At 36.7% G+C, this 57671-nt stretch carries 62 protein-coding genes (1 of these 62 running past the window's edge); 16 read left to right on the forward strand and 46 right to left on the reverse strand.

Features of this window, described 5'->3' with window-relative positions:
• From GOQ16_RS09210 to GOQ16_RS09225, 4 genes are all read left to right on the forward strand, one after another.
• Nucleotides 1-674 (forward strand): hypothetical protein (locus GOQ16_RS09210; protein ID WP_204987458.1); only part of this gene is annotated, 674 nt, incomplete at its 5' end.
• Nucleotides 675-843: 169 nt separating this feature from the next.
• Complete coding sequence (ilvA, locus tag GOQ16_RS09215; protein WP_160069018.1) at nucleotides 844-2097, forward strand: threonine ammonia-lyase IlvA; 1254 nt, start codon at nucleotides 844-846, stop codon at nucleotides 2095-2097.
• 140 nt (nucleotides 2098-2237) lie between these two features.
• Nucleotides 2238-2414, forward strand: a complete 177-nt coding sequence (locus GOQ16_RS09220; RefSeq protein WP_160069019.1) for a hypothetical protein — start codon at nucleotides 2238-2240, stop codon at nucleotides 2412-2414.
• Nucleotides 2415-2424: 10 nt separating this feature from the next.
• On the forward strand, nucleotides 2425-2952 hold the full coding sequence (locus GOQ16_RS09225) for a DUF2911 domain-containing protein (RefSeq protein WP_160069020.1): 528 nt from the start codon (nucleotides 2425-2427) through the stop codon (nucleotides 2950-2952).
• Nucleotides 2953-3011: 59 nt separating this feature from the next.
• Here the strand turns inward: GOQ16_RS09225 and GOQ16_RS09230 are convergent, their stop codons facing one another.
• The gene (locus GOQ16_RS09230; RefSeq protein WP_160069021.1) at nucleotides 3012-5414 is read right to left on the reverse strand and encodes an alpha/beta hydrolase family protein; all 2403 of its coding nucleotides are present in this window, start codon (nucleotides 5412-5414) and stop codon (nucleotides 3012-3014) included.
• Between the two features lie 448 nt (nucleotides 5415-5862).
• Here GOQ16_RS09230 and GOQ16_RS09235 point away from each other — a divergent pair, with 448 nt between their 5' ends.
• The 5 genes from GOQ16_RS09235 (at nucleotide 5863) to GOQ16_RS09255 (ending at nucleotide 11336) form a co-directional block, all read left to right on the forward strand.
• On the forward strand, nucleotides 5863-6099 hold the full coding sequence (locus GOQ16_RS09235) for a glutaredoxin family protein (RefSeq protein ID WP_149913789.1): 237 nt from the start codon (nucleotides 5863-5865) through the stop codon (nucleotides 6097-6099).
• Nucleotides 6100-6126: 27 nt separating this feature from the next.
• A complete protein-coding gene (gene nrdI / locus GOQ16_RS09240; protein ID WP_160069022.1) occupies nucleotides 6127-6531 on the forward strand; it encodes a class Ib ribonucleoside-diphosphate reductase assembly flavoprotein NrdI in 405 nt (134 codons plus the stop codon).
• Nucleotides 6491-8596: a class 1b ribonucleoside-diphosphate reductase subunit alpha gene (nrdE, locus tag GOQ16_RS09245; RefSeq protein ID WP_160069023.1), complete on the forward strand. Its 2106-nt coding sequence runs from the start codon at nucleotides 6491-6493 to the stop codon at nucleotides 8594-8596. Before nrdI ends, nrdE begins: the two co-directional genes overlap by 41 nt.
• 87 nt (nucleotides 8597-8683) lie before the next feature.
• Nucleotides 8684-9670 carry a class 1b ribonucleoside-diphosphate reductase subunit beta gene (gene nrdF / locus GOQ16_RS09250; RefSeq protein ID WP_160069024.1) on the forward strand — a complete coding sequence of 329 codons (987 nt, stop codon included), beginning with the start codon at nucleotides 8684-8686 and terminating at the stop codon, nucleotides 9668-9670.
• Nucleotides 9671-9815: 145 nt separating this feature from the next.
• Nucleotides 9816-11336 (forward strand): S41 family peptidase, encoded by a 1521-nt coding sequence (locus GOQ16_RS09255; protein ID WP_160069025.1) that lies wholly within the window; start codon nucleotides 9816-9818, stop codon nucleotides 11334-11336.
• 55 nt (nucleotides 11337-11391) lie between these two features.
• Here GOQ16_RS09255 and GOQ16_RS09260 read toward each other — a convergent pair whose 3' ends face one another.
• The 11 genes from GOQ16_RS09260 to GOQ16_RS09310 form a co-directional block, all read right to left on the reverse strand.
• Entirely contained in the window at nucleotides 11392-11826 is a 435-nt protein-coding gene (locus tag GOQ16_RS09260; protein ID WP_160069026.1) for a Dabb family protein, read from the reverse strand.
• A 50-nt stretch (nucleotides 11827-11876) separates the two neighbouring features.
• On the reverse strand, nucleotides 11877-12533 hold the full coding sequence (locus tag GOQ16_RS09265) for an HAD family hydrolase (RefSeq protein WP_160069027.1): 657 nt from the start codon (nucleotides 12531-12533) through the stop codon (nucleotides 11877-11879).
• 95 nt (nucleotides 12534-12628) lie between these two features.
• Complete coding sequence (locus tag GOQ16_RS09270) at nucleotides 12629-14350, reverse strand: RagB/SusD family nutrient uptake outer membrane protein (protein WP_240140992.1); 1722 nt, start codon at nucleotides 14348-14350, stop codon at nucleotides 12629-12631.
• A 25-nt stretch (nucleotides 14351-14375) separates the two neighbouring features.
• Nucleotides 14376-17642, reverse strand: a complete 3267-nt coding sequence (locus GOQ16_RS09275) for a SusC/RagA family TonB-linked outer membrane protein (protein WP_160069029.1) — start codon at nucleotides 17640-17642, stop codon at nucleotides 14376-14378.
• Between the two features lie 240 nt (nucleotides 17643-17882).
• Entirely contained in the window at nucleotides 17883-19598 is a 1716-nt protein-coding gene (locus GOQ16_RS09280; protein WP_160069030.1) for a GMC oxidoreductase, read from the reverse strand.
• Between the two features lies 1 nt (nucleotide 19599).
• Nucleotides 19600-20079 carry a gluconate 2-dehydrogenase subunit 3 family protein gene (locus GOQ16_RS09285; RefSeq protein WP_160069031.1) on the reverse strand — a complete coding sequence of 160 codons (480 nt, stop codon included), beginning with the start codon at nucleotides 20077-20079 and terminating at the stop codon, nucleotides 19600-19602.
• Between the two features lie 173 nt (nucleotides 20080-20252).
• On the reverse strand, nucleotides 20253-21824 hold the full coding sequence (locus GOQ16_RS09290; protein ID WP_160069032.1) for a RagB/SusD family nutrient uptake outer membrane protein: 1572 nt from the start codon (nucleotides 21822-21824) through the stop codon (nucleotides 20253-20255).
• Between the two features lie 9 nt (nucleotides 21825-21833).
• Complete coding sequence (locus GOQ16_RS09295) at nucleotides 21834-24986, reverse strand: SusC/RagA family TonB-linked outer membrane protein (protein ID WP_160069033.1); 3153 nt, start codon at nucleotides 24984-24986, stop codon at nucleotides 21834-21836.
• Between the two features lie 466 nt (nucleotides 24987-25452).
• Entirely contained in the window at nucleotides 25453-26625 is a 1173-nt protein-coding gene (locus GOQ16_RS09300; protein ID WP_160069034.1) for a glycoside hydrolase family 76 protein, read from the reverse strand.
• 67 nt (nucleotides 26626-26692) lie between these two features.
• Entirely contained in the window at nucleotides 26693-29512 is a 2820-nt protein-coding gene (locus tag GOQ16_RS09305; protein ID WP_160069035.1) for a peptidase associated/transthyretin-like domain-containing protein, read from the reverse strand.
• 6 nt (nucleotides 29513-29518) lie between these two features.
• Complete coding sequence (locus tag GOQ16_RS09310; protein ID WP_160069036.1) at nucleotides 29519-30709, reverse strand: 6-bladed beta-propeller; 1191 nt, start codon at nucleotides 30707-30709, stop codon at nucleotides 29519-29521.
• Nucleotides 30710-30891: 182 nt separating this feature from the next.
• Here GOQ16_RS09310 and GOQ16_RS09315 point away from each other — a divergent pair, with 182 nt between their 5' ends.
• From GOQ16_RS09315 to GOQ16_RS09340, 6 genes are all read left to right on the forward strand, one after another.
• Nucleotides 30892-31503, forward strand: a complete 612-nt coding sequence (locus GOQ16_RS09315; RefSeq protein WP_160069037.1) for a fumarylacetoacetate hydrolase family protein — start codon at nucleotides 30892-30894, stop codon at nucleotides 31501-31503.
• Nucleotide 31504: 1 nt separating this feature from the next.
• Nucleotides 31505-33223, forward strand: coding sequence for a M23 family metallopeptidase (locus GOQ16_RS09320; protein ID WP_160069038.1), 1719 nt, complete (start codon nucleotides 31505-31507; stop codon nucleotides 33221-33223).
• Between the two features lie 144 nt (nucleotides 33224-33367).
• A complete protein-coding gene (gene bcp / locus GOQ16_RS09325; RefSeq protein WP_160069039.1) occupies nucleotides 33368-33835 on the forward strand; it encodes a thioredoxin-dependent thiol peroxidase in 468 nt (155 codons plus the stop codon).
• Between the two features lie 8 nt (nucleotides 33836-33843).
• A complete protein-coding gene (locus GOQ16_RS09330; RefSeq protein ID WP_160069040.1) occupies nucleotides 33844-34347 on the forward strand; it encodes a MepB family protein in 504 nt (167 codons plus the stop codon).
• A 47-nt stretch (nucleotides 34348-34394) separates the two neighbouring features.
• Nucleotides 34395-35864 (forward strand): glycine--tRNA ligase, encoded by a 1470-nt coding sequence (locus tag GOQ16_RS09335; protein ID WP_160069041.1) that lies wholly within the window; start codon nucleotides 34395-34397, stop codon nucleotides 35862-35864.
• 124 nt (nucleotides 35865-35988) lie between these two features.
• Nucleotides 35989-36540, forward strand: a complete 552-nt coding sequence (locus tag GOQ16_RS09340; RefSeq protein WP_160069042.1) for a hypothetical protein — start codon at nucleotides 35989-35991, stop codon at nucleotides 36538-36540.
• Between the two features lie 35 nt (nucleotides 36541-36575).
• On the opposite strand, the gene GOQ16_RS09345 is transcribed toward GOQ16_RS09340, so the two are convergent.
• The 5 genes from GOQ16_RS09345 to GOQ16_RS09365 are packed head-to-tail and all read right to left on the reverse strand — an operon-like array spanning nucleotide 36576 to nucleotide 41392.
• On the reverse strand, nucleotides 36576-37643 hold the full coding sequence (locus tag GOQ16_RS09345) for a M20 family metallo-hydrolase (protein ID WP_160069043.1): 1068 nt from the start codon (nucleotides 37641-37643) through the stop codon (nucleotides 36576-36578).
• Nucleotides 37636-38436, reverse strand: coding sequence for a pyrroline-5-carboxylate reductase (gene proC / locus GOQ16_RS09350; RefSeq protein WP_160069044.1), 801 nt, complete (start codon nucleotides 38434-38436; stop codon nucleotides 37636-37638). Before proC ends, GOQ16_RS09345 begins: the two co-directional genes overlap by 8 nt.
• A gap of 21 nt (nucleotides 38437-38457) precedes the next feature.
• Complete coding sequence (gene argB / locus GOQ16_RS09355) at nucleotides 38458-39255, reverse strand: acetylglutamate kinase (protein ID WP_160069045.1); 798 nt, start codon at nucleotides 39253-39255, stop codon at nucleotides 38458-38460.
• Nucleotides 39256-39264: 9 nt separating this feature from the next.
• Entirely contained in the window at nucleotides 39265-40230 is a 966-nt protein-coding gene (locus GOQ16_RS09360) for a Rossmann-fold NAD(P)-binding domain-containing protein (protein WP_160069046.1), read from the reverse strand.
• Nucleotides 40231-40255: 25 nt separating this feature from the next.
• A complete protein-coding gene (locus GOQ16_RS09365) occupies nucleotides 40256-41392 on the reverse strand; it encodes an aspartate aminotransferase family protein (protein ID WP_160069047.1) in 1137 nt (378 codons plus the stop codon).
• A gap of 254 nt (nucleotides 41393-41646) precedes the next feature.
• On the opposite strand from GOQ16_RS09365, the gene GOQ16_RS09370 reads away from it, so the two are divergent.
• Entirely contained in the window at nucleotides 41647-42957 is a 1311-nt protein-coding gene (locus GOQ16_RS09370) for an acetylxylan esterase (RefSeq protein ID WP_192922520.1), read from the forward strand.
• A gap of 70 nt (nucleotides 42958-43027) precedes the next feature.
• Here GOQ16_RS09370 and rplQ read toward each other — a convergent pair whose 3' ends face one another.
• From rplQ to rplC, 29 genes are all read right to left on the reverse strand, one after another.
• Nucleotides 43028-43546, reverse strand: coding sequence for a 50S ribosomal protein L17 (gene rplQ, locus GOQ16_RS09375; RefSeq protein ID WP_160069048.1), 519 nt, complete (start codon nucleotides 43544-43546; stop codon nucleotides 43028-43030).
• A 148-nt stretch (nucleotides 43547-43694) separates the two neighbouring features.
• Complete coding sequence (locus tag GOQ16_RS09380) at nucleotides 43695-44687, reverse strand: DNA-directed RNA polymerase subunit alpha (RefSeq protein WP_149912433.1); 993 nt, start codon at nucleotides 44685-44687, stop codon at nucleotides 43695-43697.
• Nucleotides 44688-44773: 86 nt separating this feature from the next.
• Nucleotides 44774-45382 carry a 30S ribosomal protein S4 gene (gene rpsD, locus GOQ16_RS09385; RefSeq protein ID WP_149912432.1) on the reverse strand — a complete coding sequence of 203 codons (609 nt, stop codon included), beginning with the start codon at nucleotides 45380-45382 and terminating at the stop codon, nucleotides 44774-44776.
• A gap of 66 nt (nucleotides 45383-45448) precedes the next feature.
• Nucleotides 45449-45838: a 30S ribosomal protein S11 gene (rpsK, locus tag GOQ16_RS09390; protein WP_149912431.1), complete on the reverse strand. Its 390-nt coding sequence runs from the start codon at nucleotides 45836-45838 to the stop codon at nucleotides 45449-45451.
• A 10-nt stretch (nucleotides 45839-45848) separates the two neighbouring features.
• Nucleotides 45849-46226, reverse strand: coding sequence for a 30S ribosomal protein S13 (gene rpsM / locus GOQ16_RS09395; RefSeq protein WP_149912430.1), 378 nt, complete (start codon nucleotides 46224-46226; stop codon nucleotides 45849-45851).
• 30 nt (nucleotides 46227-46256) lie between these two features.
• Nucleotides 46257-46373 carry a type B 50S ribosomal protein L36 gene (ykgO, locus tag GOQ16_RS09400; protein ID WP_021071232.1) on the reverse strand — a complete coding sequence of 39 codons (117 nt, stop codon included), beginning with the start codon at nucleotides 46371-46373 and terminating at the stop codon, nucleotides 46257-46259.
• Nucleotides 46374-46411: 38 nt separating this feature from the next.
• Nucleotides 46412-46630: a translation initiation factor IF-1 gene (gene infA / locus GOQ16_RS09405; RefSeq protein ID WP_010599888.1), complete on the reverse strand. Its 219-nt coding sequence runs from the start codon at nucleotides 46628-46630 to the stop codon at nucleotides 46412-46414.
• Between the two features lie 77 nt (nucleotides 46631-46707).
• Nucleotides 46708-47490, reverse strand: coding sequence for a type I methionyl aminopeptidase (gene map, locus GOQ16_RS09410; RefSeq protein WP_149912429.1), 783 nt, complete (start codon nucleotides 47488-47490; stop codon nucleotides 46708-46710).
• 8 nt (nucleotides 47491-47498) lie between these two features.
• Nucleotides 47499-48839 carry a preprotein translocase subunit SecY gene (secY, locus tag GOQ16_RS09415; protein ID WP_160069049.1) on the reverse strand — a complete coding sequence of 447 codons (1341 nt, stop codon included), beginning with the start codon at nucleotides 48837-48839 and terminating at the stop codon, nucleotides 47499-47501.
• A 3-nt stretch (nucleotides 48840-48842) separates the two neighbouring features.
• Nucleotides 48843-49289 (reverse strand): 50S ribosomal protein L15, encoded by a 447-nt coding sequence (gene rplO / locus GOQ16_RS09420; protein WP_149912427.1) that lies wholly within the window; start codon nucleotides 49287-49289, stop codon nucleotides 48843-48845.
• A gap of 124 nt (nucleotides 49290-49413) precedes the next feature.
• On the reverse strand, nucleotides 49414-49593 hold the full coding sequence (gene rpmD / locus GOQ16_RS09425) for a 50S ribosomal protein L30 (RefSeq protein WP_149912426.1): 180 nt from the start codon (nucleotides 49591-49593) through the stop codon (nucleotides 49414-49416).
• Between the two features lie 5 nt (nucleotides 49594-49598).
• Nucleotides 49599-50117 carry a 30S ribosomal protein S5 gene (gene rpsE / locus GOQ16_RS09430; RefSeq protein ID WP_149912425.1) on the reverse strand — a complete coding sequence of 173 codons (519 nt, stop codon included), beginning with the start codon at nucleotides 50115-50117 and terminating at the stop codon, nucleotides 49599-49601.
• A gap of 12 nt (nucleotides 50118-50129) precedes the next feature.
• Nucleotides 50130-50483 (reverse strand): 50S ribosomal protein L18, encoded by a 354-nt coding sequence (gene rplR / locus GOQ16_RS09435; RefSeq protein ID WP_160069050.1) that lies wholly within the window; start codon nucleotides 50481-50483, stop codon nucleotides 50130-50132.
• Between the two features lie 5 nt (nucleotides 50484-50488).
• Complete coding sequence (gene rplF, locus GOQ16_RS09440) at nucleotides 50489-51043, reverse strand: 50S ribosomal protein L6 (protein ID WP_160069051.1); 555 nt, start codon at nucleotides 51041-51043, stop codon at nucleotides 50489-50491.
• A 22-nt stretch (nucleotides 51044-51065) separates the two neighbouring features.
• Entirely contained in the window at nucleotides 51066-51464 is a 399-nt protein-coding gene (gene rpsH, locus GOQ16_RS09445) for a 30S ribosomal protein S8 (protein WP_160069052.1), read from the reverse strand.
• Nucleotides 51465-51606: 142 nt separating this feature from the next.
• Nucleotides 51607-51876, reverse strand: coding sequence for a 30S ribosomal protein S14 (gene rpsN, locus GOQ16_RS09450; RefSeq protein WP_149912421.1), 270 nt, complete (start codon nucleotides 51874-51876; stop codon nucleotides 51607-51609).
• Nucleotides 51869-52438, reverse strand: a complete 570-nt coding sequence (gene rplE / locus GOQ16_RS09455; protein ID WP_149912420.1) for a 50S ribosomal protein L5 — start codon at nucleotides 52436-52438, stop codon at nucleotides 51869-51871. The genes rpsN and rplE overlap by 8 nt, the downstream gene beginning before the upstream one ends.
• Nucleotides 52438-52782, reverse strand: coding sequence for a 50S ribosomal protein L24 (rplX, locus tag GOQ16_RS09460; protein ID WP_149912419.1), 345 nt, complete (start codon nucleotides 52780-52782; stop codon nucleotides 52438-52440). Before rplX ends, rplE begins: the two co-directional genes overlap by 1 nt.
• A gap of 2 nt (nucleotides 52783-52784) precedes the next feature.
• Nucleotides 52785-53153: a 50S ribosomal protein L14 gene (gene rplN / locus GOQ16_RS09465; protein ID WP_160069053.1), complete on the reverse strand. Its 369-nt coding sequence runs from the start codon at nucleotides 53151-53153 to the stop codon at nucleotides 52785-52787.
• Between the two features lies 1 nt (nucleotide 53154).
• The gene (gene rpsQ / locus GOQ16_RS09470; RefSeq protein WP_046674872.1) at nucleotides 53155-53409 is read right to left on the reverse strand and encodes a 30S ribosomal protein S17; all 255 of its coding nucleotides are present in this window, start codon (nucleotides 53407-53409) and stop codon (nucleotides 53155-53157) included.
• Nucleotides 53410-53422: 13 nt separating this feature from the next.
• A complete protein-coding gene (gene rpmC / locus GOQ16_RS09475; RefSeq protein WP_149912418.1) occupies nucleotides 53423-53641 on the reverse strand; it encodes a 50S ribosomal protein L29 in 219 nt (72 codons plus the stop codon).
• 95 nt (nucleotides 53642-53736) lie between these two features.
• Nucleotides 53737-54159 (reverse strand): 50S ribosomal protein L16, encoded by a 423-nt coding sequence (rplP, locus tag GOQ16_RS09480; protein WP_149912417.1) that lies wholly within the window; start codon nucleotides 54157-54159, stop codon nucleotides 53737-53739.
• Nucleotides 54160-54216: 57 nt separating this feature from the next.
• The gene (rpsC, locus tag GOQ16_RS09485; RefSeq protein WP_160069054.1) at nucleotides 54217-55017 is read right to left on the reverse strand and encodes a 30S ribosomal protein S3; all 801 of its coding nucleotides are present in this window, start codon (nucleotides 55015-55017) and stop codon (nucleotides 54217-54219) included.
• Between the two features lie 11 nt (nucleotides 55018-55028).
• Nucleotides 55029-55460: a 50S ribosomal protein L22 gene (rplV, locus tag GOQ16_RS09490; protein WP_160069055.1), complete on the reverse strand. Its 432-nt coding sequence runs from the start codon at nucleotides 55458-55460 to the stop codon at nucleotides 55029-55031.
• Nucleotides 55461-55466: 6 nt separating this feature from the next.
• On the reverse strand, nucleotides 55467-55733 hold the full coding sequence (rpsS, locus tag GOQ16_RS09495) for a 30S ribosomal protein S19 (protein WP_132777943.1): 267 nt from the start codon (nucleotides 55731-55733) through the stop codon (nucleotides 55467-55469).
• On the reverse strand, nucleotides 55733-56560 hold the full coding sequence (rplB, locus tag GOQ16_RS09500; RefSeq protein WP_149912414.1) for a 50S ribosomal protein L2: 828 nt from the start codon (nucleotides 56558-56560) through the stop codon (nucleotides 55733-55735). The genes rpsS and rplB overlap by 1 nt, the downstream gene beginning before the upstream one ends.
• A gap of 7 nt (nucleotides 56561-56567) precedes the next feature.
• Nucleotides 56568-56858, reverse strand: a complete 291-nt coding sequence (rplW, locus tag GOQ16_RS09505) for a 50S ribosomal protein L23 (protein WP_149912413.1) — start codon at nucleotides 56856-56858, stop codon at nucleotides 56568-56570.
• A gap of 1 nt (nucleotide 56859) precedes the next feature.
• Entirely contained in the window at nucleotides 56860-57489 is a 630-nt protein-coding gene (gene rplD, locus GOQ16_RS09510; RefSeq protein ID WP_160069056.1) for a 50S ribosomal protein L4, read from the reverse strand.
• A gap of 5 nt (nucleotides 57490-57494) precedes the next feature.
• On the reverse strand, nucleotides 57495-57671 hold the end of the coding sequence (gene rplC, locus GOQ16_RS09515; protein WP_160069057.1) for a 50S ribosomal protein L3. Its footprint extends 441 nt past the window's final position; 177 of the gene's 618 nt are visible here — the last part of the coding sequence; its start codon lies beyond the right edge, outside the window; it ends in the stop codon at nucleotides 57495-57497.

Here is a 57671-nt window from a genome sequence, read left to right on the forward strand (position 1 = left end):
TATTAATCATTGCATTTATGCTAATTATGTGTATTTCATTGGCGGGATTTTATTCTTCGTATCTGAAATATTTTCCTGATTTTAGTAAATTTCCATTACTTATTCATATACATTTTTTGGCTTTTGTCGTTTGGTTTGGCGTACTAATCGCACAACCAATTCTTATCAAAAAGAGGAATTACAATTTACACCGCATCATTGGTAAAGCAGGATATATCTTGATACCTATTCTAGTGATTACTATAGTCTTTATGGTGTTACATCAGGTGAAAATTATATACCTAAAAAAGCCAGAATTGGCATCATTAACAGCTTTTGTAGGTTTCATCGATGTAATATCCATACTAGTTTATTATAGTATTGCAATGATTAACAGAAAAAATATAAGATGGCACGTAGCCTTTATTATTGCTTGTTCCTTAGTTATTTTAAATCCTGGATTATCGCGCTTACTTAATCCTTTAAAACCAGGATTAGGTATAATGGTAGCAGTTATTTTACCGATTATGGTAAGCGTCTCTATCTTAATTTATGAAAAGCTTAAATATAAATATAGTATCATAAAAAGTCCATATCTACTGTTTCTTTGCTGCTGGATAATTGAAGTTCTACTACTTTTTACAATTCCCAAAACAGAAGTTTGGAAAGTGTTTGTCCAGACAATTGCAAGTTAGAAAAAATTTTACCCGATAAAACGGCATATATTACAACAAAAGAAATTCAAATTTTCCCAACTAAATATAATCATCTACTCACAGCAATTAATTGCTAAAATGCTAATAGTATTTAGGTTTATATTGTTAAATTTGAAATATTCAATCTTAAAAGTAACAAATTAGCATAATGAGTGTAGATTTAAACACTTTGCCAATCGATTCTATACAAGCAAAGGCAAGAATCAAGGATGTGGTGACAAGGACTCCTTTGCAATACAATATACATTTGTCCGAAAGATATGGTGCGGATATTTATCTAAAAAGAGAAGATCTACAAGTTGTACGATCGTACAAATTGCGTGGCGCTTTCAACAAAATATCTTCCTTATCCGCAGAACAACGTGCAGCGGGTGTAGTCTGTGCAAGTGCTGGAAACCATGCGCAAGGTGTAGCGTTATCGTGCAAAAGATTAGACATCAAAGGTGTCATCTTTATGCCTGGTCCGACACCTCGTCAGAAAATAACCCAAACAGAAATGTGGGGCAATGGCAACATTGAAATCATCTTGACAGGAGATACTTTTGACGATTGTCAAAAAGCAGCTTTAGATTATTGTGCGCAATATAATATGACGTTCATCCCTCCTTTCGATGATTTAGAAATCATTGAAGGACAAGGAACAGTCGCTGTTGAAATTTTGGAAGATCTTGCAGATGTGGATGCTATCATCTTACCTATCGGTGGTGGTGGTTTATCTTCAGGCGTGAGTTATCACATGCGCAAATACTCACCTACCACTAAATTGTATGGCGTAGAGCCCGAAGGTGCGCCTTCGATGCAAGCTGCTTTAGCAAATGGCGGCCCAATTGAACTAGAACAAATCAACAAATTTGTGGATGGTGCTGCAGTAAAGAAAATAGGTCAATTGACGTATGATATCAGTTCTCAATTATTGGATTCTGTCAAATCTATTCCCGAAGGAAAAATCTGTACGACAATATTAGAATTGTACAACAAAGATGCTATCGTAGCAGAGCCGGCTGGCGCTTTGGCAATTGCTGCATTGGAATTCCACAAAGAAGAAATTAAAGGAAAGAAAGTAGTTTGTGTAGTGTCTGGAGGTAATAACGACATCGATCGTATGAGCGAGATAAAAGAAATGTCGTTGCTTTACGAAGGTTTCAAACACTACTTTATTGTACGCTTTCCGCAAAGACCAGGTGCTTTACGTTTGTTAGTGACTGAGGTTTTAGGTCCAAAAGATGATATTACGCGTTTTGAATATATCAAGAAAACTGAACGTGAACGCGGTCCTGCGTTAATCGGAATTGAGTTGAATAGTCCAAAAGATTATATTCCATTCATTGAACGCTTAAAAGCTTACAAATTCGATTTCATCGAAATTAATAAAGACCAAACATTATTTGAATATTTGGTGTAAAAAACTATGCTACAAATGTTTAAGCTCAGGAAATCCTGAGCTTTTTTTGTTATATTCATACACCATTAGTCTATGAATGAACAATTTAGTTTTTCAGACGTTATAAATAGGTAGAAGCTTATAAACTAAACTATTTAGCTATGAAAAATAAAATTACGACAGCCCAAGACAAGAGTAGAAATAAAGAAATGGGGAATCCGACTTCCGACAAACAATTTATGGATACTAAAACGATGAAGAGACATCAAGGATTACCGAATCTGGGTGCAAGAAGAAATAGTTCGCAAAGAGATAACAATTCCACAAATAACGAATAAATCAACTATTATGAAATCAAAATTAAGCATATTGGCAATTATCATTGCCTTTATTTCGACGAGTTTCGTCTTTGCACAACAAGACAAAACCAAGCGACCTAGCCCTGCAGATTCAGTGCATGTCACTACGGCAGATGGTGTCCACATTACCATTCATTACAGCAAACCTTCATTGAAAGGACGTCAATTGGGCGTTGACCTTGCCAAATTCGGGGAAGTATGGCGCACAGGCGCCAATGAAATTACTTCAATTGCATTTGATAAGGATGTATTGGTTGAAGGTCAAGCATTGCCAAAAGGCAAGTACGGTCTTTGGACTATTCCAGGGCAAACCGAAACAACGGTTATTTTTAGTAAAAAGTCAGAAGGTTGGGGAGTAAGATATACAGATCAAGACGATCAGTTGCGTGTGAAAGTTAAAAATTCGAAAGGTAAATCTTCGGTAGAACAGTTTACCATTTCGGTTGATCCTGCTGGAAAAATAAATTTAGCGTGGGGAGAAATGATAATCCCTATAACAGTAAAAATTGCAAAATAGCCTTTGCAGTAATTAAAGAGAGAATGGCTGGAAAATTTCCAGCCATTCTTAATTTTATGTTACTTCCCTTTCAAATATTTCTCTAAGAACTGGTCTTGCTCCCACAACAAATGGAATATATTTTCTTTTGCGGCGTAACCGTGCGATTCGCGTGGTAAAATTACCATACGAACAGGCGCACCAAGATTTTTCAAAGCTTGGAAATATCGTTCTGTCTGCATGGTAAAAGTTCCTGGATTATTATCTGCCGCACCATGTGTCAACAACATTGGTGTTTTCATTTTATTTGCACTCATAAAAGGAGACATTGTCATATACAATTGCGGATCATCCCAAAAGTTGCGTTGCTCCGATTGGAAACCAAAAGGCGTCAATGTACGATTGTACGCACCTGAACGCGCAATACCCGCTGCAAATAAATTAGAATTTGATAACAAATGAGCTGTCATAAAAGCACCATAAGAATGGCCTCCAACAGCAACTTTTTTACTATCAATATAACCTAACTCATCCACTGCATTAATCGCAGCCTCTGCATTCGCTACCAACTGTGGAATAAATGTATCGTTTGGTTCAGCTTTTCCCTCTCCTACTATCGGGAACGCAGCATTATCCAAAACAGCATAACCTTTGGTCACCCAATAAATAAATGAACCATAACTCGGAAAAGTAAATTCCTTTGGATTAGCTGTACTCTGTCCCGCGGTTGTCTTATCTTTATATTCACGCGGATAAGCCCAAATCAAGAGTGGCAATTTTTCCTTTTTCGTAAATTCATATCCAGCTGGCAAATACAACGTACCTGACAATTCCACACCGTCATTGCGCTTGTAGTTCAACACTTCCTTGTGAACCGCCTCTAAACTTTTAAAAGGATTTTCGATCGCTGTAACAGCTTTTTGTTTACCTGATTTAATGTTCTTTGTATAATAATTCGGGTATTGCTTTGCTGACTGCAAAGAAATTAAAATATCTCCTTTTGTAATATCAATTACTTCGGCTATGCGTTCTTGCAAATCTGAAGAGGGCGCTGTATAAATTCGCTTTTTCTTTAAGGTCTTTAAATCCAATTCATCAATAAAAGGAAACTCCCCCTCTTTGGTATGACCCGCTCCTACCCAATACGTTTTATCCTTATTAAGGAACATACTAAAAGTTCCGAATTGGTTTCTTTCACGGTGTACAGCTCCTGGATGTGAATACACATCTTGACTGTTTCGGTCAATTAATAATCTTGCATCTCCTGTTGTTGGATTTAACACGAAAGATTTAGAATTACGTGTATCATACCAACTTGAAGACACCAACGCATACGTATCGTTACCCCAAATAATTCCAGCAAAACGATCTTTAACTTTTGTCAATGATTTTGGTTCAGCAGAGAATGGATACTCCCAAGTAAATAATTCATCTCTAAAATCAGCAGGCTTGCTGGCATCTCCTCCATCCAATGCTTGCACGAAAAATAAAGTATTCGGCTTATCCGCACGCCAAGTTAACATACGCTTGCCTGGTCGCGTTGAAGAAAATCCTTTAGGCATGATTTCCATGAGTGGTGTCTCATTTACTTTTTGTTCCAACGAACCATCTATAGCATACACATTCGCTTCCTGCGGAAATGAATTGTAGGCAACAACGTATGAAAAAGGCTTTTTGAGTTTCGAAACTAAAACATACTTTCCATCTGGAGAGACATTAGCCTGGGTGTACAAGTCAGCAGACAAAAATTTGGTTTGCTGTCCCTGCAAATCAATCCAATACAATTCCGCTGTCGCTAAAGAAACAAAATCTTGCTCATCTTGCGGATTTTTCAACAAATCTTGATATGTTCTCAATTGTGAAACTTTACCTTCACTCGTAGATACAACAGGGCCAGTAGGCAGATCTTTGCTGTGATCGATTAGAGCTGGTCTATTAGCGGGAGATTTACTAATTAGAAATCCTTGTGAATTGCGTAACCATTGATAAGGATCATTCAATACAGCATTCAGATCATAATCTGTCAGTTGCTTTGCACTTTTAGCAGCGATGTCCAATAACCAAAGTGAAACCCCAGAATCATTGGTATGCGTGAAAGCAATGTATTTGCTATCCAATGAAAATGAAATATTTGAAATCAAGGCATTCGCTGGTAAGCCTGCAATATCATATTCTTTCCCATCTTGCGCTGAGCGAATTCGAATATTATGGAAATAATTTTCTGTACTCGAAATTCTGGTTTTTGCATTGATACGCAATCCTGCCAGTCGGATTTCCTCTTGTCCCAATTCCTCCAAAGTCTTGTAAGTAGGTCTATAACTTAATAACACCCAAGATTTATCTGGACTTAAACTCACGGATGGAGGACGTTGAAAATCCGCCAAAGCAAGAATTTCAGAAGAAGGTTTTTGAAAAGTAATGCTTTCTTGTGCGAATACATTTGTACCGAGGAATAGCAAAAAATAAATAGATAGTTTTTTCATAATTTTATAAAAATGGAATCGTTGAAATGATATTTAATGAATAAGTACATTTGAATTATCATTTTCAAAATCTTGGTAGATTATGGTGTAAAAATATAGTAAATAAAGGACAGACTAGCTAATAAAATTTATTTTTTTACAATGAAATTTTATTCGAAAAGCGTTGCTAAATTTTGTTAATAATTCCAATTTTTAAAGTTATCCACACCCAATTAATGCTGGTTAACAGGGTTTTGCAAATAAAACAACTCTACTAACGCAGTTTTAGATTCCGAGATGTGGATAATGTGGAAAAGTATAACTACCGCTTGGAACCAAAATATATGATATTTGTTAAAGGATCGCAGAAACTCATCTGCTATCGCAGCGTTTATTTACAAACTTCAGTAATATTTTATCCAAGTCAGTAAAATTTGGATACGAATTACTATCAAACTTAATATACAACATGGCAAGAATCATTAAATTCGAAAAAAACGATTGTGCACCATGCGCACAAGTGTCGGCGTACTTAGATAACAAAGGTATTTCGTATGAAACGATCAATCCATTTGATGAGCCAGAGTTGGCAGTTAAGTTTAAAGTACGTACGGTGCCTACAGTAATTGTATTGGATGGTGAAGAAGTGAAACACCGTATCATCGGATTCAAACCTGAAGAATTAGAGACGGCTGTATCAGAATAGAATATTTATCATTAGAACTACCTATCTATGGTATTATATTACGACACAAAAACAGGAAATGTACAACGCTTTATTGATAAAGTCGTACAGATTACTGGATGGACAGCGATTCGCATACAAAAAGATATGCATATCGAGGAGGAAGGTCACTTAGTCACCTTTACGACTAATTTTGGTCAGATTCCTGAGATAACAGAAGATTTTGCATCGAAAAATAGCACAAAACTATTTTCTGTAACTTCCAGCGGCAACCGCAATTGGGGCAGAAATTTTGGTGTGGCGGGCGATAAAGTAGCTGCATTATTCGAAATTCCGTTGGCTTTTAAATTTGAGCTTTCGGGAACAATGGAAGACATTAATCAATTTATAGACATAATTAAGAATCAATATTATGATAGCAAACGAGGTAGCAAAAAACTGGATATTGCTTAATAACGAAATCATGATCAAACATGAGGACGAGTACAGCTTGCACAAAGACAAGGAAGCTGTTCGTGCTTATTTCTTGGAGTACGTGAATAAGAATACAGTGTTCTTTTACACGCTTAAAGAAAAGGTTGATTATCTTATTGAGCACAATTATTACATCAATTTCTACGAATGGTTTACATTTGAAGAAATGGAACAAGTTTACAAATATGTAGGCGCAAAAAAATTCCGTTTTGCATCTTTTATGGCTGCTTTCAAATTCTTCCAAAGTTATGCACTTCGTGATGACTCAGGTGAGAAATTCTTAGAGCGCTATGAAGATCGCGTTGTTGCTGTTTCGCTATTTTTAGCTAGAGAAGAAGGTGTACAAAAAGCTATCGAGTACGCCGAAATTATGATCAATCAAGAATATCAGCCTGCTACCCCGACATTCTTGAATGCTGGTAAAAAACGTTCTGGTGAATTGGTTTCCTGTTTCTTAGATGAAATCGGTGACAACTTGAATGGTATTGGTTATGCGGTAGATTCAGCAATGAAATTATCATCTATCGGTGGTGGTGTTTCATTCAATATTTCTAAAATTCGTGCACGTGGCGAAGCTATCAAAGGCGTAGACGGTCGCGCAGGAGGTGTTCTTCCAATCATGAAAATCATGGAAGATACATTCTCGTATGCCAACCAATTGGGTCAACGTCCTGGTGCTGGAGCAGTGTACTTAAATATTTTCCACTCGGACATCGAAGAATTCTTAGACTGTAAGAAAATCAACGTGGACGAGAAAGTACGTATAAAATCGCTTTCTATCGGTATCATCGTTCCGGATAAATTCATGGAATTGGCTGAAAAAGATGAGCCTTGCTACTTGATCTATCCACATACAGTATACCAAGAATACGGTCAATATTTGGATGAAATGGACATGGATCAATGGTATGATGAATTGATTACCAACGCAAATGTGAAGAAAAAGAAAGTCAATGCACGTCACTTGTTAGTGAAAATAGCACAGACTCAAAAAGAATCTGGCTATCCATATATTTTCTTCAAAGAGAATACCAACCGTGCCCATGCGTTGAATGGAATTGGTAAAGTAAAATTCTCTAACCTTTGTACAGAGATCATGCAAGTGTCTGAAGTATCAGATATTGAAATCTACGGTAAAGAAGATCAAATCCGTTATGGTATCTCATGTAACTTAGGTTCATTGAACATTGCCACGGTAATGGACAATAAGCGTATCAAAGAATCTGTGAAAACAGCGATGCGCGCACTTACTGTTGTATCTGACGTGACTGATATCGCCATGGTTCCTTCTATCGCTAAAGCAAACAGAGAACTACACTCTGTAGGTTTAGGAGCCATGAATTTACACGGTTACTTAGCGAAAAGCTTTATCATGTATGAATCTCGTGAAGCCTTGGATTTTGCGAATACATTCTTTATGATGATGAACTATTACTCTTTAGAAGCTTCAATGGAGATTGCTAAAGAGCGCGGACGTACTTTCGTAGGATTCGAAAAATCTGACTACGCTTCAGGAGCATATTTTGACAAATACTTAGAAAGAGATTATTTGCCTCAAACGGATAAAGTAAAAGAATTGTTTGAGGGTGTACACGTACCTACAATCGAGGATTGGAACAACTTAAAAGCACAAGTACAAGAGCACGGCATCTACCACGCGTACCGCTTGGCTATTGCTCCTAATCAATCGACATCATACATTATGAATGCTACAGCATCTGTAATGCCTATCGTAGACATCATCGAAGTACGTGAATACGGAGATAGTACGACCTACTACCCTATGCCTTACTTGACAAATGATAATTATTTCTACTTCAAGTCAGCATACGATATGGATCAAATGAAAGTGTTGAAATTGATTTCTGTTATCCAACGCCACATCGACCAAGGTGTTTCGACTATTCTTCACACGAATTCAAAAGATTCAACACGTGACTTGGCGAAATATTATATCTATGCGCACAAATTGGGCTTGAAATCATTGTACTACACACGTACACGCAAGTCTTCGATCGATGAGTGTATCTCATGTTCGGCATAACCTAAAATTTTATACATCATATGAATAAGCTAAATCTTTAGCTTATTCATATTTTACTTTTTACTTTTAATTTTTTGACTTCAAATAATGAGTAAGCAATATACAGCAGTAAACTGGAATACACCTGATAATGATTACGCTTTAATGTTTTGGGAACAAAATATTAAGCAATTCTGGATTGATACCGAATACATTCCTTCCAAAGATATTGACAGTTGGAAAGGTTTAAGCTGGGACATGAAAGAATGTTACAAAAAAGCGCTTGGCGGATTGACTTTATTGGATACACTTCAAAGTCACACAGGTATGCCAAAGATCATTGATCATATCTCTTCTTTACAAAATAAAGCGGTATTGTCTTACATGTGTATGATGGAAGCTATCCACGCAAAGTCATATTCTACGATCTTCTCTACCGTATCGACTACCAATGAGATTAATGACGTATTTGGTTGGGTATCGCAAAATAAATTCTTACAATTCAAAGCTTCGACGATTGACACGTATTATCGCGCTATTGATAAAGAAAATCCTACGGATGAAGAATTATTCATGGCATTAGGTGCTTCCGTATTGTTAGAATCGTTCTTATTTTACTCAGGGTTTTTCTTGCCATTATGGTTATGTGGTCAAGGACAAATGGTAGCATCTGCGGATATTATCAAAAAAATCGTAGCTGACGAATCTATCCACGGTGTGTTCGTGGGTTTAATTGCCCAAGAAGTTTTTGCTAAATTGCCAAACAAAGAGGAAGTAAAAGCGAAGTTCTTGAAATTGTTGAATGACCTTTACGAAAACGAAGTAAAATATACAGAAGAATTGTATACGGTAGTTGGCTTGACAGCTGAAGTAAAAGAATACGTGCGTTACAATGGTAACAAAGCGTTGATGAACTTAGGTTTTGAACCAATATTCGAAGTGAAGCAAGTCAATCCAATCGTATTGAACGGGTTGAATACGGAGACAACACAACATGATTTCTTCTCTAAGAAATCTACCAACTACGAAAAAGCAACTGAAATTGTCCACTTAATGCACGATGATTTCGAAATGGATGCTTCTGTAGATATTTAAGAAATTATATTCAATAAAGCGATTTTTAACTCCCTTTCAGAAATACTGGCAGGGAGTTTTTTTTACTTGAAAATTAAAATTTTATAAAAAAATAGCTAACTTACATTTCAATACAGAAACTAAAGTCCACTAATTTACAATCCTAATGAAAGGTCTACTATTTACATTATCTCTTATTGCATTCATAACTTTAAATAGTTGCGAAAAAACAAGTACCTCAACTCCAGAACCCGAGCCCGAACCAGTTGGTCCATCAAATAATTGGGATAGATCTGCAGAGGCTTATTTAAAAGATTCGACTCTTTATTTCACAAAATTATTCTCATTGTGGCAAAATAACATTGTCCCTACTAATATTAATGATCTACTGGATTCTGTAAAAGTTAGAAACATCACAAAAAATTATGAGAAAGCTGAGAATGTTTTAGATTATCTGATCGGCATGACACCTAAAGATGCTTTAGGAAAACCTATCGACAGATTTAGTTTCCTGGATAGACAAGGCGTAGTAAGTGAAGAAATACAAAATGCACGATCGACGAGTTATGGTATATATGTCTTCTATTTGCAGACTCAAGAAACAGCCCAAAACAATGCGGATTTATATATCCGAATGGTTGATTTAAATTCATCAGCGTATTTGGCAGGTTTGCGCAGAGGTGATCGTATCCTAAGTATCGATGGAAATACAAAAATCGATTACAATACGCAAAGAGCACAAAACTTTAAAGGCATCAATGATGCATTAAATTCAGAGTCCATGAAAGTGAAGTGGAGAACTCCTGGCGGTCAAGAGTTTGAGAAAACGATAAATAGCGTACAATATTCCATCAATCCTATCTTATCATCGTGGGTAAAAGATATTGACAATAATAAGGTTGGTTATTTCGCTTTCAGTTCGTTTTTAAGTATTGTGAACGATAAAAACGCACCAACTCCTTTACAAACCGACTTTGAGAAGCTATTTGCTTCTTTTGAATCACAAGGGGTAAAGCATTTGATTGTAGATTTGAGATATAATGGTGGTGGTTCTACACTAACTGCTGAATATTTAGCTAATAAAATTGTCCCAAGCACTGCAACTGGTAAAAGAATGTATTACTACAAACTCAACTCATTTCTTGAGCAGGATAAAGAATTTATGAAAGGATTTGCTCCTGTGGATTTCAGTAAAAAAGGTAATCTAGCTCTTTCCAAAGTTTATTTCTTAGTGACAAGTTCGTCTGCATCAGCAAGTGAATTACTTATTAATTCTCTAAAACCTTATATGGATGTACAAGTAGTAGGTTCAGAAAACACATATGGTAAACCAGTAGGATTTTGGGGTTATTCAATTGGCAAAGAAGCTGCTGCTGCAGATCTTTATGCGACCTCATTCCAAATGTTCAATGCGGCTAATTTTGGAGACTATTACAATGGTTTGGCTCCAAACAAAATAACTAAAGAAAATTTCTTCAAAGACTTTGGAGATGTAGAAGAGGGATTTATTGCAGAAGCAATTTCCCATATTAAAACTGGAGCCTATTCAACGGGTACACGTTCTGCAATGACCGCAAAAGATTTACAACGTGTGAATAACACACATCTCATAAAATCTATCGAGAGCAATAGAGCAAGTGATCTGGGAATGTTTAAATTCAAAAGTGAATCCTTAAAACTAAAATAATCAATAGGAAATTATTCAAAGCGCGGACTTAAAAATTTAAGTCCGCGCTTTATTATTATAAATCTATTATTTCCGAATCTTTTACTTCAACCTTCGTCCAATATTTATTGTATTTTTCAATGGCATCCAAGTGAATAGGATGTACTTCATAAACATTGATTGCGTCCAAATCATCATACGTTACCGTAATGCTGTAAGAGAATGAATTGTCAACGACTGGTCGTGGATTAGTAGGTGCCGGCTTTCCAACGATGAAAGTTTTAATGCCAGGAATAGTTTTTAATGCGCGGAAAAAGTTTAAAAAATCTTTTTCTTCATCTGCTGTAATATCCTCTTTAAGCCAAAAATAGACTTGATGAATAATATTACCAGCTGCACTGCTGTTCGCTACATCCGCTTTTTCGTCTTTGGAATTGTTAGCTGTACAAGATGCCAACAAACTTGTTGACAAACCTGCGATACCAGCGCCAAGAAAGAATCTTCTTTTCATAAGGATTTTGTTAGGTAGTTCATTTCCAGCAAGATACTAAAAAAAATATTTTAACCCAGTAGATCTGAAAGTTTTGATAAATCTTTTATTAAAAATTTGGCATTCGACAAACGATTAATTTCTGTTTCATGCTTCGTTACCGCAACACAATTTAATCCTGCTGCCGTTGCCGCAGTATATCCCGTGATCGTATCTTCAATAGCAATTATTTCCGCTGTAGCCAAGCCTAATTTCTGTATTGCTAATAGATAAGGTTCGGGATTCGGTTTGGGATTCTCAACTGATTCCCTAGTAACAAAAAACTCAAAATAATCTAATAGTTGGTGATGACCTAATACAGTATCAACAGTCGTCTTGTAACTCGATGTCACTAAAGCAATACGTAGTCCTTTACTTTTTAATAAATCTAGTATTTCCTTAGCATGAGGCATCAATCGTATCGTCGTCATATCCGCCTTCGCATAATTAGCTCGGGTCGATGTCCACATGAATTCCTGCGTGGTATCAATACCGAATTTCTCTTTTAGAAAGGCAACATTCCGAACAAGTGTATGGCCAGCAAAATCACGAATCCAATCTTCGTAAGTAATATCTAAATTAAATTGTTCGAACAATATTGGAGACCAATTGCTAAAATAAAAGTATTCGGAATCAATTAATGTGCCATCCAAATCAAATAATACGGCTTTTACGGGAGATAATTTCATAGCACAAAGGTCGGAATTTATGTCGTGGAACACTAAAGCTTCATCGTTATATTGTTGTAAAAAAGCCTTTCCGATTCGGAAAGGCTGTAAAATGATTAATAATAACCTTCGTTTTGTTTAAGTGTTCCTCCACTACGATCGATTTCGGTCTGTGGTATCGGGAAATAATCATTGTGTGGATTGTATACTAATCCTCTAAAGAAAGGAATATATGTCCCCTCAAAGGTAGAATAGGTTTCAAGTACACTCTTTGCTATACCCCAACGCACTAAGTCAAAAAAGCGGTGACCTTCCATTGCCAGTTCCAGTCTACGTTCCATTCTAACTGCTTTACGTGCATAATCTTGACTTGAGAAATTAGGATAGGGCTTCACTTGGTAATTTGCCACAGGTTGACCATTAACCATTTTTGCTGGAAGTTTAGCTGCACGGTTACGTACGGCATTCACATAGGTTAGCGCTGTTTGTAGATCATTTAATTCTATCGCACATTCAGCTGCCATTAAATAAACATCAGCTAAACGCATTATGTTGACATCCAAACCCGTAATATAACTTTCTCCTGCTACAGCATTGTTCCCAAATTGACTTTCCTTAATCATAGTTTTTATACCTACGAAAGGGCCTGCATCAGGTTGTAAATACCCCTCAGATTTACGTATCCAAGCATCACCAGGCATTATTCCGTAATCTAAAAATGGAACGCCACGTCTACCTACCGTATAGTCCAAGCGAGGATCCACTCGCAGCGTCACATCCAACTTATAACTTTCTTTTTGAGCTGCCGTAAGGCCATAATCAGACACGTAAGGACTTGTTCTGTATTCGCCATCCAAATAAGGTAAACCATTTGCATCTACTCGATAAGCATTCACTAAATCTATTGTAGGTTGATAAAAACCACAACAACTTACGGGAGCAGCATAAATACCACTCAGCATATCACCTACATTCGCATTATCCGCTGATCCATTAGGGTTTATAGCATGTTTAGATACCAATAATGCCTCTGGACCATCTTCTTTTTCTACATCAAAATTATCCTCAAATGGCATGTTCGTTAGATCTTTGCCTGCAATAACCTCTTTAAATAATGGCAAGGCCAAATCAAATTTCTTTTGGTATAAATATAATTTTCCCAAATACGCTTTAGCAATATTTTTGTCCATTCTCCCAGCCTCACCCTTTATTTTTGTGAGTGGTAGATTGTCGGCTGCAAATTTTACATCTTCTATAATTTTGTCATAGATATCTGTATCATTTGGCTTAGTCTTCGATTCTTCTAATGTCACTGTTTCATCGATCCACGGTAAATTGCGGAAGACACGCCACATAAAGAAATAATAATGTGCACGTAACATCCTTGCCTCAGCTTGAATTTCTAACGCACGTGCGTCGGATATTTCTTTGTTTCCTTCTTGATCCTGCTTTAACACTTTTAATGTTGTATTAGATCGTAAAACTCCTTCAAAATAAACCTGCCACATCGTAGTCAAGTTATCATTTGCAGGATTAGGGTTCATCTTCTCAAGGAGATTCATATTCGGCTGATCTGTTTCTTCAGAACCTTTATGCGCATTATCAGAAGTTATTTCTCCAAATACCCATTGACTCGGTGCTGCCGCATAATTACCCCATGATCCACTTACATTACCATTCATAATACTGTAAGCTCCAAGTAAAACCGCTTCAATTCCCTCACCATTTAATATTTGACCTTCGCCTAATTGGCCTTGTGGTGTTTTTTCTAAAAAATCTTTTCCACAACTATTTAATAATAGCCCTGTGGCTAAACAGGCTATATATATCAATCGCATTTTCATAATATCAAAATTTCAAAAATTAAAAACCTAAACTTAATCCAAACAGAAACTGACGAGACTGCGGATACACACCCAAGTCAACTCCTATTGCAGGATAATCAGACGGCGTAGCTGTTATTTCGGGATCTAATCCATCATATTTCGTGATGGTAAATAGATTTGTTACTCCAACATACATACGTAATTTGTTAATCGCTGTCGTACTGCCAAATACCTTCTGTACAGGAAAAGTATAGCCTATTTGCAAATTTTTTAATTTTAGGAAGCTTCCGTCTTGTACAAAATAGCTTGATGTCGCGTATTCCGTTTCTGATCCTCCTGATATAAGAGAAGGCATATTTGAATTTGGATTATTCGGCGACCATGAATCTAACAAGCGTGCACTTTTTGATCCTGAAAAAACTGAAAAATCTGTAAAATAACGCGTCATATCAAACACATCATTTCCTTGTGAACCATAAAAAAACATTGCAAAATCCCAATCTTTGTATGCCGCATTAATGCCTAATGAGTATACAAAATCAGGATGTGGATTACCAATAATAGTTCTGTCTTGATCATTTATTACACCATCATTATTTATGTCTTCATATTTGAGTCCTCCAGGTCTTGCTTTGCCATCAGCATAATTGGCTGAATTACTAACGTCCGCAGCATCTTTGTAGACACCTAAAGTCTTATATCCATAAAATGAACCAAAAGACTCTCCAGGTTTTAATATAGTCGTAGAAATACTTCTAAAGTTTCCATATATCTGTTGAGACACTGAAGGTGCCAAAGCGACTACTTCATTGATATTTTTTGAAAATGTTCCGTTTATATCTAGTTTAAAATCTTTTTCTTGTCTATGCCCATAATGATAACCTAACGAAAACTCAACTCCATGGTTACGCATATTTCCGATATTCACATATGGTGAGGAAGCTCTACCAACTGAAATCGCTGGTAATGGCACACGAAATAACATATCTTCTGTTTTCTTATCATAATATTCAATCGCACCATCTACATCTCCATTTAATAAAGTAAAGTCTAAACCGAGATTTAATGCTTTTACTTGTTCCCATTTTACATCTTCATTTGAATAATCACTTTGCCAAAGCCCACTTTGTACAGCACCGCCAATTGGGTAAGATGATTGAGTGATAGAACTTGCATACCGATTAATATAATTATATGATGGAATACGCTGGTTACCAGTGACACCATAGCCAGCTCTCAATTTCAAATCTGTTATCCAAGAAACATCTTGCATAAATTCTTCGCTAGACAAACGCCAAGCTCCAGAAATACCTGGGAATAGACCATACTTATTATCAGGGCCAAAATTGGATGAACCATCTCTTCGCAGCGTAGCGCTAAAAATGTAACGATCATTATAACTATAATCGATTTTACCGAATACTGAAAACATTGATCCTACTCCACCCGAGCTCGCATTCCCAAAATTCGATGTACCAGCATTGAGATAGAAATAATCCAAACTATTCAGTAAGAAGAAATTATTTCTACTCCCAGATAGATCCCTACTTCTGCTGCTAATAGCTTCCGTACCTGCTAATATATTTAAGCTATGAAGATCAAGTTGTTTACGCCAATTCACAGTATTGGTCCATGTCCATTCCGAACCATAACCAAAATATTCGCTCAATGCATTATTCATTGAACCTTCACCAAACTCAGGATTCGGATAGGTAATATCAATTCCATTGTAGTTTTCATAGCGTAATCCGAAACTGGTACGATAAGTTAAACCATCTAAAATATCTACCTCCCCAAAGATGTTACCAAAGAAAAAATTGCTTTTATTGACATCATCTTTAGCTCGATAAGCCCACGCTACAGGATTTTGACCATTTCCATACCCACCACGCGTACCGGCGAAATTACCGCCTTCGTCATATACAGGAACTATGTTTTGTATGCGGAATGACCATGCAATCACAGATTCATCCCCCATATATCCACCTGCTGTATTTGGATTCACCCCCATACCAACTCCTCTGGTATAACTATATTGCATATTTTCACCAAAGCGCAATTTGCCATCAAATGCCTTGAATTGAGTATTGGTACGTACATTGTATCGCTGGAAGTTAGAATGTATAACTGTACCTTTTTGATCTAAAAATCCTCCAGACATCGCATATGAAGCGTTATCACTTCCTCCTGTAGCAGCTAATTGATACGATTGGGTTGGAGCATTCTGTGTGACCTCACGAAACCAATCCGTTCCTTCTTTATTAGCCTTTGTAATTTGATAAAAAGTCGCAAAATCTCTCGAATAATTGTACTTTGACATGTCAGCGTCAGCAGGTGTAATATCATTACCATATATTTTACCTGCCATAAGATATTCTGGCAAAGTATTATTAGTACCATTAATTCTATTTTGCATATCCAAATTTTGTTGAGGAGTCAACATTTTTGGAAATCTATCTCTCTGTGGAGACTGCACTCCAACATAAGAATCTAGTGATATTTGCGGTTTACCAGATTTTCCAGTTTTCGTGGTAATAATTACTACACCATTGTTTGCCCTTGCCCCGTATATTGATGCTGCTGAAGCATCTTTTAATACTTGCATAGATTCTATATCATTTTGATTTAACCAACTTAATTTTCCTTCAAAAGGAACACCATCTATGATATACAGTGGCTCATTATTGTTAATAGTAGAATATCCACGAATTTTGATTTGAGGTGTAGAACCTGGAGCACCATCATTTACAATCTGCACACCAGTTGCTTTACCTTGCAGTGCTTCTACAGCTGTAGCTGCGGGTTGAGATTTCAATAATTCTACATCCACAATCGCCACCGAACCCGTTAAGTCCTTTTTACGTTGAGTACCATACCCCGTTACGACAACTTCTTCTAAACTTGTTCCGTCTTCCAATAACTGAACTTGAACATTTGTAGAAGAAGAGTTAACCGTTAAAGTTTTTGTAACATGTCCGATATACGTAAATTCAATTACTTCATTGATATTTGCTTTTATTTCAAATTCTCCGTCTTGATTAGTAGATGTTGCCTTGGTTGAGCCAAGGACTTTAACAGTAACTCCTGCTAATGGCGCATTTCCATTTGCAGAGACTATTTTTCCTTTAACAGTTATTTCCTGTTGTTCACCAAATAGCGCATGATTGAAATGTGAATAGTGAGTTAGATTGTTTGCATGAGCCATTTGACTGGCCATAAGCATTGCTGCAGCTATATACATGCAGCGATTAGAAGGAATATTTTTGCGTCTAAATATTTCCTTCTTAACATGAAATTTGTTCATAATAGACGGATTGTAAAGGTTATCATAAAATAGACGTCTAGACTGTAGACGAATTAGGAAATTGTAAAATAGCTTAAGTCATAGTTTATTGATTTAAAAGTGAATAATAAGGTTATCGTCTTGAAGTTAATAAAGTTAGTTGCTTATACAAAATAATTGTAACAAAAAAGTTGCGATGATAAAAAAAAGTCTATTTCAAATAAATGAAATAGACTTTCTAACTATTAACAAAATAGATCTCTAAATGTTTTGTTTCTTTAATTCTTTCACAGCAAAATCTACAGATCGCGCAGAAAAAGCCATATATGTAAGGGAAGGATTTTGAGTCGAAGTGGAAGTCATCGCAGCGCCATCTGTAACGAAGACATTGGGAACAGCATGCACTTGGTTCCATTTATTAAGCATGGAAGTTTTAGGATCTAGCCCCATTCGTACTCCACCCATTTCGTGGATATCCAATCCTGGAGCTTGCCATCTATCATCTCGTCGAATATTTGTAAATCCAGCGCTTACAAACATTTCTTCCATTGTATCGAGATAATCCTTTTTCATCTTCGCATCATTCTCATCATAATCAATTGAGATTTTTAGTAAAGGAATACCCCAATCATCTTTCTGATTCGCATCTAATGCTACGAAGTTGGACGCTTTTGGAATAGTCTCTCCCATCATATGTGATCCCACTCCCCAATTTCCTAGTTTGGGATTAAGAATCGAATTTTTAAGATCATCTCCAATACCTGATAAGTCCGAATAAGAAGAACGATACGCGCCAAACCCTGCCGCATAACCTCGTAAATAATCTGTTTCTTGCTTATGTAAATTTCTGAAGCGCGGAATATAAGCTCCACCAGCAGGATTACGCCCTTCGACTTTGTAGTCTAAAAGTCCTTCATATTCTGCATATATTCGTGCGCTATAATTATGAAAAGCGACATATTTACCCAATGTTTCGCTATCATTCCCTAATCCATTCGGAAATCTATTGGATGTAGAATTCAATAAAATCAAATTGGTATTGATAGCAGCTGCATTCACAAAAATAACTTTTGCGAAAAAGTCAATTTCTTCTTTGGTATTTCTATCGATGACTTTCACACCTATAGCTTTTCCCTTTTGCTCATCGTATAGAATAGAATGCACAACTGAGTCAGGTCTTAGCGTCAGATTACCTGTCTTTGCTGCCCAAGGCAAGGTAGAAGCATTAGAACTAAAATATCCACCAAATGGACAGCCACGTTGACACAATGTTCTATTTTGGCATTGCGTACGGCCTTGTTGAATATGTATTGGTTCGGGTTTAGAAATATGTGCACATCTAGCTGAAATGACTTTGCGACTTTTGTATTTCTTTTCTACAGCTTGTTTGAAATATTTTTCTACAATATTTAATGGATAGCCTGGCAAAAACTCGCCATCTGGTAATTCGGGCAAACCGTCTTTATCTCCAGCGATGCCTGCAAATCGTTCGACATGATCGTACCATGGTTTCAAATCTGCATACCGAATCGGCCAGTCCACAGCAAATCCATCACGCAACGGTCCTTCAAAATCGAAATCCGACCAACGTTGAGTTTGTCGCGCCCAAAGCAATGACTTTCCCCCAACTTGATAGCCTCGAATCCAATCAAATGGTTTTTCTTGGATGTACGGATGCTCGGCATCCTTGACAAAAAAATGTGCTGCATCTTCGTGAAAAGCGTAACATTTGCTCACAATTGGATTGTCTTGCTTTACTTGATAAGGTAATTCATTGCGATGTTCAAACTCCCAAGGATACATATTGGTCGTCGGATAATCTTTGATGTGCTGCACATCACGTCCACGCTCGAGAACAAGCGTTTTAAGTCCGCGTTCGCACAATTCTTTGGCAGACCAGCCACCACTTATTCCCGACCCAATCACTATTGCATCGTAAGTTCTATCTTTTTGCGAATCTATATTTAGGAATGCCATATTAACTACCAACTTTTACTGCGCCATCGTATCTTCCTGGCACTAATTCATAAATTATCTTGTTTTTCATTACATATTCTGAATTCTGGTAGCCCATAATGGTTCGTCTTTTCAAAATTGAGAGAAACTTATCTTCTTTATCCAAAGCAGATAAATAGTGTTGAATTTCTTGCTGCGACTTGCCTTTTAAAATCTTTGACTTTTTCAATCCATCTACAAAAGCAGTTTGGTCTTCGGGAGAATGACAATCATCTACCATTTTCATGACAAATAAATGCAGATTCAATGTCTTTGCTCCGGGAGAATCTGTTTCAGGAATAATGGATTCGACAAGTTCGCCTATTAAATATTCTTCATCTTTTGAGAAGTCAACATTAGATAGGGCAATAGATGCTTTATTTCGATCTCCAGTACATGAAGTCGCGATAGCAATGCCTCCTGCAAGAATAAAAAGTTGCTTTATGGCGGTTCTTCTTTTCATCAGTTTTCCAATTGGTCTCCCCAATATATGAATTATTTCAGGAAAACGTTTTAGCTTAAACCGAAAAAACTCATTTCAACAGAAATGAGTAAAGCTGCAAATATTGCATAAAAATACCCCCACAAAGTAATTAACAATTTTGGGGGTATATCGAATTCTAATGAATTGATTGCTTAATTATAACCTGGATTTTGTGTTAAGTTAGGATTTCTTTGCAACTCATCATTAGATATTGGCCACAATAAATCTGATTCTTTGAAAGTCGCTCCCGAACCATTCTGTGCGCCAATAAGATTGACCCAAGTTATTTCTCCTTTAACGGTTGGCGAGATTACAGGGAACTTCTTAGTTCTAACGATATCATCCCACATTTTAAATTCCAATGGAAATTCTCTCAAACGCTCATTCCAACATTCTTCTATAAACTTTTCCTTCGAAAGAGCTAATAACTCAGAAGTGAAAGTAGCAACAGTTTTACCTGTCGTATTTGCACGCGCTTTCACATTCGCCAAGTAGCCCGCAGCTTCTGCATTGACAGATCCAGCAGCTACTATTGCTTCAGCGGCTATTAATAATGCTTCTGGATACCTGTAAAAATTCCAATCTTTAGTTCCTCTACCAGAGTTCAACAATGCATCTTCATCGTAATAATACCATACGCCCGCTTCTGTGGAAGTCCATTTTTTTGTAGGGTCGTCTGGTCTTGTATAACTCCAATGGAAGAACTGATTAGGCTTTATACGCAAATCATCTGCAGCATAAACATTTAAGAACCTACTCGTAGGACCATACACACGTTCGAAAATAGAATAAGTAGAAAATACGGATACTGCTGATGAACTAAATGCATAAGTTGGCCACCATGAACTTGTCGAAATAGCCCCATCAAATTCCATAGCATATATCACTTCATTCAAATTATCCGTTTTGCGAAGTTGATTATAAGCACTATTTGATTCCAAATCAGCATTTGGGATCATTCCATGAGGTGAATTAATCACAACTTTAGCCATTTCTGCAGCTTGCGAATTTTTACCTTGTTGTAAATACACATTTGCTAAAGTCATAGCCGCTACGTATTTAGAAATGCGATGGTTGTTATTAGCAAATGTTTTAGCTGGCAAAACTGTGAAAGCTTCATTCAAATCGCTCTCTATTAGTTCATATACCTTCGCAATTTCTGTACGCGATGCATCCAGATTTTCCAAATTTTCGGTGGGTTCAGTTACTAATGGAACATCTCCAAAAGTTTTCACCAAATAAAAATAGTTGTATGCTCTAAAAAATTTGGCTTCAGCTATTAATTGCTTTTGCTTATTGAGGTCTTCAAAAGCAATTTCTGGTATATACTTAATTGCACCATTTGCTGTATTTATAACTTCATATGCAGAATTCCAAACACCATCCATTGTCCCTGAAATCATACTGACGTTGCCTTGTCTTGTTAATTCACGAGCATATTTGCAGACTAACTCTTGTCCTTCGTAACTATTCGTAAAATAACCTGTCAGCATGCTATTTATAGATGCTTGAGGACCTAAATATGCACTTCCAGCAGAAGAATAGCGTGTAGGTGCGCCTCTTCTGTAAAGAGAATTGAAATTACCTACAGCCTGTAACTCTGTTTTATAATATGTTTCTTTAATTATTGAGGATAAGGGAGCTTCATCAAGAAATTTTGTACATGATGAGGTACTTATAATCAATCCTAATCCCAACGCGATTATTAATTTATTTCTTTTCATGATAGTATTCTAAAATTTAACATTTACTCCTAATGTGAAGGTCTTAGCTCTAGGATAAGAGAAAAACGTAATATTCTGTCCAAAGTTGTCACCTACTTGAGATGTACTTTCCGGATCGTAACCCTTAAAGTCTTTGGACGTAATAAGCCATGGGTTATTAGCAGAGGCAAATATTCTGACACCACCTAACCTTAGTTTATTCAACATTTCTGAATTGAAAGTATAACCTAATTGTATCAAGTTGAATCTTAGATAAGAACCATTAACAACCCATGCATCATCAACATTTGTATCTTGTCCTGCATGACCACTATTAGTCAAATAAATAGCCTGCTGTCTCGTGTTAGGATTTGATTCACTGTATGCATCGGTAAGAATCTCCACAAGACCATTGGTTATTCCAAATCTATCGTATGTAGAGTGATAGAATTGTTGCATCGTTTCGACACCATATACAAATTGAAGATCCACTGTCAGGTCGAAATCTTTGTAGTTAAGTGTATTTATAAAACTACCCGCCCAATCTGGTGTACCTTTACCAATGATATATTTATCTGCCGAACGTTTCGGTCTTCCAACTTGACTTAGCGTCGCTTGACCTGCATCGACATCAGCTTGTGTGTAAATTCCTTCACGCTTATAGCCATAGAAACTGTTTAGATTCTCTCCAACACGAATGATTTGGTTCGCTCCACCAACCCACCACAATCTTTGGATATCCTCATCCTTATCTCCTAGTTTCAATACTTTATTCTGGTTATAACTCATATTCAACATGGTATTCCAGCTTAAATTTTCATTTTTAACAGGATAAGCATTGATTAATAACTCAACACCTCTATTCTGCACCGAACCTATATTCTTCATTACACTTGAATAACCAGTACTTCTTGGAATAGGAGTTTGCAACAATAAATCCTTTGTTTTTTTGTTGTATACCGACACATCAAAATTTAATCGGTTAGAAAATAATCCAATCTCTACACCAAAATCAAATTGATCGGAGGTCTCCCATCTCAAATCCGGATTAGCTAAAGATGAAACCCATGAGAAAGGCTGTCTTCCGCCGTCCAATAATGTTGTACCTGCAGAAACATTAGCAGTGGAGCTATAAGAACCGATTTCAGAATTACCCGTACGACCATAGCTTGTGTGGACTTTGAAATTACTAACTGTAATGTTGTCAGCCATGAAGTCCTCATTAGAGACATTCCACGCTAGACCTGCAGAAGGGAAAAATGCATATTTATTATTTTTACCAAATTTTGAGGATCCATCGTAGCGTCCAGTTACAGTTGCAGAATATTTGTCATTGTAGGTATAAGCTCCCCTTACAAAATAGGAATTCATAGCCCACTTGTCTGTATTGGAATTAGGAGAAGATGGGGTTCTACCAACTCCCATATTATTCCATTCATAGAAGTCATCATCAAAACCTTCGGTTCGTGATTGCGAATACTGTGATGTTCTAGCTTGCCAAGACAATCCCCCCATCAAATTAACTCTGTGCTTGTCAATTGTTTTTTGATAAGTTAGGTAATTCTCTTGTTGCCAATAGAAAACATTTTCGTATTGCATTTCCGCCCATCCATTAGGCTTTGATATATTGTTTAACAACACCGATGAGTAACCTTTATAATCTCTGCGTTGGTTATCAACACCAAACTGCGTTCTTAAGTCTAATCCTTCGGCTAAGTGAAATGTCAAAGCTGCATTACCAAAAATCTGAGTATTGTAACGATTTCTTTTTTGTAATTCTAAGATTGAAACAGGATTTGCCATTCCCTCAAACCCCAAAACATTATTTATTGTTGAACTTGTCGAACTTGTATATTGACCAGATGGCTCATAAATAGGTAACCAAGGAAGCATCTCAATCATAGTACGTCTAGCATCTTGCCCTCCACCGTCTTCAGGAGTAAAATTTGCTAAACTATGGTTAACCATCAAGTTAACATTTGACGACAACCAATCCACAGCTTTTGTGTCATATGCTAGCTTACCGCTGACGCGTTTACTAAACATATTTTTGATTACACCTTGCTGATCGGTATAATTTAAAAATGCCCCAACTGATGATTTTTCATCCCCTTGTTGAATATTTATCTGATGATTGTGCGATAATCCATTACGACTCGATTCTTTTTGCCAATTTGTATCATACAAAGGATTTCCATTAGAGTCAAAATAGTTAGGATCATTAAACCAATCCTTCTTGTCTAAAGACCATGGTGTCCAATTCGGATCTCTATTTTTTAGAAAATCAGCTTGGTATTTATTTTCATTGGCTAATCCAATCATAAATGCATCGACCCATTGCTGACTATTCAAAACATTCATATATCGCTGTACAGAACTTACTCCTACTGAACCTTGATAGCTGATAGATTTACCTCCACCTGATGCTCCTCGTTTTGTGGTCACAAGTATAACCCCATTCGCACCTCTGGCACCATATATTGCTGCGGAGGAAGCATCTTTCAAGACTTCTATACGCTCAATATCATTGGGATTCATGAGATGAAAGTTTTCCATTACTACACCATCCACAACATATAATGGACTCGATGAGGCATTAATCGTAGCATTACCACGAATTAATACTTTGGCACCATACGCTCCGGGTTGTCCCGAATTGGAGAAAATATTAACACCTGCGGCCTTACCTCTAAGGTTATCTAATGCCCCAAAATTTTGGGCTTTGGTCATTTCTTCTCCTTTTACCACTGAAATAGACCCAGTAACATCTGACTTCCGCATAGTACCATATCCTACGACAACTACTTCCTCAATATCTGCTTGCTCAGGTATCAAACGGAAGGTAATTGTTGTGCCAGTAACAGTTCGCTCCTCAGATTGAAATCCCAAAATGTTTGTTACCAAAATATCCCCATTGCGAGCCTGCAAGGAAAATTTCCCTTGACTATCAGTCTGGGTAGAAAAAGTCGAACCTTTTAGTGTAATAGTCACACCCGAAATACCTTGTCCTGTTGAAGCATCTACAACCGTACCTTGTACGGTCTGCTGTTTTAAAGCTTCATGATAAGCTTCTTCGAGCGAAAGTCTATTTCCATACACTGAGTTTGTACCGATGGCGAGTAAGGAGAAGGTGAAAACCCACAACCTACCTTTACCAAGTTTAAGTTTGTCTAAATTCCACATAATATAATTTAATTAGTCAATTGATTTTCCTAATACAAGCCGCAAAGCATGTAATAAGTGTTTATGAATATTGCAGATTAATGTGTTTATAATTGACACTAATTAAATCATTTTAATCGATTTAGCAAAGCTATTTTGATTATTTCTACAAAATTTAGGAGGCATACCAAATAATGAAGGCAACAGTTTATACAGGTATTTTTATCATTAAATGGTTTAAACCATTCTTTAGCAATAGTTTTGCGTATAGCGATAATAGTTTCAGAAACACAATTGAAAGAATATAAAAGGATCAAAAATTGTAACAACGGCAACAAAAAAGAATTGGTTTGTAACTAAAGATTTATTTACATATTGCAATATTTAATAATCATTATACATATTATTTATTTCTCGATTAAACAACAAAAAATGCCTAGCTGATTATCTGAGCATTGCGTTTAAATATAAACGTAATAGTATAATATTATTTTACTTGGGCCATCTTACTATACATTTCTACAATAGCAAATTGATCTAATACCCATTTTGATTTTTCTTGTTTTGTACCTGACCAATCTTTATTGAATAAGCCATTACTTTCGCGCATATGCTTCCACGCATGGTCTAAATTCTTTTGAAAAGCATCTAAATACAATTTATTTTTATCGACGTGATACAATTCTACGTATCCTCGCATCATCACAGCAATAAACCAATTATTACTTGTTTGAAGGATTTTTAAGGATTTTCCTGAATCTTTATCCTTTTCCTCATAAAAGAAATGATTAAATCCGCCATTAGCCGCATTTTGTGCATCGGTGAGATATTGTTTATTTTTTGTTAATTTATATAATAATGCACCTGCTTGAATCATTTGTCCAGTGTTATAAGCATATTTTCTCTTATCGACTTCGCCTTTCAAATTAATATTGTCGAAATACACATGATCTGTCCAATCAATCAGGTTTTGTTGTGTCCATTTATACAAGTCTTCTGCTTGTGACAAATATTTATTTTCCTTCGTCGCCTCATACAATTTAGCAAGATATACAACACTCGGTGCATTTGAACACGTATTTTTCGATTCCTTACGTTGCTCACACCAATATATACCACCTCCTAGCTTTTCATCCATACCACTTTCTACAAAAGCCCAAATTTCTAGTGCTTTGTCCAGGTATTTCTTTTCTTTAGTAAGGAGATAAAGGTCTGTAAAGTCGATACCTAACCACACATTGTCATCATAAAATCGGTCGGATTGGGGTGCAGAGTTGACATAGGACGCATAACCAACAGGCTTTCGTGTATCGAAATATTCAGCAAGACCGATTAACACTTTTGTATCGATATTTTTTAAAACTTGTTTGCTTTTGGTGTTTTCATACAAAGCAACTGTTGCAGACAAGGATCCAGAGTAAGGCCACAAGTAAGCATACGGATTTACTTTATTAGAATTTTCGCCACCCCCCAAATAATCTGCTTTGTAATCATCCTTATAAGGATAATGCTCGCGTAACAATTGACTATCGTGGATGCTATAATATTTATAAATAGAATCTAATGTTTCCTGCGCACGTCTAATATTTTTGTTTGTCTGTGCATACACACAATTAGTAAAAACAATAAAAATGACCAGATTAGTAAGAATAGATTTCATAGGAAGAATGTTTTTTCATAAATCTACTGATTTGACACTAAGAAAAAGACACATTTCTTTAAACCAACTATTTAAATCCAAATTTTCTTGGAAAATACGAAAGTGATAACATGTAATACTGCGTCAATATATTGCTATATCCTGTGGTAAATTCTGTTACGCCATTACTAAAATAAATACCCTTATTTTGTCTCAGAAGATCGTATGCTGCAAATTTGAATTCTAAATTATTACCCTTTAACATTCGATAGGTGGTATTCACATTCCAGATGAAAACTTCATCCTTGAAATCTCCTGACACATTATAACGTAATGTACCATTAGTATTTAGTGACCAACGTTTGGTCAATGCATAAGACATAGTAATTCCAGAGTTCCATGCATATGAAGTATAATTATTGGAAGTCTCTTCGTTTAATTTGTCATAACGTTCATAGCGATTTAGATTGTTCTTCCAGCCAATTTGATATTTATCCAATACCGTATAATAAAATTCCAACCCGACATTTTGACTATTGTTTAGCATCTCTTGCATTATAGCCCCTACATATTGAAACTTGTTTCCCCAATTTGTTCCACTATTAAATTGCAATGAGAAAGTTTGTGTCTTGGAGATCATAAAAGGCTTTTTTCCGTAAAAACTAATAGAATAGACATCCATCGGCTTAGCAATTTGAGCAACATAGGCTTCTTGCTGATTAGCTGCGTATACAATACTATCGGTCAACCCATTGGTGTATCTACGTATTGATGAGTTCAAATTAATAGAAAAACCATATTGCCGTTGTTGAGTATAGGAACCATTTAATGCGAGTTGATGTACACCTGTTTTCTCCAAAAGTTTATCTGTGCCATAATAGCGATAGGCTGGATTAATGTCATCATAAATTGGCTTCATTCGATCCAATAAAGGATATTCTTCGTCGTAATTATAATTCAAAGACAAATAGGAATAAAAAGAATTTTGACGCGAATAATTATAGTTAAATCTTAATGAAGGCAAAAAGCTTTGATACCTTAACCTCAAGTTTCTATAATCTAATGTTGACTTATTCTTATCCTTATAAAAACGTCCTGCTATCGTACTTGAAAAATACAAGCTTGAGTACATCCGACCATATAGATTCTTTGTCTTAAGAGTTTTACCGAATTCAACATATGGTTCATATTCAGCATTGTTATAATTAGATACATGAGATAGTTCTTGATTTTTTGCAGCTAATGAATTATTAAAGTCTGTTACTATGTTTATCATATCTGAAGCATACCATCTTGCCCTGGATCCTAATACGAGACCAGTGATTGGATCCCTTAACTTCAAGTCTAGGTGTAAGTTTCGTGAATCCAAATCTTCATTATAATCACGATGATATATCCGATTAAGATCCTCATTCAAATAATTTTTATAATCACTAAAGGTATATCTCCCATTGTTATTATCCGAAATTCCAGCACGAACATTGAGTGTAGTTGTAATCTGATCAATAAATGAGTATTGATTACCCGATCCGCGAACTGAGGTGTTTCGTCCAGCTTTACCGTGAAGCTCTATTGTGGTATTAAATGAAGCACTATTACCTACATTACGCGAAGAATTTTCTGCTTCATTTAATGATTTATTATTTACTAGCTCATATTCATTAAATGTTGTGGAAAGACTCTCATTATTATTTTGGCTAAAATCCATATTACTTCGAACTGTAATCGCTCTTTTTCCCAAATTACTTACAGAATTATTATAACTGATGTTAGCCTCGTGTCGGCGTGCAGTATTATCATTGCGAGATCTGTTTGTTCGGAAATTTTCTTGATTCTGTATCGCATCGAGTAATTGTGAAGTAGATTCATTCGTATGTATACTGTTATCCCATCTGTTTAGAACACTCGCTTTGAATAGGTTTTCTTTTCCTACTTCATTAGTCCCCAAAAAATCATACTGATACCGTCCGCCTAAAACATTCTGTTGCAAGATTCCTGTTCTCAAAAAATCTGAGTCAAAGTCTGCATTAATACCTATCCCCTTAAACGTCGTATTCTTAAGCAGTTGATCAATATTATTGAGATTTTTATTGACATTATTAATGGAATAAGCAACAGTAGTTTGTGTCCTTTTGGTTGATCGATTGAGGTTGAGATGTCCATCATATCTTCTATCAGTTCCACCACCAGCCCCTATACTTCCCATCAGTATATTATCCTTGCCTTCTTTCAATATCAAATTCATTTGATATTTTTTATCTTCAGGATCTTCAATCTGCTTTTCCTTGTCACGACTATCATATACTTGGACTGTTTTTACCGCTTTTTTATCTATATTTTGAATTGCGGTAGCCATATCGCCTCCAAAAAATGGTTTACCATTGACTAAAACAGAAGGTATTTCGCGACCATTATACGTAATAGCTCCATCACCCCACACCACCAAACCAGGAAGTCGACGTAATAAATCTTCTACCACCGCATTAGAATCCAATTGAAAAGCATCTGCATTAAATTCCAACGTATCGCCATTCATCCGAACTGGAGGAATAACATCTACGGCTTCAATTTCATTTTCGAGAAAAGGCATATTAATATGTCCTAGATCCAACTCCTGATTTTGCTTTAAGACAAACTCTCGAATAGCTTTCTGATAACCTAAAAAAGTAAACTCAGCAATATATGGTTTATTCATTGCTAAATCTGTAATTTCAAATTTCCCAAATCGATCTGTTAAACCGACTTTATCTACTGTTTCCTTCCCCTTTTCAAATATAGACACAGAGACTGCACGAAGTATATTATTATGTGTGGAATCAATTACAAATCCTTTGATTTTAGCTTGACCAAAAGATTGAAGTGTAAAAAAAAGACTGACTACTACAAGAAGTAAAAAGCGTAGGTTCATGGATGGCTATTTTAATTTGAAACGAACAATAATAGGATTATTGTATTTTCCAAGATTGGCGTACTCCTTGCGCATCGTATGCCCTTCCAATTTAGACTTTTCCTTAGCAGAAAGGACATGATGTGGAAAGATAAATGAATACAGATAATCTCCATCTGCAAATAATTCATTTACATCCAAAAAATTAAGGTAATCATTGGATGCATCAGGAAGAATATTATCCAATCCATACGTTTGCTTCGTTTTCAAATTATAAGCAAGCCACATCGGATTATGAAATCGCTGTGCTTTAAATATGAGATAATCTTTATATGGAAATACTTGATTTAAAGCATACACAACCATGTTATTCTGGTTAAAATAGTTATAACTTTTCATAAAATCTTCTGAATCCAAACCAGCAGATTTTGCTTTATTGAGATCAAAGGTGTTTCGGAGTGGTAACACTAACTCATATATTTTATTTATACCGAAGGAATCTAACTCAAAAACTTTGGTATTGTAGCCTGCCGTTAAATAGGCTTTACCTTTATACACTTTCGACAAATCACTAGATGCCATAAATTGTCGAATGGAATCCGAAACATTGTATTTTAAAATTACAGAGTCATTATACAGAAGGATATCTTGCTTCTTTCGCTTTTCTGATTGATATACACCATAAAACTTATAATCCGCATCACCAATATTGATTTGACCTTGCACATATTGGCCGAATCCATCATCTTTTACATTTTGATTTGATCTTGACATTGTATCTATTAGATTACCCATAAGGTCTACACGTGCTTTAAATTCTCCGTGCTCAAGAATAAAATGTCCCTCTCCTTTTTGGATACTAAAAAATGCCTGTTTTGCACCATCATAAGGAGATTTGAAACCGTCAATCTTTGTAATCTTTTTTATGAATGAACCATCAGCATTATATAAAAAGAAGTATCCTTCATTGGATGTAACAATGCCTATTCTACCTTCATGAATAACAACATCTGAAATATAATTTATTAGGTCATTTTTTCCACCTTGCAAAGGTATATACTCCAAATCCGTCAACATCTCAGATACTTTACCGCCCTGAGTTTGTTCGAGGACAACACGAAGTTTTTCAACAGGTATTTTATCATCATAGATAAGCCGTTGTGCTTGACATAAATTAATTATGAGAAATAAGGTTATTAAGAGGGAATAAGCTCGCATTCGTAAGGATATTTAAGTTATTGGTTACTTGATACATTTGTATGATTCACAATAAATGAAAAAGTTTAATTTGAAAAAACAAATTATTTATTGATGCTCAATATAGATAAAAAAATCAACTACGTACTCCACAAGACCACATGGTTCATTTTCCGTACATTTGTATTAAAACATAATATTCCATGAAAATAATTGCCATTGGTAGAAACTACATAGATCACGCTAAAGAATTAAATAATCCAGTTCCGGAAACCCCTGTTATCTTTATGAAACCTGATACAGCGGTGCTAAAAGACAACAAAGATTTTTATTACCCTGAATTTTCTTCGGATGTACATTATGAATGTGAAGTTGTATTTCGTATTTGCAATGAGGGAAAACATGTGTCGAAGAAATTTGCCCATAAATACTACGATGCTATTGGCTTGGGCATTGATTTCACCGCGCGAGATATTCAAGCAAAACATAAAGAAAAAGGATTGCCTTGGGAACTGGCGAAAGCTTTCGATCATTCTGCGGTAATGAGTCATCTAATTCCCAAGGAAGAATTTGAAAATCTTTCAAATATTAATTTCTCCTTGAAAAAAAATGAAGAAATCGTACAATCCGGCAATACAGGAGACATGATCTTTGATATTGATTCATTAATCGTGTATATATCCAAATTTATTACCCTTCGCAAAGGTGATTTGATCTACACCGGAACTCCTGTTGGTGTGGGTTCAATCAAAATTGGCGACAAATTTGAAGGATACATCGGTGAAAAACTGATGTTCACAACACAAATTAAATAACATGAAAAAATTAGGTTTGCTGTTTGGAATACTAAGTTCATGCTTAGCACTTCATGCACAAAACAAAGACATAATAACTTCTAGAACTTATCCACAAGGCTATTTTCGCAATCCACTGAATATTGCTATGGATGCCTCAGGGACTTTTGGAGAGTTAAGAAGCACACATTTTCATGCGGGCGATGATTACCGCACACAGCAAAAAATAGGACTTCCATTACATGCAGCAGCCGAAGGTTTCGTTTCGCGTGTGCGTGTGCAGATTGGTGGTGGCGGTAATTCGGTTTATATCGATCATCCAAATGGCTTCTCTTCGGTATATCTGCATATGGATACATTCAATGAAGCGCTAACTAAGATTGTTCGAGCGGAACAATATAAGCAACAGCGTTTTGATGTGGATATTACGTTGACCGCGGATCAAGTCAAACTTACCAAAGGTCAATTTATCGGAAATGCTGGGAATACTGGTGGTTCTGGAGGACCACATCTGCATTTTGAAATTCGCGACACAAAAACAAAACGTCCCTTGAATCCACAATTATTCGGTTTACGATTTGCGGATAAGTTCAATCCGACGATTAACGGAATCATGCTATACAATCTAAATGACGACTTATTCAATGAGTTTACACCTCGCAAATATTATGCTGTCAAAAGTATTGGTTCTGGACGTTACAACTTAGCGCAAACCTCTCTTGTTCCAACTTCTGGAAAATTTGGGTTAGGTATCAATTCTGTGGATAGACACCGTGCTGGTGGTTTTCAAAACGGCGTATATTCCATTGAACTTTTTGTGGACGGAAAACTTATTTCAGCTGCTGTGTTTGAAGAATTAGATTTCAATACTTCTAGAGGAATTCATTCCTATATCGATTATCCACACTGGAAAAAAACAAAAGCAAAAATTCAAAAATCTTTTAAAGATCCTGGAAATCGAATAGAAATATTCAAAACCTTGAATAATGACGGCATTATTGAGTTGGATCAAACTAAAATATACGATGTCAAATATGTGGTAAAAGATGTGGCTGGAAATTGCAGTGAATTGAATTTTAAAATCGACAATAAAGTTATGGAGAATGCTACTCCAACACCTTTGAAAGGAAAACTTTTAGAATACAATTCAAAACACACAATTACAACTGAAAATATAAAAGTTGAAATTCCTGAAGGTGTACTATACAGCAACTTGGATTTTATCTACACAGAATCACCACAATTACCAAACAGTTATTCTGCTTTGCATAAAGTCCACAATACGTTGACACCTTTATTTTCTGCGTATTCGTTGTCAATCAAGCCTACCAATCTTCCGACACATTTGGAAAGCAAAACCCTTATCGCTTCGGTAGATGGTGGTTCGGAAGGTGGAAAATTTGAAAACGGCTGGGTAACGGTAAATACGAGAAATTTTGGTGATTTTTATGTCGCTGTTGACACTATCGCACCTACGATTACTGCTCGAAATTTGGTAAATGGGAAAAATATTTCTACACAAAGAAAAATTGATTTTACGATTGCAGATAATTTTTCAGGTATACAATCCTTTAATGGTTACATCGATGGCAAATGGGTGTTGATGGAATATGATTCAAAAAACAGACATGTATGGCATCGTTTTGAGTCCTCATTAGCCAAAGGCGAACATACTTTCAAATTGGTTGTTAAAGATTGGAAAGATAACGAACGAATTTACGAAGCAAAGTTTATTAGATAGAGCAAAGAATAAAGACTTAAAGAGCAAAGATTAAGGACTAAGTCACTTTTATTACTAGTTAACGGGTAATGAAGTGATGATGTTATCAAGGTCACACTATTTCAAGTTAACTAGATAACAAGTTCACTATAAAACTATAAAAACATGGCAAATTTAGAAATAGGAACAAAAGCACCAGATATAATCGCTAAAAATCAAGCAGGCGAAACCATAAAACTTTCAGATTTTTTGGGCAAGAAAGTAATATTGTATTTCTACCCAAAAGACAATACACCGGGATGTACTACTGAAGCATGTAACTTCAGAGATAATTACCAATTCTTATTAGGCAAAGGATTTGAAGTGTTGGGTGTAAGCATCGACAGCGAACAGTCTCATCAAAAATTCATCGCAAAATTTGAATTGCCTTTCAACCTATTAGCGGACGAAGACCAAAAAATCGTAAATGATTACGGCGTATGGGTGGAGAAAAACATGTATGGCAAGAAATATATGGGAACTGCGCGTACGACATTTGTCATTAACGAAGAAGGAATTATCGAACACATCATTAAAAAAGTAGACAATAAAAACGCTTCTCAGCAGATTTTGGATTTATACTCTGGATCATAGTAAATCAGATGATTGAAGAATTACTATTTCTAGATGTTAAGATTTTAAAAAATCTCGATTTACAAATTTGCAATCTCCATAGAGAAGATGAGTGTGTAGAATATTTGGGTTTCAATTTTACCATTGGAACCCAAAACTATAAGTTCAGAAAAGCCAAAATAACACCAAAAAAAATTGGTCAGTTTGTAACTTTATGGAAGAGAAATACAAGTGGCACTACAGAACCTTTTCATTATTCAGATCCGTTCGACTTTTATATTATAGCGACGAATGATGACGCTAAAAAAGGAATCTTTATCTTCTCCAAACAAGCCCTTCGCGAAAATAAAATTTTGAAGGATATTCATGATGGCAAACGAGGTTTCAGAATTTATCCATCATGGGATAAACCTGTAAGCAAACAAGCTATCAAAACACAAATATGGCAAGTTCCCTATTTTATTGATATAACAGAAGATACGCCTTTGGTGGCTGAGAAATTCATAGCACTGATTAATTCTAATTACCAATAAATCTTTACTTTTGCCACTTTGATAACCTTTCTATATATTTGCTTCTTATGAGCAAACAAACAGACGACTTTTTCAAAAACATTATATCACACGCTAAAGAATACGGGTTTGTATTCCCTTCAAGTGAGATTTATGACGGTTTGAGTGCCGTATATGATTACGGACAATTAGGTTCAGAACTAAAAAATAACCTGAAGACATATTGGTGGAAATCCATGGTGCAATTGAACGAAAACATTGTAGGTATTGATGCCGCAATTTTCATGCACCCCACGACTTGGAAAGCTTCTGGGCACGTAGATGGATTCAACGATCCAATGATCGATAATAAAGATTCAAAAAAACGTTACCGTGCAGACCAATTGATCGAAGATAAAATCGATCGTTATGAAAAAGACGGTAAAACAGATAAAGCAGCTCAATTACAACAAGACTTAGACGATGCATTGAATGCAGACGATTTAGCGCGTTTGAAAACAATCATTGAAGATCATAATATTGTTTGTCCAATCTCAGGCACTAAAAATTGGACTGAAGTTCGTCAGTTTAATTTGATGTTTGATACCCAAATGGGCGCGATGGCAGATGGAGCGGAGAAAGTATATTTACGCCCAGAGACAGCGCAAGGTATCTTTGTAAACTTCTTGAACGTTCAGAAAACAGGAAGAATGAAAATTCCTTTTGGTATTGCTCAGATTGGTAAAGCTTTCCGTAATGAAGTCATTGCGCGTCAGTTTATCATGCGTATGCGCGAGTTCGAACAAATGGAGTTGCAATTCTTTGTACGTCCAGGTACTGAAATGGAATGGTACGCAAAATGGAAAGAAACACGATTGAAATGGCATTTAGCTTTAGGAGCAGATCCAGCAAAATACCGTTACCACGATCACGCTAAGTTAGCGCATTACGCGAATGCCGCTGTAGATATCGAATACGAATTCCCATTTGGTTTCAAAGAAGTTGAAGGTATTCACTCCCGCACAGATTTCGACTTAAAACAACATCAAGAATTTTCGAAAAAGAAAATGCAATATTTCGATCCAGAGATCAATCAAAACTATATTCCTTATGTAGTTGAGACGTCAATTGGTTTGGATCGTCTATTCTTGACAGTATTAGCCAATTCTTTGGTTCACGAAGATCTTTCGACAGAAGAAAAACAAGATTCACGTGTCGTATTGAAATTCCATCCAGCTATTGCACCTGTGAAAGCTGCGGTATTGCCATTGACTAAGAAAGATGGTCTTCCAGAGAAAGCGCGTGAAATCATGGCTAAATTGAAATTGGATTACAATATTCAATACGATGAGAAGGATGCGATTGGTAAGCGTTACCGTCGTCAAGATGCTATCGGAACGCCATACTGTATCACAGTAGATCACCAATCTCTAGAAGACAATATGGTAACTATTCGTCACCGTGATTCGATGGAGCAAGAACGCGTTGCAATCGCTGAGTTAAGCCGCATTATAGGTGAGCGCGTTAGTTTAACAGGTTTGTTAGAACAACTAGCATAATAGCGATTCCTCTACAATAAAATTGAAAGAGTAGCATAATTGCATTTGCTACTCTTTTTTTGTTTTTTATCTTTGTGTTAAACTTTTTGACTGCTTCATTAGTCAAAATATACATATAAGAACGATGAAAACAATAAAAATCATAGCACTTACTGTATTAGTTGCATTTGCAGGTATTACGAAAGCGCAACAACCTGTCAACACAAATACATCTATCGAATCAACTAAGCCAGACACGATTGCCCCTACTTTACTTACAGAAGAACAAAAACGTCTACAAGAACAAGCTCTTTTGAAAGCAAATTTGGAAGCGGAGAAGGCCGCACAAAAAGCCGAAAAAGAAAGATTAAAAGCCGAAAAAGAGTTAAAAAAACGTCAGAAACAAGTCGAAAAGCAAGCTAAGAAACTTGAAAAACAGCAAAAAGCTCGTGAGAAAGCGGCTAAAAAATATGACAAAGCATTAAAAAAAGCTAACAAGTTAGAAAGCAATATCAAAAAGCAGGCTTCTAAAATTGAGAAAATGGAAGATGCACTTGATAGAAAAATCCGCAGAAACCGAATTTCCGATATTGATAGAGAAAAAGAAATTATCAAAATCAGTAAACAACAAATTAAATTAAAGGAATTAGAACGAGATTTTGAGAAGGCTGAAAGAGATGTCAAGAAATTAAGATAATTACAAAAGGAAGTCTGATGACTTCCTTTTGTATTCTATAGTACTTTACCTAGCAATTCAATATAAAACTTTATCCCATCTTCGATTTCTTTAAGATAGATAAATTCATCTGCAGTGTGCGAACGCGCAGAATCGCCTGGACCAACTTTAATTGATAGAATCGGCAATAAAGCTTGATCACTCATTGTAGGACTTCCATACAACTTTTTCCCTAAGCTTAACCCTGCTTGAACAATTGGATGCTCAATAGCTATAGTAGAAGGATTCAAACGTGTAGAACGTGCCTGAACATCAGATTTGACATGTGACTGAATGATTTCAAGAACTTCTACATTCGAATATACATCTGTCGTACGTACATCCACCACAAACTTACATTCTGCTGGAACAACGTTATGTTGCGAACCTGCATTGATAACCGTAACAGACATTTTAACAGGACCTAAAAATTCTGATTCCTTCGGAAATTTATAGGTATTGAACCAATTAATATCTTCAATAGCGTTATAAATCGAGTTGACTCCTTCGTCACGTGCAGCATGCCCAGATTCGCCGTAAGCCGTACAATCTAACACCATTAAACCTTTCTCCGCTACAGCCAAATCCAATAAGGTTGGTTCGCCTACAATCGCAAAATCGCAATCTACCCCATGCTTATAAGCTTCTTCAATACCATTTTTACCCGATATTTCTTCTTCTGCGGAAGCAATTAAACACAAATTGTAAGCTAAATTTTTATCTTCATAATAATATACAAAAGCAGCAATTAACGAAACTAAACATCCGCCTGCATCATTAGATCCCAAGCCATATAGTTTCCCGTCTTCGACAATTGCTTTGAAAGGATCTTTGGTATATCCAGGATTTGGTTTTACAGTATCGTGGTGTGAGTTTAATAAAATTGTAGGTTTTGATTCATCGAAATACTTATTATAAGCGATCACATTATTTCCAACTTGATTATTCGAAACTCCTCTTTCGATAAGAAACGTACTGATGCAATCAGCAGTCTGTTCCTCTTCCCTACTAAAAGAAGGAATCTCTATCAGCTGTGCCAATAGAGATTTACTATCTTCGATAAGTTGATCTATATACTTATTCATTATAGAGTCCGCCAGCCTTTTTAGCTGACAATTTGATTCCTTTAATAAACGCTGAACTTAAACCATTATGTTCCATTTCATTCAGTCCCGCTATCGTACATCCTTTAGGTGATGTAACCTTGTCGATTTCACTTTCGGGATGATTATGTGTTTGCAACAACAAATCTGCTGCGCCTTTAGCGGTTTGAATAGCCATTTTAAGTGCATCGTGTGCATGAAAGCCAATTTCAACACCACCCTGCGAAGCCGCTCGAATAGCACGCAAAAAAAATGCAATACCACACGCACACAGAGCTGTTGCTGACGTCATCAATTCCTCTTCAATAACCACAACAGAACCGACTGCTTCGAACAATTTTTCAACAGTTCCAACGGCTTCTGCACTTGCATTCTGCGTAGCAATACAAGTCATTGACTGTCCAATAGCTATGGCCGTATTCGGCATAGCACGAACTACAATTTTATCTTGACCCAAAATTTCTTTCACATCTTGACACGAAACGCCTGATGCGACAGAAACAATAATTTGATTTGGCTGAACAGTGGGCGCTATATCTTCCATCACCTTCTTAATCTGTTGCGGCAATACTGCCAACACAATGATTTCTGCACCTTGAATAGCTGTTGGATTATCTGCACTCACACCGAATCCCAATGCTTCTTCTTCCGATAAAGAAGCCAAAGTTCTTCGCGTAAGGACAATATCTTCCGCCCTGTAAATATTAGATTTTACTAAGCCCTTAGCCAGCGAAAATCCAATATTACCCGATCCTATTATTGTTATCTTACTCATGATTTAGGTCTGTTGATTAAATTACTTGTTGATTAGGCAAGTTCCGAATTTTTGTTGTTGGAACAAATGTAAATTTGAAGCATTCCCAATATAAACGGATTTGACACCTTTATTAATTGCATCAAACGCATTTTGTAACTTTGGAATCATGCCATCACTGATAATTCCACGCTCTTTGTATTTTGTAAAATCTTTCGCTGTAATATTTTCAATTACCGAATTTTCATCGTTCACATCCAATAGAACACCATTTTTTTCAAAACAGTAGATCAAGGATGTCTCGTAATGATCAGACATGGCTGTAGACAACGCTGCCGCAATGGTATCGGCATTCGTATTTAACAATTGCCCTGATCCATTATGTGTGATAGCTGAAAAAATTGGTGTAAATCCAGCATCCAAAAACTTTTTAATAGCCAATGAATTAACAGAATCTGCTAAAATATCACCCGCAAAACCATAATCAATTTCCTTAACAGGACGTTTAACAGCTTTGATGACATTACCATCCGCTCCACTTAATCCAATTGCATCACATTTATATTTTTGTAGCGTTGCCACAATATTCTTGTTGGTAAGACCAGCATACACCATCGTCACGACATCCAACATATCTTTGTCCGTAATACGACGACCTTCCACCATCTTTGCCTCGAGTCCCAATTTTGTCGCCAAACGCGTAGCTATCTTTCCTCCTCCATGCACCAATACCTTTTTCCCAGGTATGGAAGCGAATTTCTCCAAGAAAGTTTCTAATTGAATATCATCATCAATTACATTTCCACCGATCTTAATAATATTCAATGTACTATTCGACATATTTTCTGCTTATTTGTTTAGACTTTCTAATATTCTTTTCAATACAACTTGTGCCGCCCAAACACGGTTGCTTGCTTCTTTAATGACTAATGAATTTGGACCATCCAATATCTCAGATGACAATTCTAAATCACGACGTACCGGAAGACAGTGCATCACTTTGGCATCATTCGTCAATTTCAACTTTCGATTATCCAACATCCAATTTTCAGACACTGGATACACTTGACCGTACTCTTTGTAAGAAGACCAGTTTTTCACATATACAAAATCAGCACCTGCTAACGCTTCATCCAAATTAGTGGTAATAGTCGCTCCAGCAGTGAATTCTTCTGACAACTCATATCCAGCAGGATGCGCCACCGTAAAATCAACCAAACCTTGCTCCTGTGCTTTCGACATCCATTCTGCGAATGAATTAGGCACAGCTTGAGGCAATGCTTTAATATGCGGTGCCCAAGCCAATACAACTTTTGGTTTATCTACTTTTTTGTGTTCCGTAATTGTGATTAAGTCCGTCAAACTTTGCAATGGATGACGTGTCGCGCTTTCTAAAGACACAACAGGTACACCACAGAATTTGATAAACTTATTGAATAAATCTTCCGTATAATCCGCTTCCTTATCTTTCAAGGAAGGAAACGAACGTAAACCTAAAATGTCGCAGTACTCTCCCATGACAGCAGCAGCTTCACGAATGTGTTCCACAGTGGTGCCGTTCATCACCACACCATCTTGAGTTTCCAAAGCCCAACCATCTTTGTCCATGTTCATGACCATCACGTTCATGCCAAGATTAATAGCTGCCTTTTGAGTACTAAGACGCGTGCGTAAACTTGGGTTCAAAAATACCAAGCCTAACATTTTATGTTTACCTAATTCCTCATTTGCATTAGGATTTGCTTTTAATTCTAAAGCTTCTTTGACGATAGCATCTAAACTATCAACATCCGCTACTGAAAAGAATTTTTTCATTGATATCGTTATCTATGAATATATATTATTGCGCTTTAAGACGTTCGTCCAAAGCTGTTAAAAATTGATCTGCAATCTCTTTTGTGATATTCAATGCAGGTAAAATACGAATCACATTGGGTTTAGCTTCCCCAGTGAAAATTCTATTTTTTACTAATAAATCTTTCTTCACATTCGCTAACTCCACAGGTAAGTCAATACCAATCATCAAGCCACGACCTCTCACCTCTTCTACCTTATCAAACTTTTTTAGTTCTTGGATCAAATATGAACCCACAGAAGCTGCATTTGCTAATAAATTATCTTGTTTAATAATATCTAATACAGCTACCGCTGCTGCGCAAGCCAAATGATTGCCACCAAATGTAGTGCCTAGCAAACCATAGGAAGCTTTGAATTTTGGAGCAATAGCAATACCGCCGATTGGGAAACCATTACCCATCCCTTTCGCCATCGAATATATATCTGCCTCAACACCGGCATAATCGTGCGAATAAAATTCACCCGTACGTCCATAACCACACTGTACTGAGTCTGCAATATATACAGATCCGTATTGGTCACACAAGGAACGAATTAGTTTCAAAAATGAAACCGATGCCTCACGAATCCCGCCTACACCTTGAATACCTTCAATAATAACTGCTGCTATTTCATCTCCAAATTCAGCAAAAGCATTTGTTAAAGCATCTTCGTCGTTGAATGGAAGAAATACGACATTGTCTGTTTCATTAACGGGTGCAACAATTGCTGGATTGTCCGTAGCCGCTACAGCTAATGACGTACGTCCGTGAAATGCCTTTGTAAAAGCGATTACTTTCTTACGACCAGTATGAAAAGAAGCCAATTTCAATGCATTTTCATTCGCCTCAGCTCCTGAATTACATAAGAATAATGTGTAATCAACTTTACCTGATACCTCGCCTAATCGCGCCGCTAATTGCTGCTGAATAGGAATCTCTATAGAATTTGAATAGAATCCAATATTATTTAATTGTTCCGTGATACGCTGCACATAATGAGGATGTGTATGTCCAATAGAAATAACAGCGTGACCTCCATATAGGTCAAGATATTCATTACCTTCCGAATCCCAAACAGTTGATCCCTGCGCCTTCACAATGTTTATTGGATTGATCGGGTAAACATTAAATAAATTCATTTTTTATGTCTTTTATGGCAATTTCAATATTAAAATAACATTGCTAGCAAATATACTCAAGTACGAAGAAATTGGGGTACTTTATCTGCTATTTTTACATTATTATATTAAAAAACAATTAATAAGATTGATCTCGATTCTGATATCACATGCCTGATTAGAATGTAATAATATTAAAACAATAGATTTAGGAACAATAAAATATTGATATTTAAATCACTACTTATAAGCAAACTTAAATTAATCATAAATCTATGAAAATCAAAAACATCCTAACTTACCTATTACTTTCTGCATTCTGTTGTGGTCTATATTTTAAGGGAATTAGCCAATCGCGAAACAATCAAGTTATACAAGTGCTTGTGACACCAAATAAAGCAGATTGGACCTATGCGCCGGGTGAAAAAATCAAATTTACAACCACGATAATTAAGAATCATGTGCCAATGAAAAACGTGACTGCTAGTTACACGATTGGACTAGAGAAAATGACAGCCGATCAAAAAGGTACAATCAAAATTGATAAAGAAAACGTTGCGGTCGGTAAGCAATTATCTCTTGATACGCCTGGATTTATTCGTTGTGAGGTAAAAGTTAATGTAGACGGTATCGATTACCGAGGAATAGCAACAGCTGCCGTTGCACCAGAAAAAATCAAACCCACACAAAAACTACCGAACGATTTTTCAGCATTTTGGAAATCCGAATTGGAAAAATCAGATAGAATACCATTAGACGTGAAATACACATTATTACCTGAGAAATGTACTGCAAATACAAACGTCTATCACATTAGCTATAGAAATATTGACAACAGTCAAATGTATGGAATACTAACAACACCTAAAAAATCAGGTAAATATCCTGCCATTTTACACGTGCCTGGTGCTGGAATTAGACCGTACAATGGCATGATCGATCAAGCAGAACAAGGCTTTGTAACCTTACAAGTTGGAATCCATGGAATAGCAGTTACGAATGATGTAAGCCTATATAACGATCTTTCAGCAGGGGCACTTCGAGGCTATCCAACCCTAAATTTGGACAATAAAGACAATTACTATTACAAAAGAGTATATATAGGTTGCAGTAGAGCGGTAGATGTGCTTGCTTCATTAGCCGAAGTTGACAATTCAAATATTGTACTTTGGGGAGGTAGTCAAGGAGGAGCTTTGTCTATAACAACTGCCGCACTAAACAAAAAAGTGAAAGGTCTTGTGTCGCTATATCCAGCGTTATGCGATCTGACGGGTTACATGCACAATAGAGCTGGTGGCTGGCCGCATATGTTCACCGCTAATAATCCTTCACAAATCCCAACAAAACATAAGGTTGAAACTTCAGCTTATTATGACGTTGTTAATTTTTCTAAGATGATTACAGTTCCGGGTTTTTACACTTGGGGATATAACGATGAAACTTGTCCACCGACTTCCTACTATGCGGCATACAACCAAATAAATGCACCGAAAGAGCTTTATTTAATCCAAGAAACTGGACATTGGACATATCCAGAACAGCATACAAAAATGCTAACTTGGGTAAAAGATTTTGTCAAAAAATAGAACTCCTGTATAACATTAAAGCCTATCATCAATGATGATAGGCTTTATTTATAAGATTAAGACTTATAAATTAGTCTTTTTTCTCTTCTGTAGCTGGAGCTTCTTCTGTAGCAGTTGTTTCTTCAGCTTTTACTTCTTCAGTAGCTTCAACAGTTTCAGTAGCTTTTTTCTTAGAAGAACCACGACGACGAGTAGATTTTTTCTCAGCTTGAGCAGTTTTGCCATAAACTTCGTTGTAATCTACAAGCTCGATGAATGCCATCTCAGCGTTGTCACCTAAACGGTTTTCTAATTTAATGATACGAGTGTAACCACCTGGACGTGTAGCAACTTTTTCAGATACTTCACGGAACAAGATAGTAACAGCATCTTTATCTTTTAAGTAAGCGAATACTGTACGACGAGAGTGAGTCGTGTCAGTTTTTGATTTAGTAATCAATGGCTCAACATATTTACGCAAAGCTTTAGCTTTAGCCAAAGTAGTAGTAATACGTTTGTGTTTGATCAATGACGTCGCCATGTTAGCTAACATCGCCTTACGGTGACTGTCAGTGCGGCCTAAGTGATTTACTTTTTTTCCGTGTCTCATTTTAGTTTTTGTTTTTGCGCATACCGTCCTTTTTTGGATTAAGGATCAAAGATAAATGATAAAAGACGAAATCTTTACTCTTTAATCTTTGTTCCAAATTCTCCTTCAGGGGAATTATGCAACAGGTCGCTTAATTATTTAATTATTATTAATCTTCGTCTAATTTAAATTTAGACAAGTTCATTCCGAATGATAAACCTTTCGATTTTACCAACTCTTGAATTTCGCTTAATGATTTTTTACCGAAGTTGCGGAATTTCAACATGTCAGCTACGTCGTAAGTTACTAACTCAGCTAGACTGCGAATATCTGCAGCTTTCAAACAGTTCAATGCACGAACAGAAAGATCTAAATCTACTAATTCTGTTTTCAAGATCTTACGCATGTGTAAGATTTCCTCGTCTACAACTTTAGTTTCTTCTTTAGTTTGAGACTCTAACAACATATTTTCGTCAGAGAACAACATGAAGTGTTGAATTAAGATACGAGCTGCTTCTTTCAAAGCATCTTCTGGGTGAATAGAACCATCTGTAGAGATGTCTAACAACAATTTCTCGTAGTCAGTCTTTTGCTCTACACGGTAGTTTTCAATGGTATATTTCACATTCTTAATCGGAGTGTAGATAGAATCAATAGCGATTACACCTACAGGACCATCAGTCACTTTATTCTCTTCCGCATTTACGTAACCACGACCTTTTGCAACAGACAATTCAACCTCAATAGTTACTGAGCTTTCCATGTTACAGATTACGAAGTCAGGGTTCAAAACAGTAAAGTTGTTCGAAAACTTAGTGATATCACCAGCTTTGAATTGTTCTTGACCATTGATAACTACAAAGATCTTCTCGTTGTCACCTTGCTCACCTGATTTTTTGAAACGTACTTGTTTCAAGTTCAAGATGATTTCAGTTACGTCTTCTGCTACACCTTTGATTGTAGAGAATTCGTGAGAGACACCTGAAAATCTAATCGACGTAATTGCATATCCTTCTAAAGAGGACAATAAAATACGGCGCAAAGCATTACCAATTGTTACACCAAAACCTGGCTCTAATGGACGAAATTCGAAAGTACCATCAAAATCCGTAGATTTCTGCATGATCACTTTATCCGGTCTTTGAAATGCTAAAATTGCCATTTATAATATTTTAATATTTTTTAACAATGTATATCTTAATAGGATATGCATAATCTTATACAGATTATGCATATATCTATTAATTATTATTTAGAGTACAACTCTACGATTAAGTTTTCTTTGATATTCTCAGGGATATCAGCTCTTTCTGGGTAGCTTAAGAATTTACCTGTAAGAGTTTTTGCATCCCACTCTAACCAACCGTATTTGTTGATTGTTCTACCAGCTACTGAAGTAGTGATAGCTTCTAAAGTTTGAGAACGCTCACGTACCGCGATAACATCGCCTGGACGGATGCTATATGATGGAATGTTAACAACTTCGCCGTTAACAGTAATGTGCTTGTGTGAAACTAATTGACGAGCAGCTGAACGTGTAGGAGCAATTCCTAAACGGTAAACAACATTATCCAAACGAGCTTCTAATAATTTCAAGAAGATCTCACCTGTGATACCTTGTTTTGCAGATGCTTTAGCGAATAAGTTAGCGAATTGACGCTCTAATACACCGTAAGTGTATTTCGCTTTTTGTTTTTCTAACAACTGAACAGCATATTCAGATTGTTTACCTCTTCTTTTAGATGGACCGTGTTGTCCAGGAGGATAATTTTTTTTCTCTAACGCTTTATCAGGGCCGAAAATAGGCTCTCTGAATTTACGTGCAATTTTGGACTTAGGTCCTGTATATCTTGCCATTTCTTTCTCTGTTTGAAGTATCAATCAGCCTTTAGCTGACGAATCTTATCTTAAACAATACTATTATTAAACTCTTCTGCGTTTTGGAGGACGACAACCGTTGTGAGGAAGTGGTGTAATATCTTTGATAGTAGTTACATCAATACCTACAGTTTGTAATGTACGGATCGCTGATTCACGACCTGCACCTGGTCCTTTAACGAAAACTTCAACTTTACGTAATCCTAAGTCATGTGCAACTTTACCACAGTCAGAAGCAGCTTGACCTGCAGCATATGGAGTGTTCTTTTTAGAACCTCTAAAGCCCATTTTACCAGCTGATGACCATGAAATAGTTTGACCTGAATTGTTTGTCAAAGTAATAATAATGTTGTTAAAAGTAGCATTGATATGAGCTTGACCTACAGGCTCGATAACAACGATACGTTTTTTAGTAACTTTTTTACTTTTAGCCATTTCTTACTTATTATTTAGTAGCTTTTTTCTTGTTTGCAACTGTCTTACGTTTACCTTTACGTGTACGTGTGTTGTTTTTAGTACGTTGACCACGAACTGGTAAATGTTTACGGTGACGTAGGCCACGGTAACAACCAATATCCATCAAACGTTTGATGTTCAATTGAACCTCTGAACGCAAAGCACCTTCTACTTTAATCTCATCATTGATGATAGTACGAATAGCTGCTAATTGATCATCGTTCCACTCTGAAACTTTAACGTCTTCACTGATACCTGCTTTTTCTAAGATATAAGCAGCAGTGGCACGACCAACACCGAAAATGTAGGTAAGGCCAATAACACCTCTTTTGTTTTTAGGTAAATCTATACCTGATATCCTTGCCATATAATTTTTTAAGCGATTTTGTTAAATTAATTATCCCTGACGTTGTTTGAATTTAGGGTTCTTTTTGTTGATCACAAAAATCTTTCCTTTACGACGGATGATTTTACAGTCCGCGCTACGTTTTTTTACTGATGCTCTTACTTTCATTGTAATAAAATTGTTAAAGCTCCTTACAGAGCGCTATCTTATTTATAACGATATGTTATTCTACCTTTTGTTAAATCATAAGGTGACATCTCTAATTTTACTTTGTCTCCTGGAAGGATTTTGATGTAGTGCATACGCATTTTACCCGAAATATGCGCAATGATCTCATGCCCATTTTCTAACTCCACACGAAACATAGCATTAGATAATGCTTCTCTGATAACTCCGTCTTGTTCTATTGAGGCTTGTTTAGCCATATATCAATTCTAATTTACGTTGTAACAACCTGCACTTAACAGGAGTGCAAAGATAAATAAAAAATACTGAATACCAACTACTTTTTATTTAAAACTTTTTCGATCTCATCAAAATTCAACAGCACATCTGGTGCGCCTTTGCGAATCGCAACCATCTGCTCAAAATGTGCAGACAACTTGCCATCCACTGTACTCACCGTCCAACCATCGTCCCAAAACTTTACTCCTGCTTTGCCTGCATTGATCATTGGTTCAATACAAATTACCAAGCCTGATTCTAATTTTGGACCTGCACCTCTTTTACCGTAATTTGGAACTTCAGGTTTTTCGTGCAAGTTGACACCTACACCATGACCTACTAATTCTTTTACGATTCCGAAATTGTAAGGTTGTACATACTCTTGAATTGCTGACGAAATATCACCCACACGTTTGCCAGCCACAGCCTGTTCGACTCCTTTTTGCAAAGAAGCTTTCGTTACGTCTAATAGTAATTGAGCTTCTTCTGAGATTTCACCTACACCAAATGTATACGCTGAATCTGAAATAAAACCGTTAAGATTTACCCCCCCATCAACAGAAACTAAATCACCATCTTTGATGACATAGTCACTAGGGAAACCATGAACAATTTGATCATTAACAGAAATACATAGGGAATAAGGAAAACCATGATAATTTAAAAACGCAGGTGTACCACCGTGATCTTTGATATAGTCATATGCTAACTTATCTAATGAAATAGTCGTGACACCAGGTTTTATTACCTTAGCGATTTCAGCAAGTAAATTCGAGAGTACATTTGCTGACTCTCGAATTTGCTCGATTTGTTCTTCTGTTTTATAAATTACTTTAGACATCTAAAGAATTAAATAGCTGATTGATCATACCCCTCTACTCCAACAGCCGAACGGCCTTTAACGCGTCCCGTCTTCATCAATCCATCATAATGACGCATCAATAAATGAGACTCGATTTGTTGAAGTGTATCTAAAACAACACCTACCAAAATCAATAGCGAAGTACCACCATAAAAATGTGCGAAGTTATTATTTACTCCTGCAGCACTTGCGATAGCTGGTAATATTGCTATGATAGCTATAAAAATTGCACCTGGGAAAGTGATACGAGAAATTACATTATCAATGAATAAATTCGTATCGTATCCCGGTTTGATGCCTGGTACGAATCCACCGTTCTTCTTCATGTCTTCTGACATTTGTTGCGGATTCACCATGATAGCTGTATAGAAAAATGTAAATGCAATGATTAACACTGCGAATGTCACATTATACGCTATTGAAGTAAAATCAGTCAATGAAGTCAAAAAGTCAGATTGAAGACTTGGGAAAAATTGTGCCAATGACATAGGCAAAAACATGATCGCTTGCGCAAAGATAATAGGCATTACACCCGCTGCGTTTACTTTCAAAGGAATGTACTGACGCACACCACCTACTTGTTTATTACCTACAATTTTCTTCGCATATTGCACTGGTATCTTGCGAACTCCCTGTACGATCAATATAGTAAAGATCACAACAAAGAATAAAGCAATAAACTCAACGATAAATGGAATAATACCACCACCACTAGGACTCATACGAGAACCCCACTCGGCAACGATGCCTCCTGGTAATTGTGCGATAATACCAGCCATGATAATCAATGAGATACCATTACCAATACCTTTATCGGTGATTTTCTCACCCAACCACATCACAAACAAAGTACCTGCTGACAATACAATAGCAGCTAGAATAGTGAACATTGGATCTTCGATAGTCTTAGCAGAAGCATCAATTTGAGTCTTCACATAAGCTATAGCTTGCACCAATGTGATCGCTACTGTTAGGTAACGCGTTATCTGAGTCATTTTTTTACGACCAGACTCACCTTCCTTTTGCATTTTCTGAAAGGCAGGAACTGCAATCCCCAATAATTGTACAACGATAGAAGCCGAGATGTAAGGCATTACACCAAGAGCAAATATTGCCGAACGTGAAAAAGATCCTCCTGAGAACATATTGATCATCCCCAAAAGACCTTCCTTTTCTCCAGCACTAGCTAACGCATCTGGATTAACACCTGGCAATACCACGTGACATCCAATACGATAAATTAGAAGAAATAGTATCGTATTCAAAATACGGTTACGTAAATCTTCTATCTTCCATATATTGGTTAAGGTTGTGATTAGTTTTTTCATGTATTAAAGTTTTACGATAGAACCACCTGCAGCTTCGATTGCTTTTTGAGCCGACGCTGAGAATGCATGCGCTTTAACTTCAACTTTAGATTTTAACTCACCACGACCCAATACTTTTACTAGGTCATTTTTAGAAGCTAAACCATGAGCTTTTAATGTATCGAAATCAATAACAGTTAAGTTATGTTTTACGATTAAAGCTTCTAATACGTCTAAGTTCACACCATTGTATTCTACGCGGTTAGCATTTTTGAAACCGAATTTAGGTACGCGACGTTGCAAAGGCATTTGACCACCTTCGAAACCGATTTTAGTAGAGTGACCTGAACGTGAGCCAGCACCTTTGTGACCACGTGTAGATGTACCACCACGACCAGAACCTTGACCACGACCAATACGTTTTCTGTTTTTTGTTGAACCAGCTGCTGGTTTTAAATTACTTAAGTTCATTTTTTAAACTAAGATTGTGTTGCCCCTTCGCTTTCACTATACAGGAAACAACGATTAACAAATAATATTAATAAACAACTAATGGAAAGAACCTAAATTCTTTCCATATAGTATTTTTTGCTTATTAGATAGCTTCTACAGCTACCAAATGGTTTACTTTACGTACCATTCCGATAATAGCTGCTGTAGCTTCTACTTCTACAGAGTCATTGATTTTTTTCAACCCTAATGCCTCAATAGTTTTCTTTTGGCGCTCGCTTCTGTCGATAACGCTCTTTATCTGGGTAATTTTGATTTTTGCCATGATAATTAACCGTTAAATACTTTATTTAAATCGACACCGCGGTGTTGAGCTACTGTATATGCATCACGCATGCTTCCCAATGCTGTGATAGTTGCTTTCACTACGTTGTGTGGGTTTGATGATCCTAATGATTTAGCTAATACGTCTTTGATACCAGCAGATTCTAATACAGCACGCATCGCGCCACCTGCTAATACTCCAGTACCACCTACAGCTGGTTTGATTAATACCGAACCACCTGAAAATTTACCGTATTGCTCGTGAGGTACAGTTCCATTGATGATAGGAACTTTTACCAAATTTTTCTTCGCATCATCGATACCTTTAGTGATCGCTTCAGTAACCTCTTTAGCTTTACCTAAACCGTAACCTACGATACCGTTTTCATCACCGACAACTACGATAGCTGAGAAACTAAAAGTACGACCACCTTTAGTAACTTTTGCTACGCGTTGGATGCTTACTAAGCGATCTTTTAATTCAATTTCGCTTGATTTTACTCTTTTAATATTGCTTAATGCCATTATCTTCTTTGATTAAAAGTCTAAACCGCCTTCGCGAGCACCTTCTGCCAATGATTTCACACGGCCGTGGTATAAGTACCCATTACGGTCAAAAACTACTTTACTAATACCTGCTGCAACAGCTTTCTCAGCTACTAATTTACCTACAGCTTTAGATTGATCTACTTTATTACCTGATCCTACGAAATCTTTAGATAAGCTAGAAGCTGAAGCTAAAGTTTTACCTGTATTATCGTCGATAACTTGTGCGTAGATACCTTTGTTAGATCTAAAAACTGATAAACGTGGACGCTCAGTTGTGCCAGCAAGGTTTTTTCTAATTCCTTGTTTGATTCGCTCTCTGCGAGATGTTTTACTTCCTGCCATGGTTATTATTTTTTAGCTGATTTACCTGCTTTTCTTCTTAATACTTCACCCGCGAACTTGATACCTTTACCTTTGTAAGGCTCTGGAGCGCGGAAGCTGCGGATTTTCGCTGCTATTTGACCAATTAACTGTTTGTCAACTGATTCTAACGTGATAGTAGGGTTCTTACCTTTTTCAGCAGTAGTTGTAACTGTAATTTCCTTTGGCAATACGAAAACGATCTGGTGAGAGAAACCTAGAGTTAACTCTAATGTATTACCAGTGTTTGCAGCACGGTAACCTACACCGACTAACTCTTGTGTAGTTTTGTAACCTTCAGTAACACCAATCACCATATTGTTTAATAGTGAACGGTATAAACCGTGTAATGCTTTGTGTTTCTTTTGTTCAGTAGGACGAGTTACAATGATGTTGCCATCTTCTTCTTTGATTGTAATGTCGCTGTCTACTTGTTGTGATAGTTCACCTTTAGGACCTTTTACTGTTACCAGATTCTTATCTGATACAGTCACCGTTACTCCCGCGGGAATAGCGATAGGTGCTTTTCCAATTCTTGACATTTCTTTGTGTTTTTTTCCTAGATTAATAAACGTAACATAAAACCTCACCACCTACATTTTGTAAGCGAGCTTCTTTATCTGTCATTACACCCTTTGATGTAGACAAGATAGCGATACCCAAACCGTTCAAAACGCGAGGCATGTTGTCGACATTTGCATACTTTCTTAAACCAGGTTTACTCACACGTGTCAAAGTGCGAATAGCCGGTACTTTGCTAATTGGGTTATACTTCAACGCAATTTTGATAGAACCTTGAGGTCCTTCTTCTACGAATTTGTAATTAGCAATGTAACCTTTGTCAAAAAGAACTTTAGTGATTTCTTTTTTTAGGTTCGATGCAGGAATTTCAACAACCCTGTGGTTGGCCTTAATGGCATTCCTTACTCGTGTAAGGTAATCCGCTATTGGATCTGTATTCATTATGTAAAAATATTGTGACAATGGTTTCCAATACTCATTTGAGCACAAGACCTACTGTCTGTTAAAAATTAAATTGCAATGCAAAAGCCCTGATAAGTCTTATTTCAGACTTATCCGGGCAAAAATAGTTATTTTTTCTTGATTACCAAGAAGCTTTTGTAACCCCTGGGATTTTACCATCAAGTGCCATCTCACGGAAAGTAACACGAGAGATACCAAATTGACGCATATATCCTTTAGGACGACCTGTTAATTTACAACGATTGTGTAAACGAACTGGTGAAGCATTTTTAGGTAATTTATCTAATGCTGCGTAGTCTCCAGCTTCTTTAAGAGCTGCACGTTTAGCTGCGTATTTAGCAACTAATTTTTGACGTTTTACTTCGCGTGCTTTTAATCCTTCTTTAGCCATTGTTGTTCGAATTTTGATTTTTGAATGGTAAACCGAATTGTTTTAATAACTCCAACGCTTCGATATCGTTTCCAGCAGAAGTCACGAATGTGATATCCATACCTGAGATTTTATTGATTTTGTCAATGTTGATCTCGGGGAAGATGATTTGCTCTGTGATACCTAAGTTGTAGTTACCTCTTCCGTCAAAACCTTTGTCATTGATACCACGGAAATCGCGGATACGAGGCAAAGATACTGCGATCAAACGGTCTAAGAATTCGTACATATTGTTGTCGCGTAATGTTACACGAGCACCAACTGGCATTCCTTTACGAAGTTTGAAGTTAGAGATATCCTTTTTTGATTTGGTAGCAACTGCTTGCTGACCAGTGATCAAAGTTAATTCAGCGATAGCGTTATCGATTAATTTTTTGTCTGCAGTAGCAGCTCCTACACCTTGTGAAACAACTATTTTCTCAAGTTTTGGAACTTGCATAACGCTTTTATACTGGAATTTTTCTTTAAGCGCAGTACGGATTTCCTCCGCATATTTTGCTTTTAATCTTGGTACGTAAGTCATTATTTAATTTCCTCCCCTGATTTTTTAGCGTAACGAACAATTTTGCCATCTGCATTCACTTTACGACCTACACGAGTTGGAGCTCCTGTTTTAGGATCGATCAAAGCTAAGTTTGAGATGTTGATAGCAGCTTCTTTCTCGATAATACCACCTTGAGGATTAGCTGCACTTGGTTTAGTGTGTTTTTTTACGATGTTAGCGCCTTCTACGATAGCTCTGTTTGCATCCACTAAAATTTGCAATACTTTTCCTTGAACACCTTTAGAGTTACCAGCGATAACTTTCACTAAATCACCTTTTTTAAGTTTGATTTTGTGAGTTGTTGTTGTTTTTTTGTAAGCCATAATTATAAAACCTCCGGTGCTAGTGATACAATCTTCATGAACTGTTTCTCACGTAATTCACGAGCCACAGGGCCGAAGATACGTGTTCCACGTGGTTCATCATTATTATTTAATAATACTGCAGCATTGTCATCGAAACGAATGTAAGAACCATCTTTACGACGGATTTCTTTTTTCGTACGTACTACAACCGCTTTAGAAACTGATCCTTTTTTAACGTTTCCTGAAGGCATAGCGCTCTTTACAGTTACAACAATCTTATCTCCGATTGATGCGTAACGCTTGCGCGTGCCACCCAACACACGGATTACTAAAACTTCTTTAGCACCGCTGTTGTCAGCTACATTTAGTCTTGATTCTTGTTGTACCATGTTATTTAGCTCTTTCTATTATTTCAACTAATCTCCAGTTCTTTGTTTTACTCAGCGGACGAGTTTCCATGATTAATACCGTATCGCCGATACCGCAGGTATTAGTTTCGTCATGAGCTTTGAATTTAGTAGTTTTCTTAACGAATTTACCGTAGATAGGGTGTTTTACTTTACGTTCAACAGATACTACGATAGACTTGTCCATCTTGTTGCTAACTACTAAGCCGATTCTTGTTTTTCTTAAATTTCTTTCCATTTTCGACTTGAATTTATGCCTCAGAGGCTGTTTCAGATTTTGCTGCATTTTTACGCTTAGAAACCTCAGTAGAGATTTTAGCGATATTTTTGCGAGCTGCTTTTAAAACGTTAGGGTTTTCTAAAGCAGAAACAGCATGTGCAAATTTTAATTTGTTTAACGCCGCTTTTTCTTCAGCTAATTTAGCTGTTAAAGCTTCTGTTGTTAATTCTACGATTTCTGAATTTTTCATTTTGTTCAGTTTTAATGCTGGGTTATCAATTCTGTTTGTATGATGCCTCTCGAGTAACGGTCGAGAGGCTAAACTATTGACATTACCAACGATTTTTATGCTTCTACGTAATCTCTACGTATTACAAACTTAGTTTGTACCGGTAATTTTTGAGCTGCAAGGCGTAAAGCTTCTTTAGCAATTTCTAAAGATACACCTTCTGCTTCGAATAACATACGGCCTGGGCGAACAACTGCTACCCAATACTCGGGAGCACCTTTACCTTTACCCATACGTACCTCTGCAGGCTTTTTAGTAACCGGTTTGTCAGGGAAGATACGGATCCATACTTGACCTTCACGTTTCATAAAACGTGTTACCGCGATACGAGCTGCCTCGATTTGACGGCTAGTGATCCATGCTTCTTCCATTGATTTGATACCGAAAGAACCGAAAGCTAATTCTGCTCCACGAGAAGCATTACCTTTCATGCGGCCTTTTTGCATCTTTCTGAACTTCGTTCTTTTTGGCTGTAACATGTTCGTATTTTTTTAATCCCGACCTGACGTCGGGACATTTTTAAATCTTGTTATTAATTAATCTTTTTTAGCACCACGGTTGTTTCCACCACGGTTTCCACCACGGTTGTTGCTATCACGACGACCACCACGGTTATTACCGCCACGGTTGTCACGACGATCAGCACCGCCTTCGTTACCGCCACGAGTTTTCGTGTTAGAAGTTTGACCAATGTTAGGAGATAAGTCACGTTTACCGTATACTTCACCTTTACAGATCCATACTTTGATACCAATTTTACCGTAAGTAGTTAATGCTTCTGCTAAAGCGTAGTCGATATCAGCACGCAATGTGTGTAGAGGAGTTCTTCCTTCTTTGTATTGCTCAGTACGAGCCATCTCAGCACCACCTAAACGGCCTGAACACATGATTTTGATACCTTCTGCGCCCATACGCATTGTAGAAGCGATAGAAGTTTTCATTGCACGACGGAATGAAATACGTGCTTCTAATTGCTTAGCTACACCTTCAGCTACTAATTTAGCATCTAGTTCTGGACGTTTGATCTCGAAGATGTTGATTTGAACATCTTTTTTAGTCAGTTTTTTCAACTCTTCTTTGATCTTGTCTACTTCTTGACCACCTTTACCGATAACTATTCCTGGACGAGCCGTGTGAATAGTTACAGTGATGCGTTTTAAAGTTCTTTCGATAACAACTTTAGCTACGCCACCTTTTGCGATACGTACAGAAAGATATTTTCTGATTTTATGGTCTTCAACTAATTTATCGGAATAGTTCTTTCCGCCGAACCAGTTAGAATCCCATCCTTTGATGATACCTAATCTGCTACCTATTGGATTTGCTTTTTGTCCCATTCTATAATAAATTAGTTGTTAACGTTATTTAAACTATCTACTACCAATGTTACGTGGTTTGAGCGTTTGCGCACTCTGTATCCACGACCTTGAGGAGCTGGACGTAATCTTTTCAATTGACGGCCACCACCTACTGATACTTCTTTCACGAAAAGAGCGCTGTCAGCGACAGATGCACCTTCGTTACTAGATTCCCAGTTTTTGATTGCAGATAATAACACTTTCTCTACGCGAGCTGCTGCCTCTTTGCTTGAATGTTTAAGAATGTAAAGAGCGTTCTCTACTTTCTCGCCACGGATCAGATCCACTACTAAACGCATTTTGCGTGGTGAAGTAGGGCAATTCAATAATTTGGCAGTAGAAGCTCCTCCTATTTGAGCTTTTGCCTGCTCTTTGCGTTGTCTGATAAGTACAGACTTCTTAAGTTTTTTTGTTGCTTCCATTACCTATTATTTTTTCTTTTCTGCGTGGCCTTTGAATGTACGCGTAGGCGCAAATTCACCAAGCTTGTGACCAACCATATTTTCTGTTACATAAACTGGAATAAATTTATTCCCGTTGTGCACTGCGAAGGTATGGCCTACAAAATCAGGTGAAATCATTGATCTACGAGACCAAGTTTTGATTACCGATTTTTTGTTTGTTTCATTCTGAGAAAGAACTTTTCTTTCTAAGTTGTGATCGATGTAAGGACCTTTTTTAATTGAACGAGCCATTATTTTTTCCTTCTTTCAATGATGTAACGATTCGATGTTTTCTTTTTGTAGCGTGTTTTGAAACCTTTAGCTAACACACCTGTACGTGAACGTGGGTGACCTCCTGATGTACGGCCTTCACCACCACCCATAGGGTGATCAACAGGGTTCATCGCAACACCACGAACGCGAGGACGACGACCTAAGTGACGTTTACGACCAGCTTTACCTAACACTTGGTTAGCTTTTTCAGCATTTGATACTGAACCGATAGTCGCAACACATGTCAATAAGATCATACGAACTTCACCTGATGGCAATTTGATAATAGCATATTTACCGTCACGAGCAGACAATTGAGCATAAGTACCAGCCGAACGCGCGATTGAACCACCTTGACCAGGATTCAATTCGATGTTGTGGATGATAGAACCCAATGGAATGTTTGCTAATGGTAATGTATTACCAACTTCTGGAGCAACTTTTTCACCCGCAATTACAGTCATACCAACTTGTAATCCTGTAGGAGCGATGATGTAACGTTTTTCACCATCCGCGTAGTGCAATAATGCAATACGTGCTGTACGGTTTGGATCGTACTCGATAGTAGCTACTGTTGCTGGGATTTCTTTTTTATCGCGTTTGAAATCTATAATACGGTAAACTTTCTTGTGTCCGCCACCGATATAACGCATAGTCATTTTACCAGTTTTATTACGACCACCTGATCTTTTGTTCGCGCCTACTACTAACGATTTTTCAGGAACGTTTGTAGTAACGTCAGAATAGTCAGCGCCTACTCTGAAACGCGTACCAGGGGTAACCGGTTTGAATCTTTTAACTGCCATTTTTTATTTATATAACACTGTAAAAGTCAATAGTTTCACCATCTTTAATTGTGATGATGGCTTTTTTATACTTAGGAGCTCTTCCAGAAACGAATCCTGCTTTAGTGTAACGGCTTTTTGCTTTACCAGCTACTACTGAAGTATTTACTGCAACTACAGTTACACCAAACATTTCTTCGATAGCAGATTTAATCTGAATTTTGTTTGCTCTATGATCTACTTTGAAAGCATAACGGTTTAATTTTTCCGTTAACAATGAAGCTTTCTCAGTTAAGATAGGTTTTTTAATAATTTCCATATTACTTAGCTAATGCTTCCTCCAAAGTTTTAACAGAATCAGTAGTCAATAATAATTTAGTAGCGTTTAATACATCATATGTATTTAACTCAGCTGCTACGATTACTTTTGCTTTCTTTAAGTTTCTGCTTGATAAATAAACATTGTTATTGTAGTCTGGTAAAACTAATAAAGTTTTTTCGTCAGCTACATTTAATGCGTTTACTAAAGCTACATAGTTTTTAGTTTTGATAGAGTCAAAATTAACCGCATCTAAAACTACAACATTGTTTTCTTGTGCTTTGTAAGACAACGCTGATTTACGAGCTACTTGTTTTAATTTTTTGTTCAATTTGAACGAGTAGTCACGTGGTTGAGGACCGAATACACGACCACCACCATTAAACAATGGAGATTTGATAGAGCCCGCACGAGCACCACCAGTACCTTTTTGTTTGTGTAATTTACGAGTAGAACCCGCGATTTCATTACGTTGTTTAGACTTGTGAGTACCTTGGCGTTGGTTCGCTAAGTATTGTTTCACATCTAAATAGATCGCATGGTCGTTAGGTTGTACACCGAATACTGACTCAGGAAGTTGCACCTTGGCACCTGTTTCTTTACCTGATAAATTTAATACATTAACTTCCATCTCTACTATTTGTCTAAGATTACGTAAGAACCTTTAGCTCCTGGGATAGAGCCACTAACAACGATAAGGTTTTGCTCAGCATAAACTTTCAACACTTGTAAGTTTTGAACTTTTACACGATCACCACCCATACGACCCGCCATGCGCATTCCTTTGAATACACGTGAAGGCCATGAAGCCGC

The sequence above is a fragment of the Sphingobacterium bovisgrunnientis genome (assembly GCF_009829085.1).
Classification (GTDB): domain Bacteria; phylum Bacteroidota; class Bacteroidia; order Sphingobacteriales; family Sphingobacteriaceae; genus Sphingobacterium; species Sphingobacterium bovisgrunnientis.

Coding starts and splice junctions, on each gene's coding strand:
- ilvA (WP_160069018.1), top strand. CDS start 844: ATGAGTGTAGATTTAAACACTTTGCCAATCGATTCTATACAAGCAAAG.
- GOQ16_RS09220 (WP_160069019.1), top strand. CDS start 2,238: ATGAAAAATAAAATTACGACAGCCCAAGACAAGAGTAGAAATAAAGAA.
- GOQ16_RS09225 (WP_160069020.1), top strand. CDS start 2,425: ATGAAATCAAAATTAAGCATATTGGCAATTATCATTGCCTTTATTTCG.
- GOQ16_RS09230 (WP_160069021.1), bottom strand. CDS start 5,414: ATGAAAAAACTATCTATTTATTTTTTGCTATTCCTCGGTACAAATGTA.
- GOQ16_RS09235 (WP_149913789.1), top strand. CDS start 5,863: ATGGCAAGAATCATTAAATTCGAAAAAAACGATTGTGCACCATGCGCA.
- nrdI (WP_160069022.1), top strand. CDS start 6,127: ATGGTATTATATTACGACACAAAAACAGGAAATGTACAACGCTTTATT.
- nrdE (WP_160069023.1), top strand. CDS start 6,491: ATGATAGCAAACGAGGTAGCAAAAAACTGGATATTGCTTAATAACGAA.
- nrdF (WP_160069024.1), top strand. CDS start 8,684: ATGAGTAAGCAATATACAGCAGTAAACTGGAATACACCTGATAATGAT.
- GOQ16_RS09255 (WP_160069025.1), top strand. CDS start 9,816: ATGAAAGGTCTACTATTTACATTATCTCTTATTGCATTCATAACTTTA.
- GOQ16_RS09260 (WP_160069026.1), bottom strand. CDS start 11,826: ATGAAAAGAAGATTCTTTCTTGGCGCTGGTATCGCAGGTTTGTCAACA.
- GOQ16_RS09265 (WP_160069027.1), bottom strand. CDS start 12,533: ATGAAATTATCTCCCGTAAAAGCCGTATTATTTGATTTGGATGGCACA.
- GOQ16_RS09270 (WP_240140992.1), bottom strand. CDS start 14,350: ATGCGATTGATATATATAGCCTGTTTAGCCACAGGGCTATTATTAAAT.
- GOQ16_RS09275 (WP_160069029.1), bottom strand. CDS start 17,642: ATGAACAAATTTCATGTTAAGAAGGAAATATTTAGACGCAAAAATATT.
- GOQ16_RS09280 (WP_160069030.1), bottom strand. CDS start 19,598: ATGGCATTCCTAAATATAGATTCGCAAAAAGATAGAACTTACGATGCA.
- GOQ16_RS09285 (WP_160069031.1), bottom strand. CDS start 20,079: ATGAAAAGAAGAACCGCCATAAAGCAACTTTTTATTCTTGCAGGAGGC.
- GOQ16_RS09290 (WP_160069032.1), bottom strand. CDS start 21,824: ATGAAAAGAAATAAATTAATAATCGCGTTGGGATTAGGATTGATTATA.
- GOQ16_RS09295 (WP_160069033.1), bottom strand. CDS start 24,986: ATGTGGAATTTAGACAAACTTAAACTTGGTAAAGGTAGGTTGTGGGTT.
- GOQ16_RS09300 (WP_160069034.1), bottom strand. CDS start 26,625: ATGAAATCTATTCTTACTAATCTGGTCATTTTTATTGTTTTTACTAAT.
- GOQ16_RS09305 (WP_160069035.1), bottom strand. CDS start 29,512: ATGAACCTACGCTTTTTACTTCTTGTAGTAGTCAGTCTTTTTTTTACA.
- GOQ16_RS09310 (WP_160069036.1), bottom strand. CDS start 30,709: ATGCGAGCTTATTCCCTCTTAATAACCTTATTTCTCATAATTAATTTA.
- GOQ16_RS09315 (WP_160069037.1), top strand. CDS start 30,892: ATGAAAATAATTGCCATTGGTAGAAACTACATAGATCACGCTAAAGAA.
- GOQ16_RS09320 (WP_160069038.1), top strand. CDS start 31,505: ATGAAAAAATTAGGTTTGCTGTTTGGAATACTAAGTTCATGCTTAGCA.
- bcp (WP_160069039.1), top strand. CDS start 33,368: ATGGCAAATTTAGAAATAGGAACAAAAGCACCAGATATAATCGCTAAA.
- GOQ16_RS09330 (WP_160069040.1), top strand. CDS start 33,844: ATGATTGAAGAATTACTATTTCTAGATGTTAAGATTTTAAAAAATCTC.
- GOQ16_RS09335 (WP_160069041.1), top strand. CDS start 34,395: ATGAGCAAACAAACAGACGACTTTTTCAAAAACATTATATCACACGCT.
- GOQ16_RS09340 (WP_160069042.1), top strand. CDS start 35,989: ATGAAAACAATAAAAATCATAGCACTTACTGTATTAGTTGCATTTGCA.
- GOQ16_RS09345 (WP_160069043.1), bottom strand. CDS start 37,643: ATGAATAAGTATATAGATCAACTTATCGAAGATAGTAAATCTCTATTG.
- proC (WP_160069044.1), bottom strand. CDS start 38,436: ATGAGTAAGATAACAATAATAGGATCGGGTAATATTGGATTTTCGCTG.
- argB (WP_160069045.1), bottom strand. CDS start 39,255: ATGTCGAATAGTACATTGAATATTATTAAGATCGGTGGAAATGTAATT.
- GOQ16_RS09360 (WP_160069046.1), bottom strand. CDS start 40,230: ATGAAAAAATTCTTTTCAGTAGCGGATGTTGATAGTTTAGATGCTATC.
- GOQ16_RS09365 (WP_160069047.1), bottom strand. CDS start 41,392: ATGAATTTATTTAATGTTTACCCGATCAATCCAATAAACATTGTGAAG.
- GOQ16_RS09370 (WP_192922520.1), top strand. CDS start 41,647: ATGAAAATCAAAAACATCCTAACTTACCTATTACTTTCTGCATTCTGT.
- rplQ (WP_160069048.1), bottom strand. CDS start 43,546: ATGAGACACGGAAAAAAAGTAAATCACTTAGGCCGCACTGACAGTCAC.
- GOQ16_RS09380 (WP_149912433.1), bottom strand. CDS start 44,687: ATGGCAATTTTAGCATTTCAAAGACCGGATAAAGTGATCATGCAGAAA.
- rpsD (WP_149912432.1), bottom strand. CDS start 45,382: ATGGCAAGATATACAGGACCTAAGTCCAAAATTGCACGTAAATTCAGA.
- rpsK (WP_149912431.1), bottom strand. CDS start 45,838: ATGGCTAAAAGTAAAAAAGTTACTAAAAAACGTATCGTTGTTATCGAG.
- rpsM (WP_149912430.1), bottom strand. CDS start 46,226: ATGGCAAGGATATCAGGTATAGATTTACCTAAAAACAAAAGAGGTGTT.
- ykgO (WP_021071232.1), bottom strand. CDS start 46,373: ATGAAAGTAAGAGCATCAGTAAAAAAACGTAGCGCGGACTGTAAAATC.
- infA (WP_010599888.1), bottom strand. CDS start 46,630: ATGGCTAAACAAGCCTCAATAGAACAAGACGGAGTTATCAGAGAAGCA.
- map (WP_149912429.1), bottom strand. CDS start 47,490: ATGTCTAAAGTAATTTATAAAACAGAAGAACAAATCGAGCAAATTCGA.
- secY (WP_160069049.1), bottom strand. CDS start 48,839: ATGAAAAAACTAATCACAACCTTAACCAATATATGGAAGATAGAAGAT.
- rplO (WP_149912427.1), bottom strand. CDS start 49,289: ATGAACTTAAGTAATTTAAAACCAGCAGCTGGTTCAACAAAAAACAGA.
- rpmD (WP_149912426.1), bottom strand. CDS start 49,593: ATGGCAAAAATCAAAATTACCCAGATAAAGAGCGTTATCGACAGAAGC.
- rpsE (WP_149912425.1), bottom strand. CDS start 50,117: ATGGCATTAAGCAATATTAAAAGAGTAAAATCAAGCGAAATTGAATTA.
- rplR (WP_160069050.1), bottom strand. CDS start 50,483: ATGGCAGGAAGTAAAACATCTCGCAGAGAGCGAATCAAACAAGGAATT.
- rplF (WP_160069051.1), bottom strand. CDS start 51,043: ATGTCAAGAATTGGAAAAGCACCTATCGCTATTCCCGCGGGAGTAACG.
- rpsH (WP_160069052.1), bottom strand. CDS start 51,464: ATGAATACAGATCCAATAGCGGATTACCTTACACGAGTAAGGAATGCC.
- rpsN (WP_149912421.1), bottom strand. CDS start 51,876: ATGGCTAAAGAAGGATTAAAAGCACGCGAAGTAAAACGTCAAAAATTA.
- rplE (WP_149912420.1), bottom strand. CDS start 52,438: ATGACTTACGTACCAAGATTAAAAGCAAAATATGCGGAGGAAATCCGT.
- rplX (WP_149912419.1), bottom strand. CDS start 52,782: ATGGCTTACAAAAAAACAACAACAACTCACAAAATCAAACTTAAAAAA.
- rplN (WP_160069053.1), bottom strand. CDS start 53,153: ATGGTACAACAAGAATCAAGACTAAATGTAGCTGACAACAGCGGTGCT.
- rpsQ (WP_046674872.1), bottom strand. CDS start 53,409: ATGGAAAGAAATTTAAGAAAAACAAGAATCGGCTTAGTAGTTAGCAAC.
- rpmC (WP_149912418.1), bottom strand. CDS start 53,641: ATGAAAAATTCAGAAATCGTAGAATTAACAACAGAAGCTTTAACAGCT.
- rplP (WP_149912417.1), bottom strand. CDS start 54,159: ATGTTACAGCCAAAAAGAACGAAGTTCAGAAAGATGCAAAAAGGCCGC.
- rpsC (WP_160069054.1), bottom strand. CDS start 55,017: ATGGGACAAAAAGCAAATCCAATAGGTAGCAGATTAGGTATCATCAAA.
- rplV (WP_160069055.1), bottom strand. CDS start 55,460: ATGGAAGCAACAAAAAAACTTAAGAAGTCTGTACTTATCAGACAACGC.
- rpsS (WP_132777943.1), bottom strand. CDS start 55,733: ATGGCTCGTTCAATTAAAAAAGGTCCTTACATCGATCACAACTTAGAA.
- rplB (WP_149912414.1), bottom strand. CDS start 56,560: ATGGCAGTTAAAAGATTCAAACCGGTTACCCCTGGTACGCGTTTCAGA.
- rplW (WP_149912413.1), bottom strand. CDS start 56,858: ATGGAAATTATTAAAAAACCTATCTTAACTGAGAAAGCTTCATTGTTA.
- rplD (WP_160069056.1), bottom strand. CDS start 57,489: ATGGAAGTTAATGTATTAAATTTATCAGGTAAAGAAACAGGTGCCAAG.